The sequence below is a fragment of the Bacteroides sp. HMSC067B03 genome (assembly GCF_001811315.1).
Taxonomy (GTDB): Bacteria; Bacteroidota; Bacteroidia; order Bacteroidales; family Bacteroidaceae; genus Bacteroides; species Bacteroides faecis.
The window spans coordinates 1-44,228 of the sequence record NZ_KV804260.1; the positions used below are offsets into that span (position 1 = coordinate 1).

The 44,228-nt window shown below is 48.1% G+C and carries 56 protein-coding genes and 1 pseudogene; 35 read left to right on the forward strand and 22 right to left on the reverse strand.

Annotated elements, in window-relative coordinates; all coding sequences use genetic code 11:
• Positions 1-1,096: IS1380-like element ISBaov1 family transposase (locus HMPREF2794_RS01985; RefSeq protein WP_070750754.1), on the reverse strand; the 1,096-nt coding region annotated here is incomplete at its 3' end.
• Positions 1,097-1,235: 139 nt separating this feature from the next.
• On the opposite strand from HMPREF2794_RS01985, the pseudogene HMPREF2794_RS01990 reads away from it, so the two are divergent.
• From HMPREF2794_RS01990 to HMPREF2794_RS02005, 4 genes and pseudogenes are all read left to right on the forward strand, one after another.
• Positions 1,236-1,733: pseudogene (locus HMPREF2794_RS01990) on the forward strand (SIS domain-containing protein); the annotation flags it as partial.
• Entirely contained in the window at positions 1,730-1,918 is a 189-nt protein-coding gene (locus HMPREF2794_RS01995; protein WP_005816226.1) for a hypothetical protein, read from the forward strand. The pseudogene HMPREF2794_RS01990 and the gene HMPREF2794_RS01995, both read left to right, overlap by 4 nt.
• A 234-nt stretch (positions 1,919-2,152) precedes the next feature.
• The gene (locus HMPREF2794_RS02000) at positions 2,153-3,295 is read left to right on the forward strand and encodes an ImmA/IrrE family metallo-endopeptidase (RefSeq protein ID WP_007897423.1); all 1,143 of its coding nucleotides are present in this window, start codon (positions 2,153-2,155) and stop codon (positions 3,293-3,295) included.
• Entirely contained in the window at positions 3,286-3,843 is a 558-nt protein-coding gene (locus HMPREF2794_RS02005) for a DUF4411 family protein (RefSeq protein WP_005816230.1), read from the forward strand. The genes HMPREF2794_RS02000 and HMPREF2794_RS02005 overlap by 10 nt, the downstream gene beginning before the upstream one ends.
• Positions 3,844-4,005: 162 nt before the next feature.
• Here the strand turns inward: HMPREF2794_RS02005 and HMPREF2794_RS27470 are convergent, their stop codons facing one another.
• Positions 4,006-4,635, reverse strand: coding sequence for a M23 family metallopeptidase (locus HMPREF2794_RS27470; protein WP_007837448.1), 630 nt, complete (start codon positions 4,633-4,635; stop codon positions 4,006-4,008).
• Positions 4,636-4,855: 220 nt separating this feature from the next.
• Here HMPREF2794_RS27470 and HMPREF2794_RS02015 point away from each other — a divergent pair, with 220 nt between their 5' ends.
• The 16 genes from HMPREF2794_RS02015 (at position 4,856) to HMPREF2794_RS02090 (ending at position 21,129) form a co-directional block, all read left to right on the forward strand.
• Positions 4,856-5,617 carry a DUF4099 domain-containing protein gene (locus tag HMPREF2794_RS02015; RefSeq protein ID WP_005816235.1) on the forward strand — a complete coding sequence of 254 codons (762 nt, stop codon included), beginning with the start codon at positions 4,856-4,858 and terminating at the stop codon, positions 5,615-5,617.
• Between the two features lie 23 nt (positions 5,618-5,640).
• Positions 5,641-5,865 (forward strand): hypothetical protein, encoded by a 225-nt coding sequence (locus tag HMPREF2794_RS02020; RefSeq protein ID WP_005816237.1) that lies wholly within the window; start codon positions 5,641-5,643, stop codon positions 5,863-5,865.
• Positions 5,866-5,902: 37 nt separating this feature from the next.
• Complete coding sequence (locus tag HMPREF2794_RS02025; protein ID WP_005816239.1) at positions 5,903-7,498, forward strand: hypothetical protein; 1,596 nt, start codon at positions 5,903-5,905, stop codon at positions 7,496-7,498.
• Between the two features lie 30 nt (positions 7,499-7,528).
• Positions 7,529-8,671, forward strand: coding sequence for a toprim domain-containing protein (locus tag HMPREF2794_RS02030; protein WP_005816242.1), 1,143 nt, complete (start codon positions 7,529-7,531; stop codon positions 8,669-8,671).
• Positions 8,668-9,153 (forward strand): PH domain-containing protein, encoded by a 486-nt coding sequence (locus HMPREF2794_RS02035; RefSeq protein ID WP_005816244.1) that lies wholly within the window; start codon positions 8,668-8,670, stop codon positions 9,151-9,153. The genes HMPREF2794_RS02030 and HMPREF2794_RS02035 overlap by 4 nt, the downstream gene beginning before the upstream one ends.
• Positions 9,134-9,835: a hypothetical protein gene (locus HMPREF2794_RS02040; protein WP_005816246.1), complete on the forward strand. Its 702-nt coding sequence runs from the start codon at positions 9,134-9,136 to the stop codon at positions 9,833-9,835. The genes HMPREF2794_RS02035 and HMPREF2794_RS02040 overlap by 20 nt, the downstream gene beginning before the upstream one ends.
• Before the next feature lie 17 nt (positions 9,836-9,852).
• Entirely contained in the window at positions 9,853-10,536 is a 684-nt protein-coding gene (locus HMPREF2794_RS02045) for a hypothetical protein (protein WP_005816248.1), read from the forward strand.
• Positions 10,537-10,629: 93 nt separating this feature from the next.
• The gene (locus HMPREF2794_RS02050) at positions 10,630-11,292 is read left to right on the forward strand and encodes a hypothetical protein (protein ID WP_005816251.1); all 663 of its coding nucleotides are present in this window, start codon (positions 10,630-10,632) and stop codon (positions 11,290-11,292) included.
• Between the two features lie 15 nt (positions 11,293-11,307).
• The gene (locus HMPREF2794_RS02055) at positions 11,308-12,129 is read left to right on the forward strand and encodes a M23 family metallopeptidase (RefSeq protein ID WP_005816253.1); all 822 of its coding nucleotides are present in this window, start codon (positions 11,308-11,310) and stop codon (positions 12,127-12,129) included.
• A 32-nt stretch (positions 12,130-12,161) separates the two neighbouring features.
• Positions 12,162-12,434, forward strand: coding sequence for a hypothetical protein (locus HMPREF2794_RS02060; RefSeq protein ID WP_007897422.1), 273 nt, complete (start codon positions 12,162-12,164; stop codon positions 12,432-12,434).
• Positions 12,435-12,443: 9 nt separating this feature from the next.
• Positions 12,444-14,243: a hypothetical protein gene (locus HMPREF2794_RS02065; protein ID WP_005816255.1), complete on the forward strand. Its 1,800-nt coding sequence runs from the start codon at positions 12,444-12,446 to the stop codon at positions 14,241-14,243.
• Between the two features lie 82 nt (positions 14,244-14,325).
• A complete protein-coding gene (locus tag HMPREF2794_RS02070) occupies positions 14,326-16,782 on the forward strand; it encodes a MutS N-terminal domain-containing protein (protein WP_005816257.1) in 2,457 nt (818 codons plus the stop codon).
• 4 nt (positions 16,783-16,786) lie between these two features.
• Positions 16,787-18,343: a glucosaminidase domain-containing protein gene (locus HMPREF2794_RS02075; protein WP_005816260.1), complete on the forward strand. Its 1,557-nt coding sequence runs from the start codon at positions 16,787-16,789 to the stop codon at positions 18,341-18,343.
• On the forward strand, positions 18,340-18,522 hold the full coding sequence (locus HMPREF2794_RS02080) for a hypothetical protein (RefSeq protein WP_005816263.1): 183 nt from the start codon (positions 18,340-18,342) through the stop codon (positions 18,520-18,522). Before HMPREF2794_RS02075 ends, HMPREF2794_RS02080 begins: the two co-directional genes overlap by 4 nt.
• Before the next feature lie 72 nt (positions 18,523-18,594).
• Positions 18,595-19,200 (forward strand): hypothetical protein, encoded by a 606-nt coding sequence (locus HMPREF2794_RS02085; RefSeq protein ID WP_005816265.1) that lies wholly within the window; start codon positions 18,595-18,597, stop codon positions 19,198-19,200.
• A gap of 6 nt (positions 19,201-19,206) precedes the next feature.
• A complete protein-coding gene (locus HMPREF2794_RS02090) occupies positions 19,207-21,129 on the forward strand; it encodes a zincin-like metallopeptidase domain-containing protein (RefSeq protein ID WP_005816267.1) in 1,923 nt (640 codons plus the stop codon).
• A gap of 106 nt (positions 21,130-21,235) precedes the next feature.
• Here HMPREF2794_RS02090 and HMPREF2794_RS02095 read toward each other — a convergent pair whose 3' ends face one another.
• Entirely contained in the window at positions 21,236-21,601 is a 366-nt protein-coding gene (locus tag HMPREF2794_RS02095) for a DUF2958 domain-containing protein (protein WP_005816269.1), read from the reverse strand.
• Positions 21,602-21,603: 2 nt separating this feature from the next.
• Positions 21,604-21,897 (reverse strand): hypothetical protein, encoded by a 294-nt coding sequence (locus HMPREF2794_RS02100; protein WP_005816271.1) that lies wholly within the window; start codon positions 21,895-21,897, stop codon positions 21,604-21,606.
• Positions 21,898-22,291: 394 nt separating this feature from the next.
• On the opposite strand from HMPREF2794_RS02100, the gene HMPREF2794_RS02105 reads away from it, so the two are divergent.
• Positions 22,292-23,554, forward strand: a complete 1,263-nt coding sequence (locus HMPREF2794_RS02105) for an ATP-binding protein (protein ID WP_005816273.1) — start codon at positions 22,292-22,294, stop codon at positions 23,552-23,554.
• Between the two features lie 140 nt (positions 23,555-23,694).
• On the opposite strand, the gene HMPREF2794_RS02110 is transcribed toward HMPREF2794_RS02105, so the two are convergent.
• From HMPREF2794_RS02110 to HMPREF2794_RS02140, 7 genes are all read right to left on the reverse strand, one after another.
• Positions 23,695-25,101: an OmpA family protein gene (locus HMPREF2794_RS02110; RefSeq protein ID WP_005816276.1), complete on the reverse strand. Its 1,407-nt coding sequence runs from the start codon at positions 25,099-25,101 to the stop codon at positions 23,695-23,697.
• Positions 25,102-25,155: 54 nt separating this feature from the next.
• Positions 25,156-26,607, reverse strand: a complete 1,452-nt coding sequence (mobV, locus tag HMPREF2794_RS02115; RefSeq protein ID WP_005816278.1) for a MobV family relaxase — start codon at positions 26,605-26,607, stop codon at positions 25,156-25,158.
• A gap of 208 nt (positions 26,608-26,815) precedes the next feature.
• Complete coding sequence (locus tag HMPREF2794_RS02120; protein ID WP_005816280.1) at positions 26,816-27,700, reverse strand: hypothetical protein; 885 nt, start codon at positions 27,698-27,700, stop codon at positions 26,816-26,818.
• A 79-nt stretch (positions 27,701-27,779) separates the two neighbouring features.
• Positions 27,780-28,190, reverse strand: a complete 411-nt coding sequence (locus HMPREF2794_RS02125) for a hypothetical protein (protein ID WP_008766906.1) — start codon at positions 28,188-28,190, stop codon at positions 27,780-27,782.
• A gap of 73 nt (positions 28,191-28,263) precedes the next feature.
• Positions 28,264-28,677, reverse strand: a complete 414-nt coding sequence (locus tag HMPREF2794_RS02130) for a hypothetical protein (RefSeq protein ID WP_005816283.1) — start codon at positions 28,675-28,677, stop codon at positions 28,264-28,266.
• Positions 28,678-28,755: 78 nt separating this feature from the next.
• On the reverse strand, positions 28,756-29,202 hold the full coding sequence (locus HMPREF2794_RS02135; protein ID WP_004319947.1) for a hypothetical protein: 447 nt from the start codon (positions 29,200-29,202) through the stop codon (positions 28,756-28,758).
• Between the two features lie 24 nt (positions 29,203-29,226).
• On the reverse strand, positions 29,227-30,339 hold the full coding sequence (locus tag HMPREF2794_RS02140) for a hypothetical protein (protein ID WP_005816286.1): 1,113 nt from the start codon (positions 30,337-30,339) through the stop codon (positions 29,227-29,229).
• A 254-nt stretch (positions 30,340-30,593) separates the two neighbouring features.
• Here HMPREF2794_RS02140 and HMPREF2794_RS02145 point away from each other — a divergent pair, with 254 nt between their 5' ends.
• From HMPREF2794_RS02145 to HMPREF2794_RS02190, 10 genes are all read left to right on the forward strand, one after another.
• The gene (locus HMPREF2794_RS02145; protein ID WP_005816288.1) at positions 30,594-31,217 is read left to right on the forward strand and encodes a recombinase family protein; all 624 of its coding nucleotides are present in this window, start codon (positions 30,594-30,596) and stop codon (positions 31,215-31,217) included.
• 16 nt (positions 31,218-31,233) lie between these two features.
• Positions 31,234-31,917, forward strand: a complete 684-nt coding sequence (locus tag HMPREF2794_RS02150; protein WP_005816290.1) for a DUF3800 domain-containing protein — start codon at positions 31,234-31,236, stop codon at positions 31,915-31,917.
• A 3-nt stretch (positions 31,918-31,920) separates the two neighbouring features.
• Entirely contained in the window at positions 31,921-32,457 is a 537-nt protein-coding gene (locus HMPREF2794_RS02155; RefSeq protein ID WP_005816292.1) for a hypothetical protein, read from the forward strand.
• A gap of 194 nt (positions 32,458-32,651) precedes the next feature.
• Positions 32,652-32,951, forward strand: a complete 300-nt coding sequence (gene trxA, locus HMPREF2794_RS02160; RefSeq protein WP_005816294.1) for a thioredoxin — start codon at positions 32,652-32,654, stop codon at positions 32,949-32,951.
• Positions 32,952-32,961: 10 nt separating this feature from the next.
• Positions 32,962-33,537, forward strand: a complete 576-nt coding sequence (locus HMPREF2794_RS02165) for a DUF6155 family protein (protein WP_007837469.1) — start codon at positions 32,962-32,964, stop codon at positions 33,535-33,537.
• Positions 33,538-33,551: 14 nt separating this feature from the next.
• A complete protein-coding gene (locus HMPREF2794_RS02170; RefSeq protein ID WP_005816298.1) occupies positions 33,552-33,797 on the forward strand; it encodes a hypothetical protein in 246 nt (81 codons plus the stop codon).
• A gap of 183 nt (positions 33,798-33,980) precedes the next feature.
• Positions 33,981-34,418, forward strand: coding sequence for a DUF4186 domain-containing protein (locus tag HMPREF2794_RS02175; RefSeq protein ID WP_005816300.1), 438 nt, complete (start codon positions 33,981-33,983; stop codon positions 34,416-34,418).
• Positions 34,415-34,621 carry a hypothetical protein gene (locus HMPREF2794_RS02180; protein WP_005816302.1) on the forward strand — a complete coding sequence of 69 codons (207 nt, stop codon included), beginning with the start codon at positions 34,415-34,417 and terminating at the stop codon, positions 34,619-34,621. Before HMPREF2794_RS02175 ends, HMPREF2794_RS02180 begins: the two co-directional genes overlap by 4 nt.
• 9 nt (positions 34,622-34,630) lie before the next feature.
• Positions 34,631-34,867, forward strand: coding sequence for a hypothetical protein (locus HMPREF2794_RS02185; RefSeq protein ID WP_005816304.1), 237 nt, complete (start codon positions 34,631-34,633; stop codon positions 34,865-34,867).
• A gap of 24 nt (positions 34,868-34,891) precedes the next feature.
• Entirely contained in the window at positions 34,892-35,071 is a 180-nt protein-coding gene (locus HMPREF2794_RS02190; protein WP_005816310.1) for a transcriptional regulator, read from the forward strand.
• A gap of 300 nt (positions 35,072-35,371) precedes the next feature.
• Here the strand turns inward: HMPREF2794_RS02190 and HMPREF2794_RS02195 are convergent, their stop codons facing one another.
• Positions 35,372-35,863, reverse strand: a complete 492-nt coding sequence (locus HMPREF2794_RS02195) for an SLOG family protein (protein WP_005816313.1) — start codon at positions 35,861-35,863, stop codon at positions 35,372-35,374.
• Positions 35,864-35,866: 3 nt separating this feature from the next.
• The gene (locus HMPREF2794_RS02200; protein WP_005816315.1) at positions 35,867-36,433 is read right to left on the reverse strand and encodes a hypothetical protein; all 567 of its coding nucleotides are present in this window, start codon (positions 36,431-36,433) and stop codon (positions 35,867-35,869) included.
• Here HMPREF2794_RS02200 and HMPREF2794_RS27480 point away from each other — a divergent pair.
• Positions 36,427-36,678: a hypothetical protein gene (locus tag HMPREF2794_RS27480; protein WP_225494525.1), complete on the forward strand. Its 252-nt coding sequence runs from the start codon at positions 36,427-36,429 to the stop codon at positions 36,676-36,678. The genes HMPREF2794_RS02200 and HMPREF2794_RS27480 overlap by 7 nt on opposite strands.
• Positions 36,679-36,984: 306 nt before the next feature.
• Here HMPREF2794_RS27480 and HMPREF2794_RS02205 read toward each other — a convergent pair whose 3' ends face one another.
• The 6 genes from HMPREF2794_RS02205 to HMPREF2794_RS02230 form a co-directional block, all read right to left on the reverse strand.
• Positions 36,985-37,263 carry a plasmid partition protein ParG gene (locus HMPREF2794_RS02205; RefSeq protein ID WP_005816317.1) on the reverse strand — a complete coding sequence of 93 codons (279 nt, stop codon included), beginning with the start codon at positions 37,261-37,263 and terminating at the stop codon, positions 36,985-36,987.
• Between the two features lie 7 nt (positions 37,264-37,270).
• The gene (locus HMPREF2794_RS02210) at positions 37,271-38,026 is read right to left on the reverse strand and encodes a ParA family protein (protein ID WP_005816319.1); all 756 of its coding nucleotides are present in this window, start codon (positions 38,024-38,026) and stop codon (positions 37,271-37,273) included.
• A gap of 119 nt (positions 38,027-38,145) precedes the next feature.
• The gene (locus tag HMPREF2794_RS02215) at positions 38,146-38,571 is read right to left on the reverse strand and encodes a single-stranded DNA-binding protein (protein ID WP_005816321.1); all 426 of its coding nucleotides are present in this window, start codon (positions 38,569-38,571) and stop codon (positions 38,146-38,148) included.
• A gap of 53 nt (positions 38,572-38,624) precedes the next feature.
• Positions 38,625-38,981: a helix-turn-helix domain-containing protein gene (locus HMPREF2794_RS02220; protein WP_007837478.1), complete on the reverse strand. Its 357-nt coding sequence runs from the start codon at positions 38,979-38,981 to the stop codon at positions 38,625-38,627.
• 47 nt (positions 38,982-39,028) lie between these two features.
• Positions 39,029-39,280 (reverse strand): hypothetical protein, encoded by a 252-nt coding sequence (locus HMPREF2794_RS02225; protein ID WP_007837480.1) that lies wholly within the window; start codon positions 39,278-39,280, stop codon positions 39,029-39,031.
• On the reverse strand, positions 39,268-39,666 hold the full coding sequence (locus tag HMPREF2794_RS02230) for a hypothetical protein (protein ID WP_225651439.1): 399 nt from the start codon (positions 39,664-39,666) through the stop codon (positions 39,268-39,270). The genes HMPREF2794_RS02225 and HMPREF2794_RS02230 overlap by 13 nt, the downstream gene beginning before the upstream one ends.
• A 1,038-nt stretch (positions 39,667-40,704) precedes the next feature.
• On the opposite strand from HMPREF2794_RS02230, the gene HMPREF2794_RS02235 reads away from it, so the two are divergent.
• The gene (locus HMPREF2794_RS02235) at positions 40,705-41,019 is read left to right on the forward strand and encodes a hypothetical protein (RefSeq protein ID WP_224204806.1); all 315 of its coding nucleotides are present in this window, start codon (positions 40,705-40,707) and stop codon (positions 41,017-41,019) included.
• Positions 41,020-41,374: 355 nt separating this feature from the next.
• Here HMPREF2794_RS02235 and HMPREF2794_RS02240 read toward each other — a convergent pair whose 3' ends face one another.
• A complete protein-coding gene (locus HMPREF2794_RS02240) occupies positions 41,375-41,761 on the reverse strand; it encodes a single-stranded DNA-binding protein (RefSeq protein ID WP_004319910.1) in 387 nt (128 codons plus the stop codon).
• A gap of 36 nt (positions 41,762-41,797) precedes the next feature.
• On the opposite strand from HMPREF2794_RS02240, the gene HMPREF2794_RS02245 reads away from it, so the two are divergent.
• Positions 41,798-41,983 (forward strand): hypothetical protein, encoded by a 186-nt coding sequence (locus HMPREF2794_RS02245; RefSeq protein ID WP_005816330.1) that lies wholly within the window; start codon positions 41,798-41,800, stop codon positions 41,981-41,983.
• A gap of 607 nt (positions 41,984-42,590) precedes the next feature.
• Here HMPREF2794_RS02245 and HMPREF2794_RS02255 read toward each other — a convergent pair.
• On the reverse strand, positions 42,591-42,773 hold the full coding sequence (locus HMPREF2794_RS02255) for a hypothetical protein (protein ID WP_004319908.1): 183 nt from the start codon (positions 42,771-42,773) through the stop codon (positions 42,591-42,593).
• Positions 42,774-42,788: 15 nt separating this feature from the next.
• The gene (locus HMPREF2794_RS02260; protein WP_005816332.1) at positions 42,789-43,373 is read right to left on the reverse strand and encodes a hypothetical protein; all 585 of its coding nucleotides are present in this window, start codon (positions 43,371-43,373) and stop codon (positions 42,789-42,791) included.
• 65 nt (positions 43,374-43,438) lie between these two features.
• On the opposite strand from HMPREF2794_RS02260, the gene HMPREF2794_RS27485 reads away from it, so the two are divergent.
• Positions 43,439-43,651 carry a hypothetical protein gene (locus HMPREF2794_RS27485; RefSeq protein WP_007837487.1) on the forward strand — a complete coding sequence of 71 codons (213 nt, stop codon included), beginning with the start codon at positions 43,439-43,441 and terminating at the stop codon, positions 43,649-43,651.
• Positions 43,652-44,228: the final 577 nt, after the last annotated feature.

Genomic DNA, 44,228 nt, shown 5'->3' on the forward strand with positions numbered 1-44,228 from the left:
AGTTACGGATAAGTGCTGTAAGAAGAAGGAACACTGTGTTCTCTGCCATGAAGGATTTGGGCAATCTGGACCATCCGAAACCATTGTTCATGTCATCGAAGATGCGCTCCTTTCCTCCGCGGAGGTTATAGAACTCGACAATCTCTCTTACGGAAGGCTCGTAGTCGTTGGTCAGGATGCAGCGGTATGTGTATTCTCCTTCCCAGAGGTCAAGCTCACCGTCCATCCGTTTCCGCCTTTGAATCACAAGCCGGTATGTCTTGCCTTTCCACTTCTCTACAAGAATGGAATTCAGCTCAAACTCAATGCCGTTGATTTCTCCCCTCTTCCAGCCTCTGAGAGCGAAGAGGTCATTGTAGAGCGAACTACAGCGGTTGGCACGGATATAGAAGGTCTTGCAGTGGGTGGCAACCTCTTCCACGATCTCTTCAGAGCACGAGCCGCAATCAGCTCTGAAACGATTGATAACAAGATTGTTCTGTTCAAACCTTTCGAAGAATCTCTTCAGCGTGTCCTTCTGATGGAAACGGACGTTTGTGTTGCCGTCGCTGTTCTCAATGCCGACAATCAAATCTCCAATAACCGCCACACCTGGTCGATAACCAAGGAACTTCTTGTATGTATGCTTTGCATCATATTTCTCTGTTTCTATGAACTGGTGGTCGAAATCAACATCATACATCTCACCCTCTTTCAGCTGACCAGCTGCACACATACAATTGAGCAGTAAGGTATTGAGGGTGTCAGCCGTATTGAAATCGTAGTTCTTACCCGTATCTGACGTGTATGAAATGTTCTCCTGCGTCAGTTCCTTTATCGCTCTGAGGATAGTGTCAGAGCTGCAGGTACGAAGTGTCGGATGAAGCGAGAGATGGGGCATCAAATGAGTTGTGACATCCTCAATACATGAGCCGCCACAGAAGTAGATGCTCATGAGAGAACGGATGATTTCGCTGTATTGATAACCATACAGCCTGCATCTTAGACCGAGGGTTGTGTCAATTACATATGACAATGTGGAGTCAAATTGCTCCATCATTGCAAATATTCCTCCAAAAGGAGTGAGTTTCTCAGATTTTATTGCTTTCTTTGCCATGTCTGTCGGGTTTGATACATATTTTGATTTGCAACACTAAGATAGGTGAAAAATCTGACATGACAAAATCCTGAGCAACTTTTTGTTGCTCAGGTACTTAAAAAGTTATATTTATAATAGTGTTGCGGAATTAAGGTATATAAAAGATGTGTTGGGACTTGCTGACAAAATCAAGAACTTGTCGAAGATATACACCTATGCCCGCAACTTCCTTTATCTCGGTCGTGGGTACAACTACCCCACCGCCCTTGAAGGTGCGTTGAAGCTGAAAGAAATATCCTATATCCATGCGGAGGGTTATCCTGCTGCGGAAATGAAGCATGGACCGATTGCACTTGTAGATAGCGAGATGCCCACGGTGGTCATTGCTCCAACGGACTCGCTGTATGACAAGATAATCAGTAATGTAAGGCAGGTGAAGGCGCGTGGCGGTACGGTTGTCGCCATCATTACCAAGGGCAATGACGCAATGAAGGACATCGCCGACCATTGCCTTGAAGTGCCCGACGTACCCGAATGCCTTACACCTCTCGTTGTTTCCGTCCCATTGCAGTTGCTGGCCTATTACATCGCCATCAACAAGGATAGGAATGTTGACCAGCCAAGAAACCTTGCTAAATCAGTTACCGTAGAATGAATAGAATATTATCACTTATTGTTACCATCCTCTTTGCGTTGTGCATTGAGGCTGGCATCTTTATGCTTATTGCCCACTGGTGGGGCATGACTGCGGCCATTACCGTGATAGCCATTGAATGTGTGTTAGCCTTATGGACAGTTTACGAAATGAGACATGCGAGTGATGAACCAGTTGATGAATAACATTGCAGGCTGTGGTTAGAACGAAAAAGGCTAAAAACAAAAGGACGGGTCGATGATTCGTCCTATTTTTGTGTCTTTTTGGTGGCGAAATGTAGCGATTTAGCAAAATAAACATAAATTCCAGTGATATTCAGCATGAAAATTCGCCCATTTAAGTGAAAATGTGTAATTTTGCAACGCAAAATTGTGCCTAAGCATTTGCATCAAAACAACAATAGTTCAATCGAGGCTGATATGAAAGTAGAGATTAACAAGAAACGTTTAGAATACCTGCTGGCATTATACAAGATGTCGGTGGATGACTTGTTGTCTCTTCTGAACAAAGGCAGGAAACGGATAACAGGAGCCGCAGACATCAGTGGAGATTCTATTGATTTGGGGGTGTTGAAGCGTATAGGTGAGATATTCGACAAAGAAGTCAGTTTCTTTCAAGACTATTCTAAGTTGTCAACCAATGCAAGCAGCAGTATCTTCTTCCGCAAGACCTCATTCGGAACAGAGCTGAACTTGGAGTCGATCCGTACTGTAAACCGATTCGAGAGTCTGAAAAACGCTTTGGATGCATACAACAAACTGTCGCAACTGGATGTGAAGTTTGACATAGAACACTACACCCTACAAGATGACCCTAAGACAGTAGCCGTACGTGCAAGAGATTTTTTTTATCCCGGGGAAACTGTCAATCATAGGCAGTTTCTTGTGAAGATGATAGAAAAAATCGCCGATCATGGCATTTTTGTCTTTGAATACATAGAGACATGGAACAAGAAAGAGAAAACCAACATTGACGGTTTTTACCTTAAGCCCAATGTGATAGTGCTTAAGCATCATAAGCATTACAAGCGAGAAATATTCACTCTGGCGCATGAATTGGGGCATTGTCTATTGGGGATTGAAGAAGTGGAGTCGGTGGACATGATGGACATCTCGGCACAGACTTCATACAGTGATGTCGAAAGATGGTGCAATGATTTTGCATATCAGTTCATTATGGGACAAGAAGCAGAAACACTTGCTAACATAGCATGTGTAGATTCCCGTAACGACTACTGCATTGACCTCTTCAAGGCTATCAGTGCACGGACGCACATTAGCCGTCTTGCCTTATATACAAGGATGTATATCGACAGGAAAATCAGCTATTCGAGCTACAGCAATGTCAAGAGTGAATTGGCAGAGGAATACAGAAGAAGAGAGGAACAGGAAAAGTTGAAAAACTCTGAGAAGAGAGGCGGGCGAACACCAAAGCCCATCATTTCTCCGCTATTCTTGAAAACCATGCAATATGCCTATTTCAATGGAGTGGTCAACGAGACCACTTTCTGTTCGAGACTCAATGTCAAACCAGCAAATTTTGAGAGGGAGTTATGGCGATAGTTGTTGATACATGCTCATTGGTGATGATTGCCAAGAATTATCTTCCCTTGGATAAGGACGGACAGTTGTACTCATTCCTGGAAGAGGCGTTCTCCCGCAAGGATTTGATGCTACTTGATGTGATTCTGGATGAATCAAAACGCACCTCCAAAGGAATTGCAGTTGAAAAGATGCCTTTCCTCAAAGACAAGAAATTGGTCATTCCGACAAAGGATCTATTTCCATGTGCCCCAGAGAGATTCAGCAACATGATAGACAACAATTTCTGTGTAAGACTGAAGAAGCAGGAACTGACTGAAGAAGAATACATAGAGCAAAAGGAAGAATACCTTAAAACAGGTGATGCTAAGATTATCATTTATGCACTGAATGTACGACACTCGGACGCTATCCATCTGGAAGAGATGCAAGTAATGACGGAGGAAACAAGGCAGCAGAATGACGGTAAGTTGTTCAAGAAACTTCCTTTGTTGTGTGAGCAGATAGGGATTGGAACACTAACCGTTTCAGAATATCTGCATAGAAACGGGTTCTTTATTGACAAATAGCATAGATATTAGTATCATCTTATGACATCTTTCACGAAATCATATTATATTCGTGAATAAAACACTTGTTTTTCAAGAATAGAAATTGTTGAGGATTAGATATTTAAGACATTATTGCAATGCGGAAGGGGTGATGTGAACGACAAAAGACAAGGCGTTCTATTAGAGTGGATGCTTGATAAGATTGAGAAGAATGGACGGGTCGATGGCTCGTCCTTTTTTTGTGTCTTTGAGTGTGAGGTGCAGGTGGGGACCAGTACTGCGACCACTGTTGCCTGTCAGCGCGATGATGATGCCGGGACGGACGTGGGTGCCTTTGGTGACGAGAGTTTGGGAGAGGTGGCAATAGCTGACGGTGAAGTCGCCGTGACGGAGGGTGACATAGAGGCCTGAACGTTTGTCCTTGCCTACCTTGATGACCTCGCCGTGCATCATGGCGTATGTGGGTTCGTAATTTGCCTTCAAATCAAGCCCGTTGTGTAGGGCTTTTCTTTTTGTAAATGGGTCTCTGCGGTAGCCGAAAGGGCTGGTGACAGAGATATGACGGAGTGGACTGACAAGTGCCGTGTGGCGGTCGGTCTGCTCCGTTTGGGTTTGTAATGGGGCAAAGGCAAGAGAGTCTCGCCGCTGATGCGGCGAGCACGGAGGCAGTTGTTCGGATGTTGCGGACTGCGTCGTTTTTGGCACAGCCTTGCGGTGTACCTTAGTCTGTGTGACGGTATTGAACTGAGCGCATACTGTTGCTGATGAACAGAATATTGCTGCTATTGTGATGAGTAGAAATCGTTTCATGGTGCAAAAGTAACAAGCAATTCTTTGACTGGCATAAAGAACAAAGGGAAGACAAGAAGATTGTAACATAATATAGCAATCGAGTTTGATTTTTGAGCAGAAATCAAACTCAAATAATAATAATCGTCAAAAATAACACGCATTATCTTATGCAATTCTGCTTGTCTCTGAATAGGTATATAACTTTGCATGAGTTTAATTTCAAATTCAAAGTTAAAGTATGAAGCAAGTACGATTTGAAGAGAGCGAGGTGCCTTATCAGACACTGGCTCGTTTTGGTCTCACACAAGAGAAGATTGAAGACCTGCCCATGTGGGCGTTGGAAGATATTGGTCAGGGACGACGTTCACCGTTGCTGCCCATTCAGGTGAATAATGATGAGGGCGAGACATTGAAGAGCCGCACCCGATTTGCGTTGGTCCGTATGGAGGACGGCAAGGTGGATGTGGTCTTCTATCCGCAGTTGGAGAAATCACCATTGGAGGCTTTTACTCAGGAACAGCAGGAGGACTTGCTGGCTGGAAAGGCTATCCTTGCCGATGTTAAGGATGCTGATGGCAGGAGCAGCAAGGCTTTCGTGCAGATTGACACGGAGACCAATCAGGTGATGTCGGTACCTACGCCTGTCATCGGGCGCAACTTGGAGGTGCTGAAGGATGAACTGAAACTGAGTTCGGCAGAACTGACCGTGATGCAGAAGGGTGAGCCGCTCACGCTCATCATGGAGGACGAACAGGTGACGGTGGGTATTGACCTGAACGATAAGACCGGCATAAGGATTAATCAAGGCGACAGTCAGAAGTGGAAGGAGAACACCAAGCGAGAGTGGGACAAATACACCTTCGGGTGCTATGGCTGTTGGGTAATGGGCGATGACGGTAATCTTGACTATGTGCCTGAAGAGGAATACACGGAAGAACTTTGGAATGAGCAGAAGAAGAATGGAGAGCGCAACCGCGCCTCTTTTTCCATGCACAAATAATCTACACATAATATAATAAGTATATGGCATCAAATAAATATTATCCAGAGGATGTGCTCGTCGAGAAGATACAGAGCGGCGAGTACGGTTGGTTGGAGTATGTCAACCATCATTCTGCTGAATGGCAGGAAGAATATGAGAGCTATTGTCTGAACAACGGACTCTGCATTTGTGAAGAGAGTGCGGAGCAGTTTGTCCATCACAAAGATGAGGAACTGGAGAAGGCAATAGAGAACGGTGAAGCATGATAAATGAAGAGTGAAGAATGAAGAGTGAAGAATAAGTATGGCGATAAGAAAGAATACGAATCCCCAACAGATGGACCTGCAACCAGAGATGCGTGACTTGCTCATGCGCAATGGTATGCAGGCTCATGTGGTGAGTAATGGCAGCGGCTATCAGCTTGTGGTGCAAGGGCATGACAGTCCGCTGCTTACCTATAACATCACCGAGAAGCAGATGTTGGCTCTGACCGACTGGGGTACGAATCATGCCAACAAGTTAGCCTACAATACCTTTACGGGCATTGTGGGCAACGACTTCTATATGCCCAAGAACTTCGTTCATGCACGCAATGCCAACGGTCGTGTAGCTATGGGGCTGCACGGCTATCGTGTTGGTATCGGCGAGTATGGACGGATGGGGCGCATCGATATGCCACCACCCTTTTTAGGTTGGACACCACGCAGTCAGGAGGGATTCCATCTTCGCAGAGTTGGAGGACGATTGTTCTTCCCCGAAGCCCCGATTGTGCCTGAACGTTGGGACGGCAGAATGAAGCCTGGCGAATTGCAGAGCGGCGGTTATGGGTTCTATTATAAGGGACAGCAACAGAGTTATAGCCCTCAGCAACAGGATGTGCTGAAAGATTTGGAGGGAATCATAATGCCTTCCATCAGCCGCACGAGAAGCACGGAGCCAGCCAAGCCTTATAAGGAACTGATTACCTCGCCTGTCTATTTCACCAATGAGAAGTGGCAGGAGTGTCTGGCATCGCATGGCATCATCATTGATGAGAATGCGAAGACGCTGACCATTCAGTCGAACAGCGTCAATGCCGACATGGTGTATGACCTGACAGATGAGGAACTGAAGAAACTCACCTCCAACTCCATCAAGGAAGTGCCCGTCGTTCAACGCTTGGAACTGCTGAATGGCATCATCAAGGACGACTTTGCTGACAAAATCCTGATGGACACACTGAATAGCAAGGAGCGCATCGACCTGCATCTGCATCCCGAACTTGAACAGGAGTTGCAGCAGCGTCAGCAACAAGACGAGGAACGGTTGCTTCCGTTGGAAGAGGACGAGACTGTCAGACGTGACGTGTTGCAAGGCGATGCCATGGTGAGAGGTGAAGACCTTGCCTTGATTAATGAGAACAAGGGTTGGTATCGTGAGGGAGCGCATGGGCGTGAAGTGAAAGTCGGTGACATCATGGTGGAGAAAGTGCCTCCGATGGAGGGAGATAAGAAAGGCGAAGATAAGTATCGCATGACCGCCATTATCAATGGAGAAGCCATCACGCACGAAATCAAGCAGAAGGACTACGACAAGTTCTTGGCGGTGGATGACTACCATCGCATGAAACTCTTCTCCAAGGTTTTCAGTGAAGTGGATATGAAGACACGCCCCGAAACCAACGCCGGACTGGGCACGAAGATATTGGCGGCTCTGACGGCAGGAGCAGTCGTTACAGCAGAGGTGGCGCATGACATAAGCCACCATCATCACCATCCAGCCCCGGAGTTCTATGCAGAGCATCATGGCGGTCCACGTCCTTACTTCAAACCGGGAGTGGATTCGCCACAGGAGATTGCGGCAAGGTACTTTGAGGCAGAAGCAAATCATGTTGCCACGGAGATAAGGAGAGGATATTAACAATGTATAATTTACAATTTATAATTTATAATGAGTAGTGAACTGACATACGATGACTTTCTGGACAGGTTGAGCATACAGGAAGTACTGGTGGACGCAGGGTATCATCTGAACAAGAGAGATGGCTTGCGTTATCCGTCGTATGTGCGTACTGACAGTGAGGGCAGACGGGTGCGTGGTGATAAGTTCATTGTCACGCAGAATGGGAAATGTTGCTTCCAACCACCGCAGCAGAAGGTGTATAATGTCATTTCGTTCATCAAGGAGCATCCAGAAATGTTTTCAGAGAACAAGGTGGGAATGTCTCCTGACCGACTCGTCAACCTCGTCTGCAACCGACTGCTCAACCAACCCATAGAGGACAGACCATCGAAGATTACAGAACCAAGAAAGGACGGAAAGCCATTCAACCTGAATGACTACGACATCCACAAGTTCAATCCGCAGGACAGGGAAACGCAGAAAAGGTTTTATCCCTATTTTAAGTTCCGAGGCATCGACCTCTATACGCAGTATGCTTTTCATCGGCATTTCTGTCTGGCTACTAAGCATCGGACGGATGGACTTACCTTTGCCAACCTTGCCTTTCCGCTTGTACTGCCCAAGACACCCGACAAGACTGTGGGCTTTGAGGAACGAGGACGACCGAAGATGGACGGTAGCGGCGGTTACAAGGGCAAGGCAGAAGGAAGCAACAGCAGTGAAGGACTGTGGATTGCCAACCTCACGGGCGAGCCGTTGGATAAAGCAAGCGAAATTGTATGGTTTGAGAGTGCCTACGATGCCATGGCAGAGTATCAGATAAATCCTGTAAAGATGGTGTATGTATCTACGGGCGGCACACCCACCGAGGGACAGATGCGAGGACTTCTGTCCGTTACTCCCAACGCACGGCACTATTTGGGTTTTGACAAGGACGATGCAGGGCGGCAGTTTGTTGCAAACTTCAGGAAGGTGGCAGCAGAGATGGGCTTCCGTCACGAGCATGTGCAAGCCTATCATCCATTGGGTTGCTACAAGGACTGGAACGATGCGCTGCTCAACAAGAAATCAGCAGAACTGATTGCCAAGGGCGAACCAGATACCTTCGACTATGCCGAGTTTATCGCAGCCGGCAAGGCAGAGAAACAAAGGGAAAAAGAAGAAAAGAACACATATCATAGAAGCGTATGAGACAAGAAGATAATAGCATCATCACCTTGTGCCCCAGCATCGGACAGTTTTTCATCAACGAACTGCCTCTGTTGCTGTTGTGCGTGGCAATGCTCCTAATCGGAGGATTGCCCGGTTGTGCATATAGTACCCTGTTGCTTGTCTTCAGCCTCCTGTTCTCCCTCTGTTTACTCTACCGATTCATCTATCTGAGGAGTATCCGCTACCATATCGGGAGCGAGCAACTCATCTGTGAGCACGGAGTGTTTCAGCGGAGCGTGAACTACATGGAGTTGTACCGAGTGGTGGACTTTGCCGAGCATCAGACATTGATACAACAGTTATGCGGACTGAAAAGCGTGACCGTGTTGTCGATGGATAGAACGACACCGAAACTGGAAATGACCGGCATCAGCAACAGCTATGACGTGGTGAGTGTGATACGAACAAGAGTAGAAACGAACAAACGAAGAAAGGGCGTATATGAGATTACGAATAGATAAGATTTGGTTCATTGTCGTGGCATTGGTACTGAGCGTGCCGTCAGCCCATGCACAGATTGTGACTGCCAACCCTTTGGAATGGATGGCATTAGCAGAGGGCAACGAAGCCATCAACGGTGAGATAGAGAAGGAAATCAAAGGTCAGACCAAGACTGCCCTGTTGCAGAATACCATCGCCGCAGAGTTCACCAAGATACACGAATGGGAGAAGAAGTACAACAGTTATCTGAAAACCGCCAGTGGTTATGCCTCTTCCCTCAAAGCCTGTACCTATCTGTACGACGATGGAGTGAAGATATTCATCACCTTGTGTAAGATGCGCAAGGCCATCAACAATAATCCGCAAGGCATCGTTGCCACCCTCTCGATGAACAACCTGTATATGGAGACCGCCACGGAATTGGTGTCCGTCTTCACACTGCTGAAAGATGCAGTCGCCAAAGGAGGCAAAGAGAACATGCTGACTGGTGCGGAAAGGAGCAAGACGCTGTGGGCACTGAACGACAAGCTGAGTGCCTTCAGCAAGAAGCTGCATCGTCTTTATCTGTCTATACGATATTACACCATGACCGATGTGTGGAACGGCGTGACGGCAGGGATGATAGACCGAAGCAATGGAGAGATAGCCACCCAAGCCCTTAGCAGATGGCGCAGAGCAGGACGTATGACCATCAGTGATTAACGATAAAGGAATCAGTCATGAAGTATTTCATATCAATTGCCATTTTTATGTTTATATCATCTTTTGCAGGAGTGCGGGCGCAGAACGACCCGACTCTTGCGGGGATGATTCTGATGTACACCAACAAGGCGGAGAAAGAACTGAAGAATCAGGAGAAAGTGATGCTGCTACAATCCACCGGCCATATCTGGACCAAGGAGGAAGTGGAAGCCACTACCGACCTGCAGCGGGAGTTCAACAACTATCTGGACTCCTTCCGTTCCATCGTCAGCTATGCCGCACAGATATATGGTTTCTATCACGAGATAGGTCAGTTGGTGGACAATATGGGTGGATTGGTGGCGCAGTTGGATGCCCATCCTGCCAACGGACTTGCCGTAGCCCTGTCAGCCAAGCGCAACAAGATATACCGCGAGCTGATTATGAACAGCATCGAGATAGTTAATGACATACGCACGGTATGCCTGTCGGGCAACAAGATGACCGAGAAGGAGCGTGTGGAGATAGTCTTCGGCATCCGACCCAAACTGAAGAAGATGAACAAGCAGTTGAAGCGACTGACGAGGGCGGTGAAATACACCACCATGGGCGATGTTTGGATGGAGATAGACGAAGGGGCAAGACCCACCAAAGCGAACAAAGCCGAGATAGCAGCGGCTGCCAAGAGGCGGTGGAAGCAGGTGGGCAAGAACGTAAACTGATGGAGCAGCGAGAGCAGAGCCGAACTTGTTCGAGCTATGCCGAGTCGTGACAGAAGAAGACGAAGTCAAACCGTGATTAAAAAACGATAAGATATGGGATTTTGGAGTTCATTATTGAAATATGGTGGCAAGGCGGCACGAGGTACTGGCCATGTCATCGGAGTAACTGGAAAGACCTTAGGCAGTGCGGCACTCCACCCGCAACGCACCCTTATGGGAGCCGGCAAGGCTATGCAGACGGCCGCAGTGGGTAGTGCCGCAGGCTATGTGACATGGGAGAAGCTGACCACAGACAAGAGCGTGGCACGCATCGTAGGTGATGCTGTCATCGGCGAGAATGCCACGGAAGCGGTGGCACAAACCGCCAACGATGTGCAACGTCTGACGGGCAAGGCTGGTGAAGCCGTTGATGCGGTGAACACTGTAGCCGGAAAGATGGACACCCAGTTCAGCGGCATCAGTGATTTCTTTAGGAATATGTTCGGAGGCGTAGGATGCGACATGATAGGCAATCTCTTTGGCAATATCGGCAAGGGCAACGTGTCGGGTATGAGCATCGTCGGACTGGTGGCTGCCGCCTTCATGGTATTCGGACGCTTTGGTTGGATGAGCAAGATTGCGGGTGCCCTGCTTGGAGCGATGATCATCGGGAACAATTCTAAGGTGGCGCAAACTCTGCCTAACAGAGGCGGTACGTCTTCACATGGGCAGAACATGAAAGAAGCAGAGACCCAAAGCAGAGGGATGAAACGATAACCAATATACAGTGATATGAGATATACAGAAGAAATGATACTGCGCTCATCGAGCGGCTACTGTATGCCGTTTGAGGAGCCTATAAAGCAGGACGTGCAGATGTCCTTGGGTTACGGAGAGCAGAAAAATCCCGTGACGGGAGAAACATTCTTCCATCACGGCATAGACTTCTCAGTGAACCATTACCTGCTGTCGGCGGTGGCAACGGGAACCGTCTCTGCCATTGGGTCGGACGCGGAGCATGGCATCTACCAGACCATCCGCTACGGCAAATACGAAGTGACTTACAGGCATCTCTCCAATGTCTTCGCCAACTTCTCCCAAAGCGTCAAGGCCGGTCAGACCATCGCCATCAGTGGCGACCTGCTGCACATGGAGGTGAGGTTTGACGGAGAGGAAATCAATCCGTTGGAGTTCCTCACCATGCTCTACGGCAATATCAAGGCATTGGAGCACAATTCCCAAATGGGCATCAATGAACTGGACATGAACATCCCTTCACCCTACGACACCGACCGTCAGGAGATAGAGGCATTGATGCTCCGCTTCCTTCCCTCCTACTTCGAGGACCTTCAACAAGGAGCATACTCTCTGCCCGAACATACGGAGCAGTCGTTGAGAAACATCTTCTCGTTGGGAGCGAGCAAGCATTATTTCTACGAGACCATGCCGAGCATGGCTAATCCCTTGGGCATCGGCAACCGCTGTATGCCTTTGGCGACTAAGGTGCAGAACCTGCTCATTGCCGACTTTCTCAACTATCTTGCCATGCGACATCAGGTATATCTCTCCACGATGGACGAGGTGTTAAAAAAAAACTCCAAGAGCAAGCCCTGACGCATGACGGCATCATCGACCCTCTTGCCGACTTGGACGTGGATATCCAGAGCTTCGACATTCCGAGGATAGTGAGCGTCTATCCCGACCGGGCTGGCGTGAGATGGTGGACAAAGGCATGGTTCAATGGTAAGGAAGAGGGGGAACCCTCCGTGGAGATTGAGGAACGTATGGCCGTGCAGTTCATCCACTGCCAAGTGGACAAGGACGCATGGTTGGAGGAACACTATCCTAAGCAGATGGAGATATATCACAATGCCATCGAGCAGACAAAGGAACAGATATTACAGCAGTATAATATATAAACAAGGTATATGGCAGTTAAGAACAGTCAGCGATTCGCAGAGATAGAGCGTCTGATGGGCGACTACTTCGGGTGTCACCTTGCCCCCGTGATGGGCAGGGTGCAACGGGACTTGTCCAACAGACAGGCAGACGAGATGCGAGCCTACTCCAACAGTACGGCTGGCATCCTACGCTCATTGGCCACTGCCAATATGCCTGGTGATGACCCATACGCCACGCTGAAGATTACAGGCAAGTGGAACAGCAAGACCACCGAAGACTATCTGGCGATGTGCAAGGAGGCTATTGTCGGCAACAAGGATATGCAGCGTGACCTTGCCGTGATGGCTGAGGAATGGCGCAAGGCGGTGGTGACGGAGATAGGACGAGAGCGGTACGATGCACTCTCTAAACAACTCGGTTGTGATTTGGCATACGCCTATATCGATCACCGCATGGAGCAGCTGATGATAGAAAAAATGGTGAAAGACCGTATGCCAACATCTTCTGCCGACTATATCATCCGCAAGGCGGCACAAAGCAGTCTGTTCGGTCTGCCCTACGAACTGAACAAGTCACCCCTTGCCGCAGAGATAGAAGCCAAAGGAGAGGCAGCCTATAAGCCCTCTCGAACAGAGAAGGCAGCGGGATGGGCAGCCGGAGCGGGTGCCGATGTCGTGGCCATGGGAGGGATTGGCTCATGGGCAACCTTCGCCAAGTTTGTCGGTATCGATATGGTGATGAATGTCGGCATGGAGCACCTAAGCAAGAAAGGTAGCAGCCAAGAGGTCTGTGTCGAGGAGTGTATCAGCAAGGGAGTTTTCGGTACGGGCACCAACGTCTTCGCCTCATTCCGCAAACAGGCAAAAGTCATCAAGAACCACGAGAACAGCTATATCAAGGCTACCAACAGCCATTTCAAGAACAAGATTCCCACGAGCAATATCACTTTTATGGATTGGACGAAACAAACCGAGCAGACCTCTTTTCCTTGGAACAAAGGTACGTTCCTTGACCCTCAGAGAAACGAAGCAACCAAACGTACAGGCAAGTACAAGGATGTGCCCTTGATAGTTGCGCCTGGACAGGAAGACGAGTATCTGGAGGTTAAGGCGAGACTGGATGCAGAGGCTGAGAAGGAGAAGAAGGCAGAACCGAAAGAAACTCCTGATTCATCGACTGAAGAGGCAACACCATCTGTAGTCCAGCAGGAGGAAACAGCCTTACAAACAAACGAAAATGGATGGGACGGGCTGTTGCAGAGTTTTGGACTGAACGGCTTTTCAGACATCGGCAAGAACCTTGGTTATGTGTTGGCGATGCTGCCCGATGTACTGGTGGGACTGTTCACTGGCAAGACAAAATCGCTGAATATGGACAATAGCCTCCTTCCTTTGGCCTCTATCGTGGCTGGAATGTTCGTGAAGAATCCTATACTGAAGATGCTGTTGATGGGTATGGGAGGTGCCAATCTGCTCAACAAAGCGGGACATGAGGTGCTGGGCAGGAAACAGCAGGAAGGCATTGCACCTACAGTTAGTCCTGCTGCATCTCGCATTCAGTACCGCCAATATCCTGATGAACCACTCAATCCTCGTATCAGCAACCCGATGCTGCAAGGGCGGTGTCTCGTTGCCAACATTGACCATGTGCCTTGTACCATTCAACTGCCTGACAGTGTGATTGGGGCGCATCAGTCGGGGGCATTGCCGCTGAATACATTGGCTAACGCCATACTTGCCAAGAACGACCAGATGCGACAGATGGCAGCAATGCAGTACGAAGAGCAGGCACGGGAGAGCGTGGTGCGACCGAGGGGAATACAGTGAAGCCCGACAACAAAATTGTCGGGAACGGTGGCTTGGTAAGCCAATTATAGAATGTGATTGAGATAAACAAAAAGATAAAAGCATGAAAGAGAAATCAGAATTTGAGAAGCGGACGGCGGAGAAGCAGGTGTCGCTGCTCACTGAGGCACTGACGAGTGCGGTGGATGCCAAGGGACATTGGTTGAATGCAAGCGGCAAACTCTATCCGAAGCTCTATCCCAAGGGCTTTTCGGTCAGTCCGTTCAATGCCCTTGTCCTTGCCCTTGACTCCGATGCCAAGGGTTGCAAGAGCAATCTGTTTACGCAGTTCTCCGAAGCGAAGGCACGGGGTGAGAGCGTGAGGGAGCATGAGAAAGGTGTGCCGTTCCTGTATTACAATTGGAATAAGTACGTCAACCGCAACAATCCCGACGATGTCATCACCAAGGAGGCATACGCAGAACTGTCGGAACAGGACAAACAGCAGTACAAGGGAGTGAAAAACCGTGAGATCCGTGTGCTGTTCAATATCGACCAGACGCTACTGCCTATGGCTAACGAAACAGCCTACACTACGGCATTGAAGAAGGATGGCACGGTGGAGGATAGAGGTTATGGCGACAAGGAGGACAAGCAGCTGCATGGGTGCGTCAACGGATTCCTTCAGAAGATGAAGGACAACCTCGTGAATGTACGTCAGGACGGCACGGGTGTGGCGCACTACGACACCGAGAAGGATGTCATCTACCTGCCACGGCAGCGTGACTTCGAGCACTACAATGACTATGTACAGGAGATGATGCGTCAGTTGGTGTCTGCCACCGGTCATCAGCAGCGGTTGGCACGTGAGGGCATGGTCATGAAGAACGGCAAAGCCCCGTCGGAGGATGCCGTGAAGAAGGAACGACTCATCACTGAGATAGCTTCGGGCGTGAAGATGCTCGAACTGGGACTGCCTGCCCGTCTGTCAAAGGACAGCCTTAGCATGGTGGACTATTGGACGAGGGAACTGAAGGAAGACCCTTGTCTGATTGATGCCATCGAGAGTGAGGTGAACGGTGCGCTGAAGGTGTTGAAGAAAGCCGAACTGGGTGAAAAGGTGGAGTATGCCACCGACCAGCATCAGCGAGAGACGGCGCAGATACAGGTGCAGTTGCCCAACCACTACTTCGTAGCAGACGAAATCAAGCAGCATCCCAACGAGGAGCAGCGTACTGTGGTCATCGTGCGTGATGATGCCAGCAAGACCGCCGATGTGGTGCTGCCACAGGGTGCATCGTTGGAGGTGAACAACGAGATCAAGGGCATGAACAAGCAACGCTTCACCAATGCCTTGCAGAAAGAGGGTTATGACAACGTGCGTTTCTACAATCCCGACGGAGCCTTGGGCTTCCGTCCCGACGACAGTTATTTCGCCGACAAGAAAATCACGGTATCAAGACTGCGCAACTGGTCTATCGAAGACCTATCCTCGTTGGATGCTTCTGAGGCCGTAACCCACAGCCGTGACATCGGTTTCGACAATGTGCAGTTGGTAAAGGATGACAAGGAGCGGTGGGCATTGTACATCAAGCCCGAAGGTAAGGAGGGCTTTGCCGTCTATCCCGACAAAGGAGACCTCAATCATTTCTTCACCACCTTGAAGCAGTCGATGGACAACATCGAGCGTGTGCGTGAGGAACTGGCACAGAAGTATTATGCTATGGCAGAGGCGAAACCCGACCTGAAGGTGGACATCTTCGGAGGTAATGAGCAGGAGGTTGATTTGAACCGCATCCAGCGTGTGGCAGTATTCCGTGCCAAATCGGGCGAATGCCTGTGTGCAGCCACTATTGACGGCAAGAAGTTGCAGCCGAGAAGTGTCAGTCCGTCACAATGGCAACGATTGTGGGTGGCTCCTGACAGGGATTCCTACAAGCAGAACCTTGCCGCCTCGCTGTTTGCTGATGTATTGCAGAAAGACAACAATGTCGAGCAAAGTACACAAGAGAAGCAGGAAGAAGCGACGGAGGTGAAGCAAGCGGAGACGGCAATTGTCGATAAGCATGATGAACAGAAGGAAGTGGTACTTAAGGAAGATAAAAGCTCTGAACAAAGGGAAGAGAAGAAACAAGAGGAAAAGAAAGAAGAAAAGAAGGATGAAAAGGCTGTCAAGGCTGCTGTCTCTCCCCTTGTCCAACAATATCTTGACTTGAAGAAGAAGCATCCTGATGCCATTCTTTTGTTTCGCTGCGGTGACTTCTATGAGACCTACAAGGATGATGCGGTGAAGGCATCCAAAATATTGGGTATTACGCTGACAAAGAGCAATGGGCGCAAGGATGATGAAGGCAAGCCGTTGGCAATGGCAGGATTCCCATATCATGCCCTCGACACCTATCTGCCGAAGCTCATTCGTGCTGGTGAACGGGTGGCCATCTGTGACCAGTTGGAAATGCCGAAGCAGACAACATCATCGAAGCGTGGAATTACGGAGATGGTGTCACCTGGAAAAGAGACAGGAAAGCAGATGGCACAGGAAAGTCAAGAAACAGAACAACACACCAGTCTAAGGAGATAGGCTTATGGGAAAGAACGCAGCGTATGCCGCACAATATGCGGAGGAAGCCAAAGAACAGATGCGGATGTATGGGATTCCTGCCTCCGTCATCTTGGCGCAAGCCATACTGGAGAGCAGCAACGGACAGAGCCAACTGTCGCGCGAATGCAACAACCACTTTGGCATCAAGGCTACGGCATCGTGGTTGAAGAATGGCGGAGAGTATGGAGTCTATACGGATGATAGGCCCAACGAGAAATTCTGTAAGTACAAAAGCGTGGGTGACAGTTATGAGCATCACTCGCAGTTCCTGAAGCAGAACAAGCGTTATGCGCAGTGCTTCACGCTGTCGCCTGACGACTACAAGGGATGGACGAAGGGCATTGAGCGTGCCGGCTATGCCACGGGCGGCGGTTATGCTGCAAGTCTGCAGCGCATCATTGAAGCCAACGGACTGGACAAGTATGACAGTGAGGTGATGGCTGAGATGCGGGCAGAAGGTCGGTCGTTCGGGGTGGAGAATAATCCTCGTAGAGAAATGCCTGCTGCCCATGTACCGCAGTCTGCCGGGTATTCCTTTCCTGTGGAGCGAGAGGAGTTTCTCTTCATCACCTCGCCTTTCGGCAATCGCCAGGATCCGATGGATGCCACCAAGCAGCAGATGCACAAGGGCATTGACATCAAGACGAACCATGAGGCGGTGTTGGCCACGGAGAACGGCGGCAAGGTGGTGGCGGTGAACCATAATGCGAACACGGCAGGAGGGAAATCCGTCACCGTGGAATACAGCCGTGAGGATGGCAGCAAGGTGCAATGCTCCTACCTGCATCTGTCTGACATAGCAGTAAAGGTAGGTGACGTGGTTAATGCCAGTCAGAAGTTGGGGGTGTCGGGAAATACCGGCACCAGAACCACTGGCGAGCATCTGCATTTCGGAGTGAAGAGTGTATCGGCTGACGGCTCAAAAAGGGATATGGATCCAGCCGCTTATCTGGCAGAAATCGGACAGAAAGGCAACATCAAGCTACAGGCCCTGCATAACGGCAATGACCTGTTGGCAAAATACAAGAGCAATGCGCCACAGGAGCAGAAGGTTTCGTCGGAGGACTGGATGAAGAAAATCCTTTCCTCGGAGGACAGCGGCGTGGGCATTTCGGGAACGAATGACCCTATACTCGACATGGCGATGACCACCTTCATGTCGCTGATGATGTTGGCAGCGCAGATTGACAGCAATGATGAGGAACGACAAAAAGGACTTATCTCTGCCATGGCAGCCAACCGGCTCGTAGATTTGACCTCGCTTGTTCCAGGCATGAGGCAATGCACCATTACTGTGGGTGAGAACGGCAAGACTGTGCTTCATGCAGAGAGCGGTACGGTGAAGATTGACCGTGAACTGACCTCCTCGGAGATGAACCGCCTGTCGCTCATTTTGGGCAATGCCAATCTGTCGGAAGAAAGCAAACGGACGAAGATTGCGGGAATGGTGACAGGCATCGTGGCGACACAGCAGGCTTCGCAGAACTTCGAGCAAGGGATGGAGGCTGAGAGTCAACAACAAAATCTGCAAAGGAAATGAAAAGGATAGCAAGTCATCTGTGTACATTGCTGGTGGGTATGGTAGCTGTGGCAGGACACTTCATGCTTACCCAATGGCTTTTCGGTCAGACCGTGGCCATCATCTATCTCGGCTTCCAACTTATCATAGCAGCGTGGATAGTCTATGAACTGATACGTGCGCTAGTATATGATGATTGAAAAGAGATTATTGTCATTGCTAAGACATTTCACTTGGACGATGGATATGTATAATTCAAATAGTATCGAGCAATGATCAAATGTAATGTAACAGTGTGCGGAACGGTCAGCAAGGCTGCGACCTGCCGCACGAACAAGGAGGGCAAGGCATTCGTGAGCTTTGCCATGAACGTAGTCATTCCAGCGAAGAGCGGGATTAACAAGACCATCGAGGTGTCGGTCATCAAAGATGGGACACTGACGGAGGTGGGCAGCTGCAACATCGGCGAACGCATTGAGGTAGCCGGTGTATTGGTACCAAGAAAATGGGGCGATGTCCTTTATTTCAACCTGTCGGCAAGCAGCATCAGCCACCAGCCTGACGAGGCAGAGGACTGCATCAAGGGCGTGATGGAGTTCCGCGGCAAGGTGGGCAAGAGCATTGAGGACAAGACGGACAAGAATGGTGTGCCGTACTGCCAGTTCTCCGCTTTCAGCGCAGAGAAAGTACAGGACGGATTTGAATACATCTGGGTAAGTTTCTTCCTATTCGATGGCAAATGCGAGGCATGGCTGCAACCAGGCGTGAAAGCGAACATCAAAGGGGCATTGTCTGTCAGTGTCTTCAATGACAAACTGGACTTCTCCTGCCGAGTGTCTGAAATGAGCGAATATGTTCCGCAGCCCTATAATGGTTAATTGACTATGGGAAAGCCTTATGCTAAGGAAGGTCCGAGTGCCGAAGACAAGGCACTCGACCTGTTTGCCGATATGATGATTGAGCGTATTCAGTCGCTGTCGGGCAAAGACGGATGGAAAAAGCCCTGGTTTACTGAAGGTGCGTTGCAATGGCCGAAAAACCTGAACGGACGAGAATATAATGGCATGAACGCTATGATGTTGCTCCTGCATTGCGAGAAGGAGGGTTACAAGATTCCTCGCTTCTGTACCTTCGACCGCATACAGCAGTTTAACAAAACTGGCAAGAAAGACGAGGAACAGAAGCCCCGTGTGTCAGTACTGAAAGGTGAGCATTCTTTCCCCGTGATGCTCACCACGTTTACGGTGGTCAATAAGGAAACAAAGGAACACATCAAGTGGGAGGACTACAAACTGCTCTCTCAGGAAGAGCGCGAAAAGTACAATGTATATCCAAAGCTTCAGACTTACCATGTCTTCAATGTGGCGCAGACCAACCTGAAGGAGGTCAGACCAGAGTTTTGGGAGAAACTGGAACAGGAATACTCGATGCCCAAGGTAGAGAAGGACGAGCAGTTTGCCTTTGAACCCGTGGATAGGATGATAGCGGACAACCGTTGGATATGTCCCATCAAACCGATGTTCGGTGATTCCGCCTATTTCTCCATCAGCAAGAATGAGATTGTGATGCCTGAGAAAAGGCAGTTCAAGGATGGGGAGTCTTTCTACTCGAACCTTTTCCACGAGATGGGACACTCCACGGGTGCGGAGGGACAGTTAGACCGCATCAAGCCCGCTACCTTCGGCTCGGCAGAGTATGCACGCGAGGAACTGGTGGCAGAACTGACGGCTGCGCTGACCGCTCAGCGGTATGGCATGACAAAGCATCTGAAAGGAGATTCGGCTGCCTATTTGAAGTCTTGGCTGGATTCGCTGAAGGAGTCGCCGCAGTTCATCAAGACCACGCTACTCGATGTGAAAAAAGCTACCTCAATGCTCACGCAGCATATCGACAAGATTGCTATGGAGATAGACCAGGAGAAAAAGGCTGAGCAGGAAAACGGGCAAGGGAAAAGTTATCTATCCATAGATGACGGCGACCATGCAGTCTTGGCATATAATGGTTCTGCTGTATATATCCAGCATCATGAGAAGGAGGACTCTGTAAAGATTGCTGTGCCGACGAGTAACGGTCTGGAAGTGAAACTCTCTGTTCCTTACGACCACGGCAAAGACCTTGACACCAATTATCAGGAGGCTTTTGCCCAGTACAAAAGCCTGACAGAGCCTTCACAATCGAAAGAAAACGTCTATTATGCCTCCATCGCCTATCTCCAATCAACGGATGACACATCGGAACTGGATAAGCTAAAGGAGAAAGGTGACTATCAAGGACTGCTGACGCTTGCCAAGGAATACTATGACGGGAACGGCATGGACGAGGAGCAGACCTACAGGAAGCCGTGCCAGAACAGAGGCGATGACCTGCTAATAGAGGACAAGGACTTTGCAGTGGTCTATAACGGGAGTGTCGGCGGTACGTATGAGGTGTTCCTGAAGCATACGGAGCAAGAAGTGCGTGACCATATCACTCGCTATGGCATAGGACGTGCCAGTGAGGACGTGAAGGCTGTGGCGAGGGAGATGACCGCCGAAGAGTTTTCGGAATTGGCGCAGCGAAAAATGCCGATATTCCAAATGCCGAATGGTGGTTTGCTGAACCTGCAATATAACAAGGATAAGGATAGCCTGGATGTGGGGACTGTGACCAATGCAGGACTCTCTGTGAAGCATACCTTCCCTTTCAGCCACAACCATTCTATGGACGCAAACATCAGCTCTGCGTATGAGCAACTGCTTGACATGGAGGAGTACCAGAAGGAAGAGGTACAAGAGGAGCACGTTGCCAAGTCCGCTTTCCGAAGATGAGAGTAGTATCGTAGTATATACTAATCGTAGGCTTTACTACTCATAGTAGGTACTAACAATAGTCAGCCGCAAGGAGTAATGTCCCTGCGGCTGATTTAATTTGGGGTCATTCCATATTATGAAGGAATGCTTGTAAATCCTCGTCTGGAATGCTCTTCAGTTTCACCGGCTTGAAGCCGTCCAACTGCTCCACTTGAAATATCTCGTCCACTCCATATTTGGAGCCATCCACCTTTACGCTCTCCATTTCATTGACGGAGGTATAGCCATACTCCGTTTCATGCAGACCGCATACGATGGTGAACAACGTGGTGTCGTTACCTTCCGGCTGTCCTTCAAGTACGAACCAACGGACGTGTCCGATGAAGAATATTGCCACACAAACGGCATCCTTGCCTTTGCCGTCCTGTGAATACAGAGGATAGGATTTCAGTATCTCCTCCAATACGGGTGTAATCAATCTGCTTGCCATAGTCAATCGTTGTTAAGTGTTCTGTAATACATTCTGTTCTCTACAAGGTGTTCGATGGCCTCTGCTGCCAATCGGCACACCCACTCGTCACGCTGGTCATAACGACCTTTTTGATAGTCGTTGGCAAGGCGTTCCAAGAAGGCAAACACCACCTTGCCCTTTTCGTTGATAAGATAGCGATGGTCATCTGCAAGGGCATTGCCTACCTTGGCGGCTGACCCCATCTGACCGTTTACGAACCGTGAGAAGCACTCGACAAATGCCTGCTCGTTTTCTGATAATCTGTGTAATTCCATACGCAAAGAAATTATTTGTTCAACTTGTTTTTCTTCCCTCCTTTTGAAGCCTTTCGGCTCCTCTTGTCGGGAACTGATTTTTCGTGCATCAAAAGACTGCGGAATGAGGGCGATAAGGCAAGAAAACAGACGGAGGAGTTAATGAAATACCCAAATCTTTGATTTGCGGAAAGCTGTCGTTCAGTCCTCTGCCTGTTAGCATGGCGGTACTTGACCATTCGCCCGGGCAGTAACTTTGCAAAGAAAAATGGGCATCGGCAAGTGGAATAGACACTACAAAACAGGAAAATCATTGATTTTTAGTGCATTTTTCTTTATTTCTTTCTTTGATTTAGGATAAAATATATAACTTTGCCTCCGAAAAAGTGTCACAAGTGACAGTTTTTCGTAAAATATGATAGTAAACAGATATAGATACATAGAACAGTTGAGCCGTTCAAAGAACAACGGGCTCATAAAGATAATCACAGGATTGCGACGTTCAGGCAAGTCGTTCCTTCTGAAGAAACTCTTTCATCAGCATCTATTGGATGAGGGCGTGAGAGAAGACCATATTCTCGTCATCGACATGGAGAGTAGGAAGAACAGAGAGTTCAAGAACCCGGACTACCTGTTGGACTGGGTGGAAAAGATGATGATTGACTATGAGACTTATTATATCATCATCGACGAGGTGCAGGAGGTGGAAGACTTTGTAGAGGTGCTCTCTTCCTTGTCAGTTACCGAAGGGGCGGATGTGTATGTCACAGGCTCCAACTCGCGTTTCCTGTCCTCTGACCTGGTGACGGAATTCCGAGGCAGAGGTGACGAGATACATGTGTGGCCACTATCCTTCAAGGAGTTCATGACGGTGTATGATGGTTCGAAAGAAGACGGTTGGGCTGAATACAGACTGTACGGAGGTTTGCCGCAACTACTTACACAGGTTGGGGATGAGAAGAAGGCTGATTTCCTGCGTCGCCTTTATCGCACGGTATATCTACGTGACATCTACGAGCGGAACAACATAGAACTGAGACCTGAATTTGAAGAATTGTCGAAGACCGTAGCATCCAGTATAGGAGCACCTGTCAATGCACTGAATATAGCCAATACGTTCAAGTCCGTAAGCAATGTGCAGAGCATAACCGACAAGACAGTGTCGGCTTATCTGGAATATATGCAGGATGCTTTCCTTATCGAAAAATCCGAAAGGTTCGACATCAAAGGACGGAAATACATAGGTTCGTTGTCCAAGTATTATTATCAGGACGTAGGTCTGAGGAATGCTATTCTGTCGTTCCGTCAGAGCGAGCCGACACATATCATGGAGAACGTCATCTACAATGAGATGCGTATGCGAGGATGGCTCGTGGATGTGGGTAACGTCTATCATCGAGTGAGGAATACGGAAGGAAAGCAGCAGAGGGTGACATTGGAAGTGGATTTTGTCTGCAACAAAGGGAGCGAGCGGATCTACATCCAGTCGGCGTGGCGTATGCCCGATGCAGAAAAGATGGAACAGGAGAAACGGTCGTTGCGTCTTGTAGATGACTCTTTCCGCAAACTGCTGATCGTGGGAGAACATACCAAGCAGTGGAGCGACGAAAACGGCATACAGATAATGAGTATATATGACTTCCTGCTTGACTGGTCAAGTACTGAGAAACACGGATAAAAAAAAGATATGCGCATAGAATATGCGTTAATACATATATGATTAAGGGAGGGCCTATCCATCACGGACAAGCCCTCCCTTTCTAAAATTTATCAATGAAAAAAAAGTTTTAGTGCTCTTGTTCGGAGCTGTATGTCTGGCTATAGATACAGCAGGATTCTGGTATGGCGGTTCGCCTCATTGGGCGAGTAATCGTCAATGCCGCCATCGAAAATCTGAGAGATGGTGCCATTTTCCATACCACGTTTCATCAGTTCCTCTGCAATGAATCTGGCACGGGAACGGCTGAGGTTATCATTGATGGCTTCACTGCCTGTGGCACTGTCGGCAGCGCCGATGACCTTAACTTTCAAGCCATATTTCTTGGCGATGCGTGCTACTTCGTCGAGATTGACGAGCTGTGACCTGTTGAGCAACCTGTCAGTGCCAAGTTCAAAGAAGAAATAGATGGGCGCACCTATGCAAGCCTTTCCTGAGTGGATGAGCGATAGGTAATCGTCTTCCGGCTCACCTTCAGCATTGCCATATTCTTCTGTACAAGAGGCGGACTCCATGACCTTTGTCTTTTGACCATTACCATACTTGTCTCTCATTCTTGCACGCAGCGAGTTGAGACCGCTGTAGTCGTTTCGAGGATAGCCATTTGTGACGGAAGAAGCGGCATCGTCAGAAAAGAGGTGGCCGTACTTGTCCAGAAGTCCCTCGATGGCAAGAATCTTGCGCAGCTGCTCCAGAGTCTGACAATCTCGATCGTGCTGGGCGTGATAGCGGCTGTTGCTGTCAGAAAGGGATGAGGCGTATGCCGAAAGCCATTCGTTCTGTGCGATGTACGGGCGAGCGTCTATCACTCGCTTCCAGCCAGTCTTGCCGATGCGGACAGAGAGGCCGAGGGATGCGGACAGCAGATGGTCGCCAAGGCGGTGTGCCTTGCCATAGCCGTCAAAATCCTGCATGGTGGTCATGTTGCCTATCTCTGCCGTAACAGCAATGCGTGGGGAGAGATGATACTGCCCCTGTATGCCGTAGGAAATGGCAAAGGGCTTGTGGGCATTCACCTTGTTGTGCAGCATACCCACGCCCACGTATGGAATGACACTCCATCTGGCAAGAGTGTGTACATCGTCCTTGTAGAGGTTGCCGAGGACATTCCACATGAAATCAGCACGCAGGTACTGGTAGTCCTGCGAGGAGTTGTTGCAGTCGTTGAACTGCATACCGCCATAGTTCAGACGACCGCCGACGGAAGGTGTGAACCATTTGCCGATCGACACGGAGAATGCCGGTTTCATGCGACCGAATAGGTCGTTGCATCCGAGCGGTTTGCCGAGGAAGACCGTAGTTCCTCCTGCCGCTTGGACAAACCAGTTGTCCGTCCATGGCGAAGCTACCAATGCCCCTTTCATGTAGGAAGGTTTAAGCGGACGAAGCATACCGTCTGCCGAAAGTCTGCATACAACGGTGGTGGTGTCCGCCGTGCGGTGATAGTCTTTGGCTTGCGCACCCAATGAAAGGGCGAAGCCAAGGGATAGAATAAGTATTTTTCTCATGTTGTTCAATTTAATCTGGTGAATACTATAACAGGTGATACGTGACAGTGCCGCTTATCGTTTCTTCCTTTTGCCGGAAGAGGGGCGCATCATGCGTGCAGCTTTCATCATGCAACGGCGTGCCCAAGCGCGTTCATCCTCGTCATCGTCACGTCCCCATTTGAGGTCGGACGAACTGCCGCCACCGCCATGACCTTCGGCAAAGGTGGTGGCATCATCGACGTAGCCGAGGAATAGAAGCGTGGCACAGTACATCACCTCCGTTCCATTCTCCGCAAAGGCCTGAAGCAGGGAACCGTCAAACACGTCCTTGCCCTCATTGGAAAGCCGTGCCACACGTTCGGAGAACTCGCTGACCATGTTTTCGAGAAGGGCATTTCTGAGAACGGTGTCCGCACCTTGTCGGATAGTATCGGAATATCTGTGTGCCTCCTGCCGCAACTCCTCCGTGCGCTCCTTCATGGCGGTCATCTCCTCACGCAGGGCATCGAGCTTGCGGTCAGCCTCTGAGAGCTTCTCCTGCTTGTCGTCCAGTTTCGACTGGATAGCGGACAGTTCCTGCTCCAGCTCTTGGACTTGCTGACGGAGAGCATCAGGATTGTCGTGACCTGCAAGAATCTGCCGATGCAATTCAGCAAGTGCCGCCTCCTTCTCAGCCTTCTCCTGCAAGAGGTTGTTGACCATTGAGGTGAGTCCTTTTACTCTCCGCTCTGCCAGACGGATGTCCGATTGGAGCGAGGCGAGTGTCCGCTGATGGGTGGCGACGGACTGCTCAATGGTGGTGCACTGTTCTGACAGCTGGCGGCGGTATTCTTCGGTGGTGCGGTGGCGTGCTCCCGTCTCTGAGACGGAAGTTCCGCGCTCCATGCCCCAACGCTTGTTGACATCGGCAAATTCGCTGTGCAGGGCTTTCATCCTGGCAGAAAACTCGTACTTGTCCTTTCCGGCGAATATCTGTTTGTATGCAAACTTGCCGTCCTTGATTGGCAAGAGGGTGCAGTGAACGTGCGGATTGGTTTCGTCCAAGTGTAAGATGAAAGCGACGATGTTCTCCTCACCGTATTTGTCCGCAACAAAGCGGTAAACATCCTTTGCCCATTCCTCAATGTCCTTGCATCGGGTTAGATGCGAATTGTCCGCTCCGTGAGTGAGATTCACCTTCTGGTCACCGAATGCCAATTCTGTCATACGTTCTCGTGAGCCTCCGAAGATGAAATTGACCACTGTGCGGAAGCGTGGCTCTGCCAGTCCCTCGTTGGGGTCTTTGATTCCACGGCTCCGCAGGATGTCTGCCATGCGCTCCGGGATGCTTCGGCTCTTGTCTATAGGACAAACCTTGCCGCCCCGAACCTCGAAGTTGAGCCGCTCACGGCTGCGGTCGTAGTTGCCTGTTGATTCAGCGGATCCCCAACCCTTTTCCGTCCAACGGCGTTGGTGCTCGTTGCTCTGTGCTGTGGTGATTCCCTTAGATGGTCGGAAATCCATAACCTGTTTTGGTGTTGCCATAACCTATTTCCTTTTATGTGTGTACAACTCTCCTGTCTCCAGCTTGCTGCTTGTAAGGACAGCCTCCCGATGGTCGGAGACCAAGAGGGGTATTAGGCTACCCAAATTCCCTCATTTCCGACCAACGGGCAAGCCCGATTATTTTACAGCAATGGCAGACGTGTAAACACTGTGCCAGTAGAAAAGAAGAAGCGTTGTACGGTGATTATTAGAGGTTAATACAGCCTTTTGATGGACAGGAGCCCTCTTGGTTGGCTACAATGGCAAGGAACGGTCGGCAGAGTGACTGAAACTGTGACTTGATGGCTGCGCTTTCCTGATGCAAGGCTGGTGAGCTGCCATCCAATGCCAATTCTGATATTGCCTTTGCCGCCTCGATGAATGAGAGCCAGTCTCCTCCCAGGTCTTTGTAAAAGAAGGGAAGAAGGGAGGTAACGAGGGCGTTATCTGTTTCCTGCGAAAGCACCTGATGGAAGGTGGCTTCGCAGACAGCTGTGAGTGCAGTCATACAAAAGGCGTGTCCTACAGATTCGGGAATGTTTCTTCCGCATGGCACCTTGCCAATTGAATTGCCATTGTCGGCTTTCTGCAAGATAATGGCTACTTCCTCTGTTGCATCTTCGTAGAGTTGTTCACATTCCGAGGCGCAAGCCGATGCGGACATCTTGCCGCTTCGCCATTCGTCCAATGCGGTACACATCTTCTGGCGGAACACATCCAAGGCTGCGTCAATCGGAGAAACGGCAGGTGTCTCAGCCAACATCGGGATGGTGATGATTTGGCTCTTCGTGAGACGGGTGACGGAAATCTGGTTCATCTTCTCCAACTGCTCGATGAAGGTGCGGACAGTGGCGCGGTGCCAATGCCAGCATCCTGCCAGTTCGGTAATGGTGATTACAAACTGCCCGTTGGACAGGCTGAACTCCTGCTTGCACAGATCCTTGGGGATGTACTGTACAGAAGCCTTGTCTACAAGGTCAAGGTAGGCTTCGAGCTTCGACAGCCTTATCCCGGACCTCTCTTTCAAGAACTCCAACAGGGACATCCGTTCAGACATCTTGCCGGAACTCGTTCTATGTTTCTGTTTCTTCATTTCAATAATCTGTTTGGTGAATACTGTTGTTTGTCGCCAGCTCCATTATACAAAAGGAACGGCATGATACAGGTGATACTTAATAGTAGTATATGATGAGCATTTCTGTGTCTTCGAGGAGCATCTTGCGGTCAGCCTTGTTCTTCCACAGCGATATGACTATGCGCGAGGGATAGAACAGTGATGCCAGAAGGACAAAGGAGATGGTGACAGCAAGCGTGAACAGATGAGGAGTGAAGACAAACACCACTGCCGCCAACGCGGCGATGCAGAAGGGTGTCCGCTCCTCGTGCAGACGCTGTAGCCACCTCTCCACATCCATAAAGACAAAGAATATGGCAAACGCTATGGTGGAAGCCACTACGCCTATGTCGTTATAGTGTACACAGAGGTAGAGGAAGTGGAACACGTACAGCAGGATGAGCAGCATCAACCGGTAGAGCTTCCTTGCTGTCACAAGCGCGGTCATGCGCAGATAGAACCGTGTCATAAACTGTCTGCGGCTTCTGTGCAGAATCATCGTCACAAAGAAGAACGCTGACATCAGGATGAGAAACAGTATCTTACTTGTCATAATATGTATAGCATGTGAATAATGGAAGTGGACTCAGGTCGGGCTGGACGACACCGTGTGTGGCAGTGGATATGATACGCTCCACATCCTCCAGTGTCAGTTCTCCCTTGATTATTCTCTGACGGAAAGCTCCGTCGGTTGTCCGAAGGCTCTTGATAGCCTGTTCCAAGTCGTACTCGGCTATCTGCCACACTTGCCCTCTCGTGTAGGGGAAATGATGGTGGATGGCCTTGACCACAAGCACACGGCTGAGGATGTCGGTCATTCTGCCGTTCCTGACTATCGTGTGGTTGCGGACAGTGGCGATGCTCTCAATCTCCAGCCATGTGCGGTGACGGTCGAGAAGATGGATAATCTTCATGTAAAGCGTTTCCTTCATCAGATGGTCGGGAGCTTGTGGCATGACTTTGGCCTTTGTTGTGGACAACAGAATGGAGCGTTGTTGCGGTAGAACAGGACTGTCATCTGGCAAATGTAACTTTCAAATGAAGTCGAGCAGGACTTCCTCCTTGGGCTTCATGTATTTGAAGAACCCGTTCTTGCAATGCAGACTGAGGTCGAGGCATACATCTGCCGACATGTGCTCCAGCGAGTCATAGATGGTCACTTTTATCTGGCTGACCATGCCACGCTCATCTGTGGAGCCGTTGACCTTGAACATCCGTCCGAAAGAAGGGTTGGAATAGGCACAGCAGCTGTGTCCGAACTCCGTATGACGGCTTGGAATGTGGTGATAGAGGATTATCATTTCCATCTCGTCTTCGAGCATATCCATCACCTCCTCTATCGTGAAAGGGGTGTTCAACTGGAAAGTAAGAAGCACGTAATCGTCATACTTGACAGGCTTCTCCATCTTGCGCTTGTCCAGCAGTTCTGGCAACTGCAAAGGCACGACGGCAAGGAAATCATCGCAAAACTGTTCTAACATAATCGTATTCTCTGTTTGGGGTGTTTATAATCTTGTGACATAAATCTTCATCATGAGCATGGGCATATCCGACAGGCGTTGCTTGTCGAGGTGCAGTTTCTTGGCCAGACCGTCCATCTCCTTGGGGAGCGCATCGGCTATTTTGTAGAGGTCTGCCTTGTCCTTGTCGGAGAGCACGCTCACGGAAAGGTCATCCATCGTCATGAACGGCTGCATCATCATCAGGAGGTAGGCGTGCATGGTGTGCTCGTCCTTTACCCTGCCACTATTCAGATCCTCGATAGCCGCTTGTGCGTTGCGCAGCAGACGGTGGTTGGTGCGCATGGAGAGGTATATCATTGCATCCTTGTGGGACAAATCCTTGCGGTCGGCGGCACGGAGTATCTCCCGACAGCAGTGTTCGGTGTTTCGTCTGATGTCACCGATGTCATCGTCAGCAAAATCCGGCAGGTATTGCAGGAAGGATTTGAAATACAAATGCTCTTCCTTGATGAAAGCGAGCAGGTCTTCCTTGCCGTGAATGCCTTGCTTGGCGGATTTTTGCAGGAACAGCAGGTAACGCTTCAGTACCGCCTGTTTACCACCTTTATTATATATAGGCAGGCTATCCAAGGAAGCGAAGAATGGCTGTGCTTCCTTCACGGCTTGCTGTAGTTCCTCATCACCAACATGGGAAGAGGTCTGTTCTCTGAGATAGAGCAGGTCGTGAAAGGTGCGTTGCTTAGACATCGCCATACGGCACAGCTCGATGTGGATGGAGTCGTTCAACTCATGATATACCGTGAACGGGTATGAGTGGGCTTTCCTGACAGTGTCACGTGAGATGCACGATGTCACGGAATCGTCCAACACGCGCCATTCGTTGACAATCTTAACTAATGTCTGAATTGAGACCTTGCCGTTCTGTCGAAGAGTGGTCAGAAAGCCATGATACTCTCTGATGGCTTCATCGCTCGAATGGAACGACTTCGTGCCGTTTCCGTCTGAACATGCTGTCAGCATGACTACGGCAAACGCAGTGGCAATACAAATGGCAAGTCTGATACAGCCATGCGAGTTTGATTTTGCATTATGCAATATTTGCTTCATGCAATGGAGGTTGGTTTGTCCTCCGAAAAGTTGGGTTTCATATTTCATTGTTGTCATTATTTTGAGTCTGATTTTGAAATTGACGGTGCAAAGTTAATGCGTTTCAGCGATATATTTGCAAGAATGACAGTAAGTTTAATCTTATTTGTGTATCATACTTGCGAGTATGATTTTCAATGAAATCAAGTGAAAAGAAAATGGCAAATTATCGTGTTTAAGTATGATTTTTCGTTCAAGTATGATTGTTTCTCGGAAAAATAGTGTACCTTTGCACTTGATTTCATTTAATAGCGTACAACAGTATGGCAAAAGTAGGTTACATCTTTATCGCCACCAATGGCGAAGAGTATGCAGAAGACAAGGCTTGGATGCAGCAATACGGCTGTGTTCAGGTGATAGAGGAACTGTCCGAACACGAGAGGCTGCGCCCGATGTGGAAGCAGCTCATATCGAGTCTGGAGCGCGGCGACGAGCTGGTGGTGTCGAGGTTCAGTAACGCACTGCGTGGCACCCGTGAACTGGCTACATTCATAGAATACTGCCGTGTGAAGGTGGTTCGCATCATCTCCATCCAAGACCGCATCGATACGTTTGACGAACTTTTCCCCGACACCAAGCCCTCACAGGTCATCCGTATGTTCGGGTCACTCTCTGAGGAGTGTGCCGTGCTGCGCAAGGCATCGGCACACATCATCCATCTGCAACAGAATATCCGGCCGCCCAAGAAGTCGGAAAGGGCACTGTCGAAACTGGAGCGTGAGAAGAATATCGTGAACATGTACAACGAGGGGCACAGCATAGATGACATCTTTGCCATCAGCGGCTTCACAAGCCGAAGTTCCGTGTTCCGCATACTCAACAAGCATGGTGTGACGCTGAACCGTGGACCTCATAGTGGACCGCTGAAGAAAAGGAATAAAGAATAAACAAAAAACAGATACAATGAATAAGACATTCAACATCTACTGTGATGAAAGCACCCACATGGTGCATGACGGTCATCCCTACATGCTTTTGGGATGTACAAGTATAGCATACACACAAATCCGCATGGCAAAAGATGCCATAAAAGATATTAAGAAGAAGCACGGCTATAGTGATGAGCTGAAATGGACAAATGTCCACGAGGCCACGTATAAAGTCTATGCAGAGCTTATAGACTGGTTCTTTATGAATGACATGGAATTTAGGGCTGTGGTTGTTGACAAGAGTCAGATTGACGAGAAACGAGAAGACTATACGTTTAATGATTTCTACTTTCGCATGTACTACCAATTGCTGCATCACAAGATGGACATGGATTATACATATAACATATATATGGATATCAAGGACACATGCAGTAGCGATAAGCTGGAGAGGCTCAGAAAAATAATGGAATACAACTCTTCCATTGGCAGGTTTCAGTTTATACGTTCACACGAAAGTGTCTTCATCCAATTGGCAGATGTTCTAATGGGAGCCATCAACTACAACCTTAGATATGAAAAGGGAGAAGTTGAAGGAAGGGTGAGAGCCAAAATGAAGCTGATTGAAAAGATAAAAAAACACAGTAATATCAGTCTCAACACCACAACTCCCAAATTTAGAAAGAAGTTTAATTTGTTTTTTATCGCACTGAAATAGCCAATGAGCAGTTTGAATATTATCAAGAAATACCCTGAGCTGCTGGAACTGGCATATCTCAGTGAACGAGAAAGAGAGCATGATCTTCATGCAATATTCAAGCGTGATATAGAAGATAACTGTCAATTCTCATTCAGAGGGTGGCGCATCTATCCTATAAAGACAGATGGCGAGATTGACATGGCAAGATTGTTCAAGCATCTTACCTGTGAAGAAATCATGGTTGAGAACGAAGACGGTACGACTTATCCAAAGCGAGTATTCGAGATGGCTCGTTCACAAAGGCTTCATTGGATAAATCACCATGTGAGAGAATTGACACCAGACAATCTGGATGTATTTACCATAGAAGAGAGGGACGGCAAAAAGCGTAAGGTCAAGAAAACATACATCTATGATAAAGTGGAAAAGTATGTTATTGTCTTGGAACAACAACGTAGCAACGGATTCTATCTGTTGACAGCATACCATCTTAACAAAGAGTATGGACTAAAGGCTTTGGAAAAGAAGATGAAAAAGAGATTGCAGACACCACTATAAAACGCAAGACCCGAATTGCATCAAAGGCAACCGGGTCTCGAAACTCCTTCTATCTATAGATGAGCGCTGCAAAGGTACGAATATTCTTTGAAATAACGAAGGTTTTTCATTGAATTCTTCTCGATTTTAACATTTGCAGGGCAGTATTGTAAGATAACAGGAAAGAAAATAGCATAATTTTACAGAAAATCGTAATGGAAACATTCAAAGACGTTATATCAAGTGACCAACTTGTCTTGGTCGATTTCTTCGCCACCTGGTGCCAGCCATGCAAGATGATGCACCCCATCCTTGAGCAGGTGAAGGAAGTGTTGGGTGACAGAATCCGCATCATCAAGGTAGATGTGGACAAGTATGGGGTGACTGCAAGTCAGTATGGCATACAGTCTGTGCCCACATTGATGCTGTTCAGACGCGGCGAAGTGTTGTGGAGGACGAGCGGTGTGATGCAGAAATCAGAGTTGCTGGCAACGATTGACCCGTTTTTAAGATAAAAGAGCAGAAATGTCAAAATCTAAATTAAAGTCTGTCCTCATGTCCATGGACAAGAGTGAAATAATAAAAATGGTATTGGAACTTTATTCTGCACGGAAAGAGGCAAAGGAATATCTTGACTTCTATGCAGAGCCGAATGAGGGCCAGAAGCTGGAAGAGTATAAGCACATCATACGGGAAGAGTTCTATCCGAGCAGAAACAGAGAGCCAAAGACACGCTTCTCAGTGTGCCGCAAGGCATTGTCCGACTTCAAGAAACTGAAGCCTTCGGAAGATTCAGTCGCAGAATTGATGGTGTTCTATATGGAGAATGCCTGTCAGTTCACTTATGACTATGGAGACATGTGGGAGCAATTCTATGATTCTGTTGAGAGTAATTTCGACAAGACATTGCGCCACATCGTGCTTTATGACCTTTGGGACAAGTATGATTCCCGAATCAAGCAATGCCTTCGTTGGGCAAGCCCTTGTGGATGGGGATTTCCTGACGCACTGAATGATATGTATGAGGAAATGAAGGCGCAAAATGAGGAACTCCGAAAGAAATACAGGAATTTCAAGATGCCCATCAACGCTGATTATTAAACGAATATACTCAAATGGGGAAACCAAAGAAAAAACATAAGAAAGCGAAACAACTGCCCTTAAGCAAAGAAGAGCAGATTTTTCAAGCGGCAAGAGACCTTGCAGCTGAAATTGGCATATCCTATTCTGAGGCATTAGGGTTTACTTTGGGCATAAAGGACGTAACGTATGGTTGGGAAGAAGACTATACGGAAGAAGAGTTTCAGGCACTGATTGACCACGCTGTGGGAGACACTGATTATGAGCACACCCTCTATTGAATCATCTACACGAGAGGAACGTTTGGATTACGTTCTGAATGAATGGAGATGTCTGCACAACTGTGAGCTGTGCGGTAAGTGCCATATTCTGAAAGGCAGAAGCGAAGAAATACTCTATGCAGACTATATAGACGGCAAGCGGTCATATATGGATATAACATTAGAAATCAGAAGCAACAGATAATGATGTCACAGAAATACATATATCCATCGTTGTTCCAAGAGGAAGAGCCGCAAGAAAGCGTTCCTGGTGATAAGAAAGAGTATGACCTGACGAATCTCTTTGAGAGATTGGCAAAGTCTGATTTTCGCAGCCGGTTCCATCTGTCCAAGCAAGACAGGGAGTATGTAATGGAAAAGGGATTGCCGACGATACGAAAACACGCAGAGGACTTTGTGGCAAAAAGACTTGCTCCGGCTGTCATACCGAACGACGGCAAGCAGACTCCCATGCGTGGGCATCCTGTTTTCCTGGCTCAACATGCCACTGGCTGTTGTTGCCGGGGATGCTTCTTCAAGTGGCATCACATCTCAGCAGGCAGGGCACTGACCAAGGAAGAACAGGAATATGCTGTTGCCGTATTGATGGCATGGATTGAAAAACAGATGAATAAAGGATGAAGATAGAAGAAGCCATAGTATATGTGATGGTAAAGCGAAATGGCGGCATGACAACCGACCAGATTGCCGATGCCATCAATCGTCATAGGCTGCACCTGAGAAAGGACGGTCAGCCTGTGACAAGCAAGCAGGTGTATGCAACAATCTGCCGTTTCCCTGAAATGTTCACAAAAGAAGCTGGCAGAATCATGTTAATGATATGACGTAACGATATGACAATAGATACAACCAACATGTGCTCACACCTTCAGAAGAAGTTGTTTGAACCAGAAGGTGTGTATTATCCTATATGGCAAGCCATGCAGGATGATGAGACCTTGACAGCAGTGGTACGAAGCAGACAGCTGCACATCTACAGAAACGGGAAGAAAATTCTCGTTCTGGCAGGTAAGGCACAACCGAAGATTATAAGGGAAGACAAAATACAAGAGTTAATAACAAGATTATAAACAAAACATCAAATCATCAAAACAATGGACGCAAAAGAAAAAGTATTGGCAACAATGAAAGAGGCTGGTCAGCCTCTCAACGCAGGTAAAATCGCAGAACTCAGCGGTCTCGACCGCAAAGAGGTAGATGCAGCCATGAAGCAGCTGAAAGCAGAGGGTGCAATCGTCTCTCCTGTGCGTTGCAAATGGGCACCTGCAGAGTAAGGTTTATACTGCTGTCTTGAAATATAGGCAGCAGTATCTTTATTTTTATCAAAATGTTAAGGTGAGGAATCTGAATATCCTTGCCTACGGACACAATTATCCGCTGCATCTTTTTGGGGTAAGGTGCAGACGTATGGCTGTCAGCGTATCTTGGTTTAAAGACGCTTAGCGGTCACGGCGGAAGTCGTTTCGTCTCTCTCCGCCGAACAAAGCTCTGAGCACATTGCCCAAAGCTCCGAACACGAAGTAGCAAACGATGATTGCAACAATATCGTCCATAAGCATTTTCTGTTTTATGGGTTATACACTATTATGAAGATTCACTATGTCCAATCCCTGCCTCTTGGCTTCTCTGACGGTGTAGAACGTGCCGCCCTTGGGATTGCCATCGAAGTAGGCTATGAGACGTGAACTGCGGTTGACCATATAGTCGTTGCGCCTCAGAAGGCAGCCATTGTAGTATTGCTCGCTCAATACGACCACGTCATCCACGATGCGCAGGATGGCATCATACTTGGCTTGCTCTTCCTTGCTCCACCGGTCAGACTGACCACGGAACGGCACAACGGCTATCACCTGCAAGTCCTTCAACTCGCATTGCAACGAAAGGGCGGCTTCTGCCGCCAGCAGGTCAAATCCCATTGCCATGCCACAATAGAAATACCGGTAGCCGTCGGCATACGCCTTGGCTATCTCCGATTTGAGACATTGCTTCAACTCCCTCCGCTTGGCGAAAGGTACGCTGCGGTGTCCGCTGAAGCATACGGACACTGCCTTGTCGTACTTTGTCATACTTTACCTTACTTTATAATGTGTGCGTGCGAGGAACATACCGCCAATAACACATGCCCCGAGCCTTTCGAGTTGGTTGGCATACTTGGCATAGCTGAGACCCTTGGTTATCACATCGTCAAAGACCAACACCATTTTGTTGTCGAAGAACGGCTCATCAAACTCAACGACATTCGCCTTGCGGACTTCATCCTCGTTCTTGCGGTTATCGTGGATGGTCTTACGCTCTCCGCATACCCTCACGTGCTCGTAGCCGTTTTCCGCTCCTGTCAATTCACACACCCTGTGGCAGAAAGCCTTGTAGCGGAGTTCGTTGCTCTCGCTTGTGGATGCTGGAACGGGGGCGAAGACGATGTTCACGCAACCCTTGCCGTAGAGTGTCAGCATATTCTCTGCGGTGCGCTGCGCCACTTCCTCGTAGGCTCTTCCGTCCTTGAAGTCAAACACTAATTGTCTGTCGGCAATCTCCTTCTCACCCACATTGCGGATGCGTGCGGGATAGTATTTGCAGAACCAAGTCTGAGGCTTGTCTAACTGCTTTTGGATTTGATAGTCATTCTTGTGTGCCATTGCTCTTATGTTTTTTCTTCCCTTATTTCGGAGGCTTTTCCTGCCTGCCCAAGGGATATTTTTTGCTTTCCAAGAGTGATGGCGATCAAAAAGCCAAATCGGGAGCGAAAAATACGCTCTGCACGCAGAGGAAGATTTTTCGGTCAAATGCAATGGACGATTTGGTGTTTGAACAATCGCCAGCATTACCTTTGCAAAACAATATCCGCAGCGGCAAGGCAGGCGAAAAGAAATCTGTTATGTAAAAGAGGAAACGGGCGGGATGGCGTGGGGCGAAGCTGTATATGGGGAAGGACGATAGTTGATATGAGGGAAAAAGAGAAAATCTTGTAATAGGGAACGACATTGCCTTTTATCAGCATGGAGACAGTCCTACAAGCAGAGAAAACTATTGCCCTAAAAATGAGTTGGATAGTATTTTCTAAAAGTAGTATCGACTACGAATAGTATAATAGTCGAATAGTTTTTACTACCATACTACGGATAGTAAAGTCTGTTTATAGAAGAGATAGCGGTATCATCGTCTGTTCGGCGATGATACCGCGCGGCACTCATGTGTCATGCCGCTTTAGGTATTCTGTCATTGCCTCATTGACAATATCACGCAAGGACATCCCTTTCTTGATGGCGAGGTACTTCATCCTCGTGTGGATGCTCTTGTTGATAAGGAAATTGCAATGCACCGGCACTTCGGTAGTCTCAGAAACAGACACAGGTGGTGCTGGTGTAGTTTCTGTGACTATCTGCTCCTTACTCGGCTTCTTTGTGGAAGAAAGGAGTCCGTTGAGACCGCCTTTCATTCCCTCTTTCAACATACTGCTCTTGCTCATGGCTATGCTATTTTAAGTTTAACACTTCTTTTGCCAAAGACATATAATCACTGGCACCATTGGATTTGGGATTATACTCAAAGATAGTCTTGCCGTTGATGGGTGCTTCTGCCAAAGCCACATTATCACGGATGACGGTCTTGAAAACCTTCTCGTGAAAACTGTCATTGACGATTTCCCTCACGCTTCGGTTCAACGTCTTGCGGCGATCGAACTGGGTGATGACGATGCCGCCCACTTTAAGGTTGGAGTTGAGCCGCTCCTGAACGATGCGGATGATGTCCATCAACTTTGCCATACCTCTCATGGCAAGGTATTGCGCTTGAACAGGGATGATGATGTAGTCGGCTGCGGTGAGGGCATTCAAGGTCAGCAAGCCCAATGACGGTGGACAGTCGATGATGATGTAGTCGAAATGCTCTTTGGCGATGGCTTTGGTGATAAGTCCCTTCAAGATAAGCTCCCGTCCCGGCTCGCTGATAAGCTCTAACTCAGCCGCAGACAGGTCAAGGCATGAGGGTGAGACGGTGATGCCGTTGTGCAACTTGACCAACGGCAAGGTGTACTGTCCACACATTGCGCCATAGACTGTCTGTTCTTCCTCGATGGACAATCCCAAGGCTTCCGTGAGGTTGGCTTGTCCATCCATGTCAATAGCCAAGACGTTCTTCTTACTCAGTTGCAGAGCTGCCGCAAGGCTTACTGCGGTCGTACTTTTCCCTACACCACCCTTGTGATTTAATACTGCAATTATCTGTGTCATAACATGATACTACTATTAGTGAATACTACTTTACTATTCTACTACTGATAGTACATACTAACCATAGTAAAAGCGGATTTACTACGATTAGTACGTACTACTCTCAGTTGATACTACCCTCAGAAGGGAAGGTCTTCGCTCTTGTCCTGCGGTGCATCGGCTGGCGGTACGGGAGCCTCGCCCTCTGCCTTGGCTGCCTTGCGTGCCTTTGTTGCAGGTGTGTCGGTTGCATCCTTCTTCCCTGCATTGACAAAGGCGATGGAGTCAGCTATGATGCTATGCTGTATGTGGTTCTCTCCGTTGCGGTCTGTCCAAATGGAAGAAGTCAGTGTGCCTTCCACAAGCACCATACGACCCTTGGTGAGGTATTCAGCCAAACGGATATGGTTCTCCTTGCTGCTCTTCACCCTTACCCAAGTGGTGATTTGCTTGCCCTTACTGTAGTCGTCCACTGCGATGTCAACAGCCATGAATGTTCCGTGTGTACCTGTGATGACGCGGCAATCCTTTGCTCCGATGCGTCCGATAGTGTGAGTGTAAATCATAATGTGAAAATGTTATAGTGGCAAGTTGGTTAGACTTGCCGTTACCTTGTTATTTAAATGACTTTTCTTGTTGATTGAACATAAGCTATTGCTTCATTCATAATTTCTGCTCGTGACCTACTCTTGTTATCTTGCATCCACTCATCAATTTCAGATTTGAGGAACATGATACGTTTCCCCTTCTTATGGAATGGTATTTGTTTATTGCTTGTCCAACAATAGATTGTGTGTTCAACTGGATGGGTAGGGAGATACTCACTCAATTCGGAAACACTAAGCCATTCCAATCCCTTATCGGGCTGAATTTGAGTCATTAGTGTGGAAAACTTTTCTTCTAAAATCTCCAGCTTGTTTATTACTAATGACAATGCTGATGGCAAGTCATTAAAACTCAATATTTGCTTTTCCATATCAATATATGTGTGGCAAGTTGGTTAGGCTTGCCGTTACCTTGTTATTAATATCCTTTCTTCGTCTGCCTTGTATTGGCGACAAAAGACTTGTTGCTGCCTGTGAGACTGATAGAGCCGCAATTAACAAACTCTCCGTCGGAATAGACTCTGTACTTCTGTCCGCTTACCTCATGCTTCTGTTTGATGCGCTCTCGCATCCACTTCTTGGCTGCGGTCAATGAGCAAAAGGTCTCGCTCTCCTTGGTCGTCTCGTCATATACGATGCACTGGGTCATACATGCTCCTACTTCATCCATGCACCTATACTCGACGTGACATAGTCCAACTGACCGCCAAATATGTCGCTTGGCTCTATGTCGTATTGTCCATCCCTCACTTCCTTGTCCTCTCCAAGAAGCGACAAGTTTCCGTCGGCATCCAAACGTGCTGCGTCTATGACGATGTCACGAGGCTCGTCAAAGAGATAACCTGCCACGATGGGCTGCTCTCCCTCGAAATGCACCTCAAAGCCTCCGTCCACCTCCGTGCCGTACTTGCGAAGAGCCGCTTTCAGCTCGTCCTGCTCCCGGTGCTGCAATGCCTGGAGTTGTCCGTGGATAGTGAGGTCTTGCAGTTCTGCCTCTCGTTTGGTGTGGGTTGCCTCGCCGGTCTTGCAGTCGATGTCATACTTGTGGTAAACCACTGGGATATGGTCTGCCGATGTGACAAGCCATGTGATGTTGTTCACTGAGAAGCCCTGTCTGGTGAGGAACTCCTCGATGTCTGAGCCGAGAAGGTGGTCGGCTACGTCAAGATACTCGATGCGTGCGTCAGCATCATGCAGGATGATAATCTTCATTGCCTTTCTATTTTTAGTGATACAAATAAGTTTGTCGCCCATGTCGCTGGACTTGTTTAACTACGTTGAAGAAACTTACGCTCAGCATAGTGAATAAATTCCCTCTGCGTTCGCTTAACCGTTTCTTTCTCTTCCCTCCTTTCGAGACCTTTCAGCCTGTGGAGGGATATTTTCTGCTCCCACAAGCCGCAAGAAAAGACATAAAGACAAATTATGTGTGAAGAATACTCTTTTCCGAGGAAAAGGAAGATTGTTCACAGTCACAAGACCTCAAGCAGAATTTGACGATTGTCTCAGACGCGGCTAACTTTGCAGGAAATATGCCTACCACTGCGCTGATTGGAAGAAGATTATTGATATTGGCTGCAAGAGGAATGATGTGTTATATATAAAGAGGTAAGAAGAAAGATTGAAACAGTAAGGGTGGGCAGTGAAGTGTTTGCAGGTCTGCTGTACCGACATAAAGCGAGTGTGTTGGCTGACCGGGATGCAAGTCATCAAAGCTTCAGCCTTGATAGCTTGTAGCACGGACAGACAATTCTCTCGCGTCGGTACTTCGGCATACTGTCAGCTTTGGCTAATAGCAACGTGTTGCCATCAGCCAAGGATGTCTGTATGACGACAGACCATGTAACGCTTCGCAAAGGCGTGGGGCAAAGCAGTATAATTTAGAAGTAGATAGTAACGTATATCAGGCAAGAAGAGACAGTTGCGCAACGGACAAATCGGGCACTCCTGTCAGCATGACAAATGTGCCTTGTCCTTGCCGCAGGACACTGAGGCAGATTGGACGTAGCAGACATGTCTGCCACATTCAATATGCCTGAGTGGACAAGAACTGCCTCTTGTATAGCAGAAGAGAAATTGTAAAACAGTTGATTAGTGGTAAAGGTGGTATGGGTGGGCAGAATGGCATTACACGGACATTGCCGAAGCCCGATAATGGGACAGCCAGACAGCAATAAAGGCAGTTATCAGAAGTGTCAGTTTCTGATAGTGACATTGTTGGCTGCCTGTCACATGGGATTCGTGCGGTGTCCGTACAGTAATGCCGTTCTGAAGGTGTGGGGCGAAGCGATACAACGCACTTGGACGAAACCACCGCTTATAACAGAAAATATTTTGCAGTCAAAGAGAAGAAGAATAGTAAAGCAGGTGTGGGTGGGTAGTGAAGCTGTCGCAAGATTGACGGTCTGAATATCAAGGCGAGTGGATAGCCAGTAAAGGACACAATTATCAGAAGCCTCGGCTTCGGCATCTTGTGGCATAGATGGCAGTCCTCTCGCGTTCAGACCTTGGCATACTGTCTTTCTTGGCTAATAGCGACTTTGTCGCCATCAGCCGGGAATATCTGTATGCCAACCATCTTGGTGACGTTTCGCAAATGGTGAGGGACGAAGTGGTTAGAATAAAGGAAGACGGCGTTGCCGTTATGGTTAATAAATGCACATGGTTGTTATTAGAGAAGATTATCACACGCTATAACAGCAGATTGATGTCCCTGAGCAAAACAAAAGCGACCCGAAGGTCGCCTTGTTATGGAGAGGAAAGGCTATTTCTTGCCTTTCTTGGTTGCTGGCTTGGCCGGCTCTTCCGCAGGAGTCTCCTCCTTGTCGGGACACTCGTAGAACTTGGTTGCAACCATGATGATTCTGGAGTGCTTCACGCCATCCTTGTCTGTCCACTCCTCTGGCTTGAAGAAACCCTCGACGGTGAGCAACGTGCCCTTGGTGAGCTTGTCGAATGATTCGGTGTGCTCGTTCTTGCGCCATGCCTCCATATTCATGAAAGCCGATACGCGGTTGGTTTCCTCGCCGTTCTTCTCCTGACGGCCTACTGCCAATGAGAAGCGTGCTACGCTGGCGTTTGCGAACTGACGGATTTCTGCATCCTTACCTACGAAACCTGAAACTGTGAAGTTGTTCTCGATCTTTTTCATTTTGAATTGAATTTAAAAGTGAAACTTAATTTTTACATGCATTCAAAAGCAGGGATGTGGCACCATGTGGGAAGCACCATGAAAATCGTTCGCAATACTCTTTTTGTCGTTGGCGGTAAGGGAGAAAAAGGAAGATTACGCACTATTTTATTGGTCACAGCGATAGCGGCCACACAAGAAGGAGGAAGTCCTTCGCAGCATCACGCTACCTTTGCATGGTAAAAATAAGTGGCTTTCAAATAGCTCAATTCAGAAAAAGACGGGGCCAAACAATGGAACAAAGGTTGTAAGCAAGGAGGCAATCCGTATGCAACAGACAGGGGCACTGCTATGGCTGTATGCCTGGAGAAACGAAGCGGGAAATCCGACCTTACAGCTGTATCATCAGAAGAGTGAGGAGCATGAACACTGATGCACGATGAACGACAAGCCTAAGGGTCAGCTTAGCAATAGAGGCATCAAGCCAAAAGAGGACAGACATCAGAGGATTGGCGATAGCACTGTCATCATGCTAAGACCAAGTTCTGTGTCCGACAAGGAAGAGTCGCAAAAGACAGACGAGTAAAACCAAAAGGCGAAATGACCATTCCTATAACAAGGTACAGAGACGCTTAAAACGGCGAAGGGACTTTGGCGACGTATCGCTATACAGGTGTCGAAGCATCGCTTCTATAACAGGACTGGAGCAAGTGAGCAAACCGCACAACTTGCTCCCAAGGTATTTCAGTTACAACAGCCATAACCTCATTGGAGGATTGTCCTAAAAGAGTTTTTGCAGTCAAAGGAAGAAAGAGTCTGCAAGCCACATAGCCAACAGACTCTCTCCTGATTATTCACAGATGACAACATCATCCTTGTACTCCGTCACTTCCTTGCCGTTGATGAGCTGGACAATGACCTCACAACCCAAGTCCTCGACAATCGTTCCCTCTGTCTGACCTCTTCGGGGATAAAGCAAGGTGCAGAAACACCCTACAACGCCGTCCAACTGCTCCATGTCTATCGTTGCCATATCCGTTCCTCCTTGTTAGCCGAATGTGATTGGATTGATGCAGAAATTCGTGTCCTCTGCCTCATACTCGTATTCATTGATGAAGTCAATCATCTTCTGTTCGCTTCTTCCGTCCTGTGAGACACCAGTCTTCTCACACCACAACTTGATAGCATCACCAAAGGTGGAGTAAGCACCCTCACAATCCTCAAAGAGTTCTCCGTATGCAGTGACGTAGCACTCTTCGGGGAAGAAGTCGTTCTCATCGTGCGTATAGAAGATGTCGCAACCTGGCTCAACCTCTCGCCAACTGATTGAAAGTTCATCGCCAAGTGCCTTGTTCACCTCCTCAAAGAACAAGTCGCATGAAGACCAAGCACTTTCGGTGTCAAAGGACAAGAGGGCATAATCGTCTTCCACGTTCTCCTCATACTCTGCCCAATAGATGTGTCCTCTCACCGAGATGCCTTTCTTCTCGTAGTCAATGCCATAGTGTTCTGCCAAGAGATACAGATACACATTATTACTGTTCACCTCCAACTCTTGGAGTGTGTTCCAAAGGTCTGCCACGGCTTTGCGTGAGCCTGTCACCTTGTACTGAGTGTCGCAAATGTTAGCCATAAGATAAAATTTTTATTTTCTTCCCTTATGTAGAACCAACTACCATCGGGATTGATTAAAGAATTATGTTGCCCCAAAAGGTGTTATGGCTCATCAATGCAAGGTTTTGCCGTCAAATACTACCTCTGCCACAATCAGAGCGTGGAGATTTCACGGACAAACCACAGGCACCGACCTTGCAGGATGAACGCCATGACAGGTACCTTTGCAACACAATTCTTATCAAAGCCCGATGGGGTGGTACATGGCAGACTGCATGGTACAGCAGTGTGAAGTGACGTTATAGGTGGAGATAAGGCTATAAGAGGTTTTTGCAGTCAAAGGAGAAAAGAGTCCACAAAGTGCAGTATCTACAGGACAAAAACACTTTAGTTTACCTTGGTTAGCTCTTATATATATGCTAACCTAAAGTAAACTGTATATATGTCCGTCTAAAACCCGAAAACCGTACGGGTCAGCTTACGTCAGAAACAGAAGTATAGAACCATAGAAGTGGTTCAAGAAGTCTTTCTTCCTTTGACTGCAAAATATTATCTTTGCACGAATCATAATTGCCCTGTAGGATTTAATATAATTTAACACTCTTTGTTGAATGCAAGGAAGAACAGCTTCAATATGCTGAATATCAGTAGTATAACATTGTGTTAACCCTTAATCTGTAGAAAAGGATGTTATCATACAAAGTAATGTCCATTTGTACTTTTTCTATATGGTTTTATACTTACATTTGCATATCATTTGTATCTTGATAACAGTAACTAACTGATTATCAATATACTTTATATTTGAGGAAGTGAAGTAAAATGATTAATATATAAAAGGAGGGGCTGTGTCAAAACTAAGGCACATCCCCTT

What these genes read in the sequence shown, in the direction of transcription:
- HMPREF2794_RS01995 (WP_005816226.1), top strand. Translation starts at nt 1,730, where the DNA reads ATGAATAGAATATTATCACTTATTGTTACCATCCTCTTTGCGTTGTGC.
- HMPREF2794_RS02000 (WP_007897423.1), top strand. Translation starts at nt 2,153, where the DNA reads ATGAAAGTAGAGATTAACAAGAAACGTTTAGAATACCTGCTGGCATTA.
- HMPREF2794_RS02005 (WP_005816230.1), top strand. Translation starts at nt 3,286, where the DNA reads ATGGCGATAGTTGTTGATACATGCTCATTGGTGATGATTGCCAAGAAT.
- HMPREF2794_RS27470 (WP_007837448.1), bottom strand. Translation starts at nt 4,635, where the DNA reads ATGAAACGATTTCTACTCATCACAATAGCAGCAATATTCTGTTCATCA.
- HMPREF2794_RS02015 (WP_005816235.1), top strand. Translation starts at nt 4,856, where the DNA reads ATGAAGCAAGTACGATTTGAAGAGAGCGAGGTGCCTTATCAGACACTG.
- HMPREF2794_RS02020 (WP_005816237.1), top strand. Translation starts at nt 5,641, where the DNA reads ATGGCATCAAATAAATATTATCCAGAGGATGTGCTCGTCGAGAAGATA.
- HMPREF2794_RS02025 (WP_005816239.1), top strand. Translation starts at nt 5,903, where the DNA reads ATGGCGATAAGAAAGAATACGAATCCCCAACAGATGGACCTGCAACCA.
- HMPREF2794_RS02030 (WP_005816242.1), top strand. Translation starts at nt 7,529, where the DNA reads ATGAGTAGTGAACTGACATACGATGACTTTCTGGACAGGTTGAGCATA.
- HMPREF2794_RS02035 (WP_005816244.1), top strand. Translation starts at nt 8,668, where the DNA reads ATGAGACAAGAAGATAATAGCATCATCACCTTGTGCCCCAGCATCGGA.
- HMPREF2794_RS02040 (WP_005816246.1), top strand. Translation starts at nt 9,134, where the DNA reads ATGAGATTACGAATAGATAAGATTTGGTTCATTGTCGTGGCATTGGTA.
- HMPREF2794_RS02045 (WP_005816248.1), top strand. Translation starts at nt 9,853, where the DNA reads ATGAAGTATTTCATATCAATTGCCATTTTTATGTTTATATCATCTTTT.
- HMPREF2794_RS02050 (WP_005816251.1), top strand. Translation starts at nt 10,630, where the DNA reads ATGGGATTTTGGAGTTCATTATTGAAATATGGTGGCAAGGCGGCACGA.
- HMPREF2794_RS02055 (WP_005816253.1), top strand. Translation starts at nt 11,308, where the DNA reads ATGAGATATACAGAAGAAATGATACTGCGCTCATCGAGCGGCTACTGT.
- HMPREF2794_RS02065 (WP_005816255.1), top strand. Translation starts at nt 12,444, where the DNA reads ATGGCAGTTAAGAACAGTCAGCGATTCGCAGAGATAGAGCGTCTGATG.
- HMPREF2794_RS02070 (WP_005816257.1), top strand. Translation starts at nt 14,326, where the DNA reads ATGAAAGAGAAATCAGAATTTGAGAAGCGGACGGCGGAGAAGCAGGTG.
- HMPREF2794_RS02075 (WP_005816260.1), top strand. Translation starts at nt 16,787, where the DNA reads ATGGGAAAGAACGCAGCGTATGCCGCACAATATGCGGAGGAAGCCAAA.
- HMPREF2794_RS02080 (WP_005816263.1), top strand. Translation starts at nt 18,340, where the DNA reads ATGAAAAGGATAGCAAGTCATCTGTGTACATTGCTGGTGGGTATGGTA.
- HMPREF2794_RS02085 (WP_005816265.1), top strand. Translation starts at nt 18,595, where the DNA reads ATGATCAAATGTAATGTAACAGTGTGCGGAACGGTCAGCAAGGCTGCG.
- HMPREF2794_RS02090 (WP_005816267.1), top strand. Translation starts at nt 19,207, where the DNA reads ATGGGAAAGCCTTATGCTAAGGAAGGTCCGAGTGCCGAAGACAAGGCA.
- HMPREF2794_RS02095 (WP_005816269.1), bottom strand. Translation starts at nt 21,601, where the DNA reads ATGGCAAGCAGATTGATTACACCCGTATTGGAGGAGATACTGAAATCC.
- HMPREF2794_RS02100 (WP_005816271.1), bottom strand. Translation starts at nt 21,897, where the DNA reads ATGGAATTACACAGATTATCAGAAAACGAGCAGGCATTTGTCGAGTGC.
- HMPREF2794_RS02105 (WP_005816273.1), top strand. Translation starts at nt 22,292, where the DNA reads ATGATAGTAAACAGATATAGATACATAGAACAGTTGAGCCGTTCAAAG.
- HMPREF2794_RS02110 (WP_005816276.1), bottom strand. Translation starts at nt 25,101, where the DNA reads ATGAGAAAAATACTTATTCTATCCCTTGGCTTCGCCCTTTCATTGGGT.
- mobV (WP_005816278.1), bottom strand. Translation starts at nt 26,607, where the DNA reads ATGGCAACACCAAAACAGGTTATGGATTTCCGACCATCTAAGGGAATC.
- HMPREF2794_RS02120 (WP_005816280.1), bottom strand. Translation starts at nt 27,700, where the DNA reads ATGAAGAAACAGAAACATAGAACGAGTTCCGGCAAGATGTCTGAACGG.
- HMPREF2794_RS02125 (WP_008766906.1), bottom strand. Translation starts at nt 28,190, where the DNA reads ATGACACGGTTCTATCTGCGCATGACCGCGCTTGTGACAGCAAGGAAG.
- HMPREF2794_RS02130 (WP_005816283.1), bottom strand. Translation starts at nt 28,677, where the DNA reads ATGCCACAAGCTCCCGACCATCTGATGAAGGAAACGCTTTACATGAAG.
- HMPREF2794_RS02135 (WP_004319947.1), bottom strand. Translation starts at nt 29,202, where the DNA reads ATGTTAGAACAGTTTTGCGATGATTTCCTTGCCGTCGTGCCTTTGCAG.
- HMPREF2794_RS02140 (WP_005816286.1), bottom strand. Translation starts at nt 30,339, where the DNA reads ATGAAATATGAAACCCAACTTTTCGGAGGACAAACCAACCTCCATTGC.
- HMPREF2794_RS02145 (WP_005816288.1), top strand. Translation starts at nt 30,594, where the DNA reads ATGGCAAAAGTAGGTTACATCTTTATCGCCACCAATGGCGAAGAGTAT.
- HMPREF2794_RS02150 (WP_005816290.1), top strand. Translation starts at nt 31,234, where the DNA reads ATGAATAAGACATTCAACATCTACTGTGATGAAAGCACCCACATGGTG.
- HMPREF2794_RS02155 (WP_005816292.1), top strand. Translation starts at nt 31,921, where the DNA reads ATGAGCAGTTTGAATATTATCAAGAAATACCCTGAGCTGCTGGAACTG.
- trxA (WP_005816294.1), top strand. Translation starts at nt 32,652, where the DNA reads ATGGAAACATTCAAAGACGTTATATCAAGTGACCAACTTGTCTTGGTC.
- HMPREF2794_RS02165 (WP_007837469.1), top strand. Translation starts at nt 32,962, where the DNA reads ATGTCAAAATCTAAATTAAAGTCTGTCCTCATGTCCATGGACAAGAGT.
- HMPREF2794_RS02170 (WP_005816298.1), top strand. Translation starts at nt 33,552, where the DNA reads ATGGGGAAACCAAAGAAAAAACATAAGAAAGCGAAACAACTGCCCTTA.
- HMPREF2794_RS02175 (WP_005816300.1), top strand. Translation starts at nt 33,981, where the DNA reads ATGATGTCACAGAAATACATATATCCATCGTTGTTCCAAGAGGAAGAG.
- HMPREF2794_RS02180 (WP_005816302.1), top strand. Translation starts at nt 34,415, where the DNA reads ATGAAGATAGAAGAAGCCATAGTATATGTGATGGTAAAGCGAAATGGC.
- HMPREF2794_RS02185 (WP_005816304.1), top strand. Translation starts at nt 34,631, where the DNA reads ATGACAATAGATACAACCAACATGTGCTCACACCTTCAGAAGAAGTTG.
- HMPREF2794_RS02190 (WP_005816310.1), top strand. Translation starts at nt 34,892, where the DNA reads ATGGACGCAAAAGAAAAAGTATTGGCAACAATGAAAGAGGCTGGTCAG.
- HMPREF2794_RS02195 (WP_005816313.1), bottom strand. Translation starts at nt 35,863, where the DNA reads ATGACAAAGTACGACAAGGCAGTGTCCGTATGCTTCAGCGGACACCGC.
- HMPREF2794_RS02200 (WP_005816315.1), bottom strand. Translation starts at nt 36,433, where the DNA reads ATGGCACACAAGAATGACTATCAAATCCAAAAGCAGTTAGACAAGCCT.
- HMPREF2794_RS02205 (WP_005816317.1), bottom strand. Translation starts at nt 37,263, where the DNA reads ATGAGCAAGAGCAGTATGTTGAAAGAGGGAATGAAAGGCGGTCTCAAC.
- HMPREF2794_RS02210 (WP_005816319.1), bottom strand. Translation starts at nt 38,026, where the DNA reads ATGACACAGATAATTGCAGTATTAAATCACAAGGGTGGTGTAGGGAAA.
- HMPREF2794_RS02215 (WP_005816321.1), bottom strand. Translation starts at nt 38,571, where the DNA reads ATGATTTACACTCACACTATCGGACGCATCGGAGCAAAGGATTGCCGC.
- HMPREF2794_RS02220 (WP_007837478.1), bottom strand. Translation starts at nt 38,981, where the DNA reads ATGGAAAAGCAAATATTGAGTTTTAATGACTTGCCATCAGCATTGTCA.
- HMPREF2794_RS02225 (WP_007837480.1), bottom strand. Translation starts at nt 39,280, where the DNA reads ATGGATGAAGTAGGAGCATGTATGACCCAGTGCATCGTATATGACGAG.
- HMPREF2794_RS02240 (WP_004319910.1), bottom strand. Translation starts at nt 41,761, where the DNA reads ATGAAAAAGATCGAGAACAACTTCACAGTTTCAGGTTTCGTAGGTAAG.
- HMPREF2794_RS02245 (WP_005816330.1), top strand. Translation starts at nt 41,798, where the DNA reads ATGCATTCAAAAGCAGGGATGTGGCACCATGTGGGAAGCACCATGAAA.
- HMPREF2794_RS02255 (WP_004319908.1), bottom strand. Translation starts at nt 42,773, where the DNA reads ATGGCAACGATAGACATGGAGCAGTTGGACGGCGTTGTAGGGTGTTTC.
- HMPREF2794_RS02260 (WP_005816332.1), bottom strand. Translation starts at nt 43,373, where the DNA reads ATGGCTAACATTTGCGACACTCAGTACAAGGTGACAGGCTCACGCAAA.
- HMPREF2794_RS27485 (WP_007837487.1), top strand. Translation starts at nt 43,439, where the DNA reads ATGTTGCCCCAAAAGGTGTTATGGCTCATCAATGCAAGGTTTTGCCGT.